Source organism: Escherichia sp. E10V5 (assembly GCF_004212315.1).
Classification (GTDB): domain Bacteria; phylum Pseudomonadota; class Gammaproteobacteria; order Enterobacterales; family Enterobacteriaceae; genus Escherichia.
The window spans coordinates 287,686-345,356 of the sequence record NZ_RHJM01000015.1 but is presented as its reverse complement, the minus strand read 5'-3'; the positions used below and the strand labels follow the sequence as shown (position 1 = coordinate 345,356).

The 57,671-nt window shown below is 51.0% G+C and carries 55 protein-coding genes and 1 pseudogene (1 of these 56 running past the window's edge); 33 read left to right on the top strand and 23 right to left on the bottom strand.

Annotated elements, in window-relative coordinates; translation table 11 throughout:
• Nucleotides 1-110: 110 nt before the first annotated feature.
• A complete protein-coding gene (gene cynR / locus D9738_RS13085; RefSeq protein ID WP_130260343.1) occupies nt 111-1,010 on the bottom strand; it encodes a transcriptional regulator CynR in 900 nt (299 codons plus the stop codon).
• 109 nt (nt 1,011-1,119) lie between these two features.
• On the opposite strand from cynR, the gene cynT reads away from it, so the two are divergent.
• From cynT to cynX, 3 genes are read left to right on the top strand one after another with little or no spacing between them, the layout of a single operon-like run.
• A complete protein-coding gene (gene cynT / locus D9738_RS13080) occupies nt 1,120-1,779 on the top strand; it encodes a carbonic anhydrase CynT (protein WP_130206123.1) in 660 nt (219 codons plus the stop codon).
• 30 nt (nt 1,780-1,809) lie between these two features.
• Complete coding sequence (cynS, locus tag D9738_RS13075) at nt 1,810-2,280, top strand: cyanase (protein ID WP_130206125.1); 471 nt, start codon at nt 1,810-1,812, stop codon at nt 2,278-2,280.
• Between the two features lie 5 nt (nt 2,281-2,285).
• Entirely contained in the window at nt 2,286-3,467 is a 1,182-nt protein-coding gene (gene cynX, locus D9738_RS13070; protein ID WP_130260342.1) for a cyanate transporter CynX, read from the top strand.
• Between the two features lie 102 nt (nt 3,468-3,569).
• Here cynX and lacA read toward each other — a convergent pair whose 3' ends face one another.
• From lacA to D9738_RS13035, 7 genes are all read right to left on the bottom strand, one after another.
• Nucleotides 3,570-4,181 (bottom strand): galactoside O-acetyltransferase, encoded by a 612-nt coding sequence (gene lacA / locus D9738_RS13065; protein WP_130260341.1) that lies wholly within the window; start codon nt 4,179-4,181, stop codon nt 3,570-3,572.
• Between the two features lie 65 nt (nt 4,182-4,246).
• On the bottom strand, nt 4,247-5,500 hold the full coding sequence (gene lacY, locus D9738_RS13060; RefSeq protein WP_130223311.1) for a lactose permease: 1,254 nt from the start codon (nt 5,498-5,500) through the stop codon (nt 4,247-4,249).
• Between the two features lie 51 nt (nt 5,501-5,551).
• Nucleotides 5,552-8,626: a beta-galactosidase gene (gene lacZ / locus D9738_RS13055; protein WP_130260340.1), complete on the bottom strand. Its 3,075-nt coding sequence runs from the start codon at nt 8,624-8,626 to the stop codon at nt 5,552-5,554.
• Nucleotides 8,627-8,748: 122 nt separating this feature from the next.
• Nucleotides 8,749-9,831, bottom strand: coding sequence for a DNA-binding transcriptional repressor LacI (lacI, locus tag D9738_RS13050; RefSeq protein ID WP_130260339.1), 1,083 nt, complete (start codon nt 9,829-9,831; stop codon nt 8,749-8,751).
• Nucleotides 9,832-9,867: 36 nt separating this feature from the next.
• Nucleotides 9,868-10,821 (bottom strand): GlxA family transcriptional regulator, encoded by a 954-nt coding sequence (locus D9738_RS13045; protein WP_130260338.1) that lies wholly within the window; start codon nt 10,819-10,821, stop codon nt 9,868-9,870.
• A 19-nt stretch (nt 10,822-10,840) separates the two neighbouring features.
• The gene (locus D9738_RS13040; protein WP_130260337.1) at nt 10,841-11,617 is read right to left on the bottom strand and encodes an MBL fold metallo-hydrolase; all 777 of its coding nucleotides are present in this window, start codon (nt 11,615-11,617) and stop codon (nt 10,841-10,843) included.
• A gap of 114 nt (nt 11,618-11,731) precedes the next feature.
• Nucleotides 11,732-12,565 (bottom strand): DNA-binding transcriptional regulator, encoded by an 834-nt coding sequence (locus D9738_RS13035; RefSeq protein ID WP_240780586.1) that lies wholly within the window; start codon nt 12,563-12,565, stop codon nt 11,732-11,734.
• 190 nt (nt 12,566-12,755) lie between these two features.
• On the opposite strand from D9738_RS13035, the gene D9738_RS13030 reads away from it, so the two are divergent.
• From D9738_RS13030 to D9738_RS12995, 9 genes and pseudogenes are all read left to right on the top strand, one after another.
• Entirely contained in the window at nt 12,756-14,420 is a 1,665-nt protein-coding gene (locus D9738_RS13030) for a bifunctional 3-(3-hydroxy-phenyl)propionate/3-hydroxycinnamic acid hydroxylase (RefSeq protein WP_130260335.1), read from the top strand.
• A gap of 1 nt (nt 14,421) precedes the next feature.
• Nucleotides 14,422-15,366 (top strand): 2,3-dihydroxyphenylpropionate/2,3-dihydroxicinnamic acid 1,2-dioxygenase, encoded by a 945-nt coding sequence (mhpB, locus tag D9738_RS13025; RefSeq protein WP_130260334.1) that lies wholly within the window; start codon nt 14,422-14,424, stop codon nt 15,364-15,366.
• Nucleotides 15,367-15,383: 17 nt separating this feature from the next.
• On the top strand, nt 15,384-16,250 hold the full coding sequence (gene mhpC, locus D9738_RS13020; protein ID WP_130260349.1) for a 2-hydroxy-6-oxonona-2,4-dienedioate hydrolase: 867 nt from the start codon (nt 15,384-15,386) through the stop codon (nt 16,248-16,250).
• 9 nt (nt 16,251-16,259) lie between these two features.
• Nucleotides 16,260-17,069 carry a 2-keto-4-pentenoate hydratase gene (gene mhpD / locus D9738_RS13015; protein ID WP_130206145.1) on the top strand — a complete coding sequence of 270 codons (810 nt, stop codon included), beginning with the start codon at nt 16,260-16,262 and terminating at the stop codon, nt 17,067-17,069.
• A complete protein-coding gene (mhpF, locus tag D9738_RS13010; protein WP_130260333.1) occupies nt 17,066-18,016 on the top strand; it encodes an acetaldehyde dehydrogenase in 951 nt (316 codons plus the stop codon). Before mhpD ends, mhpF begins: the two co-directional genes overlap by 4 nt.
• Nucleotides 18,013-19,026 carry a 4-hydroxy-2-oxovalerate aldolase gene (gene mhpE, locus D9738_RS13005; protein ID WP_130260332.1) on the top strand — a complete coding sequence of 338 codons (1,014 nt, stop codon included), beginning with the start codon at nt 18,013-18,015 and terminating at the stop codon, nt 19,024-19,026. The genes mhpF and mhpE overlap by 4 nt, the downstream gene beginning before the upstream one ends.
• A gap of 62 nt (nt 19,027-19,088) precedes the next feature.
• Nucleotides 19,089-19,259, top strand: a pseudogene (locus tag D9738_RS25430) (hypothetical protein); the annotation flags it as partial.
• 82 nt (nt 19,260-19,341) lie between these two features.
• Entirely contained in the window at nt 19,342-20,553 is a 1,212-nt protein-coding gene (mhpT, locus tag D9738_RS13000; protein WP_130260331.1) for a 3-(3-hydroxy-phenyl)propionate transporter MhpT, read from the top strand.
• Nucleotides 20,554-20,654: 101 nt separating this feature from the next.
• The gene (locus D9738_RS12995) at nt 20,655-21,194 is read left to right on the top strand and encodes a DUF2058 domain-containing protein (protein WP_130260330.1); all 540 of its coding nucleotides are present in this window, start codon (nt 20,655-20,657) and stop codon (nt 21,192-21,194) included.
• 226 nt (nt 21,195-21,420) lie between these two features.
• On the opposite strand, the gene fghA is transcribed toward D9738_RS12995, so the two are convergent.
• From fghA to D9738_RS12960, 7 genes are all read right to left on the bottom strand, one after another.
• Nucleotides 21,421-22,254 carry an S-formylglutathione hydrolase gene (fghA, locus tag D9738_RS12990; protein ID WP_130260329.1) on the bottom strand — a complete coding sequence of 278 codons (834 nt, stop codon included), beginning with the start codon at nt 22,252-22,254 and terminating at the stop codon, nt 21,421-21,423.
• Between the two features lie 92 nt (nt 22,255-22,346).
• A complete protein-coding gene (gene frmA / locus D9738_RS12985; protein WP_000842102.1) occupies nt 22,347-23,456 on the bottom strand; it encodes an S-(hydroxymethyl)glutathione dehydrogenase in 1,110 nt (369 codons plus the stop codon).
• 34 nt (nt 23,457-23,490) lie between these two features.
• On the bottom strand, nt 23,491-23,766 hold the full coding sequence (gene frmR, locus D9738_RS12980) for a formaldehyde-responsive transcriptional repressor FrmR (protein WP_001141271.1): 276 nt from the start codon (nt 23,764-23,766) through the stop codon (nt 23,491-23,493).
• Between the two features lie 188 nt (nt 23,767-23,954).
• Nucleotides 23,955-24,728 carry a YaiO family outer membrane beta-barrel protein gene (locus D9738_RS12975; protein ID WP_130206153.1) on the bottom strand — a complete coding sequence of 258 codons (774 nt, stop codon included), beginning with the start codon at nt 24,726-24,728 and terminating at the stop codon, nt 23,955-23,957.
• A gap of 1 nt (nt 24,729) precedes the next feature.
• A complete protein-coding gene (locus D9738_RS12970) occupies nt 24,730-25,323 on the bottom strand; it encodes an acetyltransferase (protein WP_240731131.1) in 594 nt (197 codons plus the stop codon).
• The gene (locus D9738_RS12965; RefSeq protein WP_130260328.1) at nt 25,289-26,485 is read right to left on the bottom strand and encodes a glycosyltransferase family 2 protein; all 1,197 of its coding nucleotides are present in this window, start codon (nt 26,483-26,485) and stop codon (nt 25,289-25,291) included. Before D9738_RS12965 ends, D9738_RS12970 begins: the two co-directional genes overlap by 35 nt.
• A gap of 9 nt (nt 26,486-26,494) precedes the next feature.
• The gene (locus D9738_RS12960; protein ID WP_130258522.1) at nt 26,495-27,166 is read right to left on the bottom strand and encodes a PIG-L deacetylase family protein; all 672 of its coding nucleotides are present in this window, start codon (nt 27,164-27,166) and stop codon (nt 26,495-26,497) included.
• 623 nt (nt 27,167-27,789) lie between these two features.
• On the opposite strand from D9738_RS12960, the gene tauA reads away from it, so the two are divergent.
• Genes tauA through tauD form a run of 4 tightly spaced genes read left to right on the top strand, consistent with a single transcriptional unit; the run spans nt 27,790 to nt 31,204 of the window.
• The gene (gene tauA, locus D9738_RS12955; RefSeq protein ID WP_130260327.1) at nt 27,790-28,752 is read left to right on the top strand and encodes a taurine ABC transporter substrate-binding protein; all 963 of its coding nucleotides are present in this window, start codon (nt 27,790-27,792) and stop codon (nt 28,750-28,752) included.
• A gap of 12 nt (nt 28,753-28,764) precedes the next feature.
• Nucleotides 28,765-29,532, top strand: a complete 768-nt coding sequence (gene tauB, locus D9738_RS12950; protein ID WP_130260326.1) for a taurine ABC transporter ATP-binding subunit — start codon at nt 28,765-28,767, stop codon at nt 29,530-29,532.
• A complete protein-coding gene (gene tauC / locus D9738_RS12945; protein WP_130260325.1) occupies nt 29,529-30,356 on the top strand; it encodes a taurine ABC transporter permease TauC in 828 nt (275 codons plus the stop codon). The genes tauB and tauC overlap by 4 nt, the downstream gene beginning before the upstream one ends.
• Complete coding sequence (gene tauD / locus D9738_RS12940; protein ID WP_130260324.1) at nt 30,353-31,204, top strand: taurine dioxygenase; 852 nt, start codon at nt 30,353-30,355, stop codon at nt 31,202-31,204. Before tauC ends, tauD begins: the two co-directional genes overlap by 4 nt.
• 40 nt (nt 31,205-31,244) lie before the next feature.
• Here the strand turns inward: tauD and hemB are convergent, their stop codons facing one another.
• Nucleotides 31,245-32,219: a porphobilinogen synthase gene (hemB, locus tag D9738_RS12935; RefSeq protein ID WP_130206167.1), complete on the bottom strand. Its 975-nt coding sequence runs from the start codon at nt 32,217-32,219 to the stop codon at nt 31,245-31,247.
• Between the two features lie 525 nt (nt 32,220-32,744).
• On the opposite strand from hemB, the gene ehaB reads away from it, so the two are divergent.
• Both ehaB and iprA read left to right on the top strand, forming a co-directional pair.
• Entirely contained in the window at nt 32,745-35,693 is a 2,949-nt protein-coding gene (gene ehaB / locus D9738_RS12930; protein ID WP_130260323.1) for an autotransporter adhesin EhaB, read from the top strand.
• Nucleotides 35,694-35,780: 87 nt separating this feature from the next.
• Complete coding sequence (gene iprA, locus D9738_RS12925; protein WP_130206171.1) at nt 35,781-36,404, top strand: hydrogen peroxide resistance inhibitor IprA; 624 nt, start codon at nt 35,781-35,783, stop codon at nt 36,402-36,404.
• On the opposite strand, the gene ampH is transcribed toward iprA, so the two are convergent.
• Nucleotides 36,405-37,562, bottom strand: coding sequence for a D-alanyl-D-alanine-carboxypeptidase/endopeptidase AmpH (ampH, locus tag D9738_RS12920; protein WP_130258527.1), 1,158 nt, complete (start codon nt 37,560-37,562; stop codon nt 36,405-36,407). It abuts the gene before it with no gap.
• A 351-nt stretch (nt 37,563-37,913) separates the two neighbouring features.
• Between ampH and sbmA the strand changes: the two genes are divergently transcribed.
• The gene (gene sbmA / locus D9738_RS12915) at nt 37,914-39,134 is read left to right on the top strand and encodes a peptide antibiotic transporter SbmA (protein WP_130215390.1); all 1,221 of its coding nucleotides are present in this window, start codon (nt 37,914-37,916) and stop codon (nt 39,132-39,134) included.
• A gap of 12 nt (nt 39,135-39,146) precedes the next feature.
• Entirely contained in the window at nt 39,147-40,241 is a 1,095-nt protein-coding gene (yaiW, locus tag D9738_RS12910) for a surface-exposed outer membrane lipoprotein YaiW (RefSeq protein ID WP_130215392.1), read from the top strand.
• Between the two features lie 52 nt (nt 40,242-40,293).
• Here yaiW and D9738_RS12905 read toward each other — a convergent pair whose 3' ends face one another.
• Nucleotides 40,294-40,602, bottom strand: coding sequence for a YaiY family protein (locus D9738_RS12905; protein ID WP_064527077.1), 309 nt, complete (start codon nt 40,600-40,602; stop codon nt 40,294-40,296).
• Between the two features lie 259 nt (nt 40,603-40,861).
• Here D9738_RS12905 and D9738_RS12900 point away from each other — a divergent pair, with 259 nt between their 5' ends.
• Nucleotides 40,862-41,074: a DUF2754 domain-containing protein gene (locus tag D9738_RS12900; RefSeq protein ID WP_130237775.1), complete on the top strand. Its 213-nt coding sequence runs from the start codon at nt 40,862-40,864 to the stop codon at nt 41,072-41,074.
• Nucleotides 41,075-41,279: 205 nt separating this feature from the next.
• Here D9738_RS12900 and ddlA read toward each other — a convergent pair whose 3' ends face one another.
• Complete coding sequence (ddlA, locus tag D9738_RS12895) at nt 41,280-42,374, bottom strand: D-alanine--D-alanine ligase (RefSeq protein WP_130260322.1); 1,095 nt, start codon at nt 42,372-42,374, stop codon at nt 41,280-41,282.
• A 462-nt stretch (nt 42,375-42,836) separates the two neighbouring features.
• Here ddlA and iraP point away from each other — a divergent pair, with 462 nt between their 5' ends.
• The 4 genes from iraP to adrA all read left to right on the top strand — a co-directional run bounded on the left by iraP (nt 42,837) and on the right by adrA (nt 46,268).
• A complete protein-coding gene (iraP, locus tag D9738_RS12890) occupies nt 42,837-43,097 on the top strand; it encodes an anti-adapter protein IraP (protein WP_064527081.1) in 261 nt (86 codons plus the stop codon).
• Between the two features lie 100 nt (nt 43,098-43,197).
• Nucleotides 43,198-44,613, top strand: coding sequence for an alkaline phosphatase (gene phoA / locus D9738_RS12885; RefSeq protein ID WP_130260321.1), 1,416 nt, complete (start codon nt 43,198-43,200; stop codon nt 44,611-44,613).
• A gap of 118 nt (nt 44,614-44,731) precedes the next feature.
• Nucleotides 44,732-45,052, top strand: a complete 321-nt coding sequence (psiF, locus tag D9738_RS12880; RefSeq protein ID WP_130260320.1) for a phosphate starvation-inducible protein PsiF — start codon at nt 44,732-44,734, stop codon at nt 45,050-45,052.
• A gap of 100 nt (nt 45,053-45,152) precedes the next feature.
• Nucleotides 45,153-46,268, top strand: a complete 1,116-nt coding sequence (gene adrA, locus D9738_RS12875) for a diguanylate cyclase AdrA (RefSeq protein ID WP_130260319.1) — start codon at nt 45,153-45,155, stop codon at nt 46,266-46,268.
• Nucleotides 46,269-46,284: 16 nt separating this feature from the next.
• On the opposite strand, the gene proC is transcribed toward adrA, so the two are convergent.
• Nucleotides 46,285-47,094 (bottom strand): pyrroline-5-carboxylate reductase, encoded by an 810-nt coding sequence (gene proC / locus D9738_RS12870; protein WP_130206189.1) that lies wholly within the window; start codon nt 47,092-47,094, stop codon nt 46,285-46,287.
• Nucleotides 47,095-47,213: 119 nt separating this feature from the next.
• Between proC and D9738_RS12865 the strand changes: the two genes are divergently transcribed.
• From D9738_RS12865 to D9738_RS12835, 7 genes are all read left to right on the top strand, one after another.
• On the top strand, nt 47,214-47,672 hold the full coding sequence (locus D9738_RS12865) for a YaiI/YqxD family protein (RefSeq protein ID WP_130223265.1): 459 nt from the start codon (nt 47,214-47,216) through the stop codon (nt 47,670-47,672).
• 182 nt (nt 47,673-47,854) lie between these two features.
• Nucleotides 47,855-48,400 (top strand): shikimate kinase AroL, encoded by a 546-nt coding sequence (gene aroL, locus D9738_RS12860; protein WP_130223263.1) that lies wholly within the window; start codon nt 47,855-47,857, stop codon nt 48,398-48,400.
• Nucleotides 48,401-48,428: 28 nt separating this feature from the next.
• Complete coding sequence (gene yaiA, locus D9738_RS12855) at nt 48,429-48,620, top strand: protein YaiA (RefSeq protein WP_130206195.1); 192 nt, start codon at nt 48,429-48,431, stop codon at nt 48,618-48,620.
• Nucleotides 48,621-48,873: 253 nt separating this feature from the next.
• Nucleotides 48,874-49,551 carry an AroM family protein gene (locus D9738_RS12850; protein WP_130206197.1) on the top strand — a complete coding sequence of 226 codons (678 nt, stop codon included), beginning with the start codon at nt 48,874-48,876 and terminating at the stop codon, nt 49,549-49,551.
• A gap of 71 nt (nt 49,552-49,622) precedes the next feature.
• A complete protein-coding gene (gene ppnP / locus D9738_RS12845; RefSeq protein WP_130206199.1) occupies nt 49,623-49,907 on the top strand; it encodes a pyrimidine/purine nucleoside phosphorylase in 285 nt (94 codons plus the stop codon).
• Nucleotides 49,908-50,051: 144 nt separating this feature from the next.
• A complete protein-coding gene (locus D9738_RS12840) occupies nt 50,052-52,331 on the top strand; it encodes a DUF2773 domain-containing protein (RefSeq protein ID WP_130260318.1) in 2,280 nt (759 codons plus the stop codon).
• Nucleotides 52,328-52,783, top strand: coding sequence for a hypothetical protein (locus D9738_RS12835; RefSeq protein WP_130260317.1), 456 nt, complete (start codon nt 52,328-52,330; stop codon nt 52,781-52,783). Before D9738_RS12840 ends, D9738_RS12835 begins: the two co-directional genes overlap by 4 nt.
• Before the next feature lie 82 nt (nt 52,784-52,865).
• Here D9738_RS12835 and rdgC read toward each other — a convergent pair whose 3' ends face one another.
• A complete protein-coding gene (gene rdgC, locus D9738_RS12830) occupies nt 52,866-53,777 on the bottom strand; it encodes a recombination-associated protein RdgC (RefSeq protein ID WP_130206205.1) in 912 nt (303 codons plus the stop codon).
• Between the two features lie 124 nt (nt 53,778-53,901).
• On the opposite strand from rdgC, the gene mak reads away from it, so the two are divergent.
• Nucleotides 53,902-54,810 carry a fructokinase gene (mak, locus tag D9738_RS12825; protein ID WP_130260316.1) on the top strand — a complete coding sequence of 303 codons (909 nt, stop codon included), beginning with the start codon at nt 53,902-53,904 and terminating at the stop codon, nt 54,808-54,810.
• Between the two features lie 234 nt (nt 54,811-55,044).
• Here mak and araJ read toward each other — a convergent pair whose 3' ends face one another.
• Complete coding sequence (araJ, locus tag D9738_RS12820; RefSeq protein WP_130260315.1) at nt 55,045-56,229, bottom strand: MFS transporter AraJ; 1,185 nt, start codon at nt 56,227-56,229, stop codon at nt 55,045-55,047.
• A gap of 125 nt (nt 56,230-56,354) precedes the next feature.
• On the bottom strand, nt 56,355-57,671 hold the 3' portion of the coding sequence (gene sbcC / locus D9738_RS12815; protein WP_130260314.1) for an exonuclease subunit SbcC. It continues 1,827 nt past the right edge of the window; only the last 1,317 of its 3,144 coding nucleotides appear in the window; the start codon falls outside the window, past its right edge — the gene reads right to left on this strand; it ends in the stop codon at nt 56,355-56,357.

Sequence of the window (57,671 nt, the reverse complement as noted above, 5' to 3'; positions counted from 1 at the left end):
CTGCCAGCTGTAGTTTATGCCCGGATGCGGCGTGAACGCCTTGCACTGAACTCGTAGGCCTGATAAGCGTAGCGCATCAGGCAATTCCAGCCGCTGACCTGTGTCAGTGGCTACCGTGATTCATTCCCGCCAACATCCGCGTATTCATCCAACGCCATGTGCAAAAATGCCTTCGCGGCGGCTGTCTGCCAGCTATTTTTCCGCCGCAACAAAACCGCCGTTCTCTCCAGTAGTGGCGGGGCAAGAGAAATCGCTTTAAGCCCATCATGTTGTGTGGCAATCGCCGCAGGCAGCAAGGTGGAAAGAGAAGTGCGGCGAATCAGCTCCAGAACCGCGCTAATTGAGTTCGCCTCTATCACCACTTGTGGATGCAGCCCCGCTTTCTCGCAGTAGTGGTCAATTTGCTCTCTGGTGGCAAATTCCGCGCTGAGCAGCACCAGTTTTTCATCATGCAAGCGACTCAATGCCACCTGTTCCTGGTCAGCCAGCGGATGATGTTTCGCCACCACCAACGCTAAACTTTCTGTCAGTAAAGGAATTGCCTCCAGCTCCGGCGAATGCACAGGCGCGAAGGCAATCCCAACGTCCAGCTCGTCGCGACAAAGCATATCTTCGATTTTCTCCTGCGACATTTCCTGTAGCTGGAGCGTGATGCCGGGGTAGCGCGCATAGAAATCCGCCATTAAGGGGCCGATAAAGTAGCTCGTAAAGGTGGGGGTGACGGCGATACGCAGCGATCCTCGCGTCAGATCGGCAACATCATGAATCGCCCGTTTACCCGCCCCCAGTTCCTGTAACGCCCGGCTGGCGTACTGTCGCCAGACTTCCCCCGCATCAGTGAGACGAATCGTTCGCCCGCTACGGTCAAACAGCGGCACGCCTAAACTCTCCTCTAACTGGCGAATCTGCTGGGAAAGCGCAGGCTGGGAGACGTGCAACGCGCTGGCGGCACGGGTGAAGCTGCCATGTTCAGCCACGGCAAGAAAGTAATTGATATGTCGAGAGAGCATTCACCAACCTATAAGTAAATCCAATAGAACTCATCATAAATGAGTCTTTTACCTTATGACAATCGGCGAGTAGTCTGCCTCTCATTCCAGAGACAGACAGAGGTTAACGGTGAAAGAGATTATTGATGGATTCCTTAAATTCCAGCGCGAGGCATTTCCTGAGCGGGAAGCCTTGTTTAAACAGCTGGCGACACAGCAAAGCCCGCGCACACTTTTTATCTCATGCTCCGATAGCCGTCTGGTCCCTGAGCTGGTGACGCAACGTGAGCCTGGCGATCTGTTCGTTATTCGCAATGCGGGCAATATCGTCCCTTCCTACGGGCCGGAACCCGGTGGCGTTTCTGCTTCGGTGGAGTATGCCGTCGCTGCGCTTCGGGTATCTGACATTGTGATTTGTGGTCATTCCAACTGTGGCGCGATGACCGCCATTGCCAGCTGTCAGTGCATGGACCATATGCCTGCCGTCTCCCACTGGCTGCGTTATGCCGATTCTGCCCGCGTCGTTAATGAGGCGCGCCCGCATCCCGATTTACCGTCAAAAGCTGCGGCGATGGTACGTGAAAACGTCATTGCTCAGTTGGCTAATTTGCAAACTCATCCATCGGTGCGCCTGGCGCTCGAAGAGGGGCGGATCGCCCTGCACGGCTGGGTCTACGACATTGAAAGCGGCAGCATCGCAGCTTTTGACGGCGCAACCCGCCAGTTTGTGCCACTGGCAGCTAATCCTCGCGTTTGTGCCATACCGCTACGCCAGCCGACCGCAGCGTAACCTTATTTTTAAACCATCAGGAGATCCACCATGATTCAGTCGCAAATTAACCGCAATATTCGTCTTGATCTTGCCGATGCCATTTTGCTCAGCAAAGCTAAAAAAGATCTCTCATTTGCCGAGATTGCCGATGGCACCGGTCTGGCAGAAGCCTTCGTAACCGCGGCTTTGCTGGGTCAGCAGGCGCTTCCTGCCGACGCCGCCCGCCTGGTCGGGGCGAAACTGGATCTCGACGAAGACGCCATTCTGTTATTACAAACTGTGCCACTGCGTGGCTGCATTGATGACCGTATTCCAACCGACCCAACGATGTATCGTTTCTATGAAATGTTGCAGGTGTACGGCACAACCCTGAAAGCGTTGGTTCATGAGAAGTTTGGCGATGGCATTATCAGCGCGATTAACTTCAAACTCGACGTTAAGAAAGTGGCGGACCCGGAAGGTGGCGAACGTGCGGTCATCACCTTAGATGGTAAATATCTGCCGACCAAACCGTTCTGACAGTCATGCGCGACCATCAAAAGACGTTCACGATGCTGTTGGTTCTAGTGCTGATTGGTCTTAATATGCGACCACTGCTCACCTCCGTCGGGCCACTGCTACCGCAATTGCGCCAGGCGAGCGGAATGAGCTTTAGCGTGGCTGCCCTGTTGACCGCTCTGCCGGTGGTCACCATGGGCGGGCTGGCACTGGCCGGAAGCTGGCTTCATCAGCGTGTCAGCGAACGTCGCAGCGTCGCCATCAGTTTGTTGCTGATTGCCGTCGGTGCATTGATGCGTGAGCTTTACCCCCAAAGTGCGCTGCTGCTTAGCAGCGCACTGCTTGGTGGGGTGGGGATCGGTATCATTCAGGCGGTGATGCCTTCGGTGATTAAACGGCGGTTTCAGCAGCGCACGCCACTGGTGATGGGGCTGTGGTCCGCGGCTCTGATGGGCGGCGGTGGACTTGGTGCTGCCCTGACGCCCTGGTTAGTTCAACATAGCGAAACCTGGTATCAAACACTCGCCTGGTGGGCGCTGCCTGCCGTTGTTGCGCTTTTTGCCTGGTGGTGGCAAAGCGCCCGCGAAGTCGCCTCTTCTCACAAGACAACAACCACTCCGGTTCGCGTGGTATTCACTCCCCGCGCGTGGACGCTGGGCCTTTACTTCGGTCTGATTAACGGCGGTTACGCCAGCCTGATTGCCTGGTTACCCGCTTTCTATATTGAGATTGGTGCCAGCGCGCAGTACAGCGGTTCCTTGCTGGCGTTGATGACGCTTGGGCAAGCCGCAGGGGCATTGCTAATGCCTGCTATGGCTCGCCATCAGGACCGACGCAAACTGTTAATGCTGGCGCTGGTGTTACAACTGGTGGGTTTCTGCGGCTTTATCTGGCTGCCGCTGCAATTGCCGGTATTGTGGGCGATGGTGTGTGGTTTAGGTCTGGGCGGCGCGTTTCCGCTCTGTTTGCTGCTGGCGCTCGACCACTCTGTGCAACCGACTATTGCTGGCAAGCTGGTGGCGTTTATGCAGGGGATTGGTTTTGTCATTGCCGGGCTTGCCCCCTGGTTTTCTGGCGTGCTGCGTAGTATCAGTGGCAATTACCTGATGGACTGGGCGTTTCATGCGCTATGCGTCGTTGGGCTGATGATCATAACCCTGCGCTTTGCACCAGCACGTTTTCCGCAGCTGTGGGTCAAAGAGGCATGATGCGACGCTTGTTCCTGCGCTTTGTTCATGCCGGATGCGGCCAACGTAGATCACTGAATTTGTAGGCCTGATAAGCAAAGCGCATCAGGCAATTTTTATAATTTAAAGTGACGATTCAACTTTGTAATCTTTGTAATAATATTGCTTATCCCGGTCGTTTATTTCGCGAATAACCCGACAAGGAACGCCAGCAGCCACGACGTTTGGTGGAATGTCTTTTGTGACGACACTACCCGCGCCAATAACAGAATTATCCCCGATGGTGACGCCTGGATTAATGACCACATGACTCCCGATCCAGACATTATTGCCAATCGTTATCGGAAAAGAGTACATCTCTCCATTTTTTCTCAATTCATGGTGTACAGGGTGTCCCGTAACGGAAAGAGTAACGTTGGGTGCAATCAGTACGTTATCACCGATTGTTACCGTGTAGTCATCGACAATGGTTAAATTGAAATTTGCGTAAAAATTGCGGCCTATATGGATGTTGGAACCATAAGAAAAATAGACGGGAGGTTCTACCCAGGCGTTTTCTCCTACCGTGGCAAACATTTCTTTAATCAGGCTTTCCCTTTTTTCAACTTCTGATGGATGCGAGTGATTAAACTCATACATTAACGTTTTCCCACGAAGTCTTTTTTCAGGTAAGCCTTCGCACATATCGGTAAATAGCTTGCCTGCTTTTATTCTTTCGGTCATTGGCATGTTCATTTTGATCATTCCGTCCTGATATGTTGGTCGGATAAGGCGCTCGCGCCCCATCCGACATTAATTGCTTAAGCGACTTCATTCACCTGGCGACGCAGTAGAGAAAGCGGGCCGGGGCCGCTAAGTGTGAACACGGAAATCAAGGTGAAGCCCAGCGCCACCAGACCCAGCACCAGATAAGCACCCTGGAAACCGATGCTTTCATACATATTGCCCGCCAGTACAGACATAAAAATCATCGCCAGCTGCTTAAAGAAGCAGAAACAGACCAGATAAATCGTCGCTGAAAAACGCACTTCAAACTGGCTGGTAATATATTTAAAGCAGCCCACCAGCAGGAACGGTACTTCAAACATATGCAGCGTTTTCAGAATGACCACTTCCAGCGCTGAAGTGGCGAACGATGAGCCAATAATGCGTACAGACATAATAGTGCCAGCCAGCAGCAGGGCGTTTTTCCCACCGATGCGATTAATAATCAGCGGCGCAAAGAACATAATCGAGGCGTTAAGTAATTCGCCCATTGTCGTTACGTAGCCAAATACCCGCGTCCCCTGTTCACTGGAGGTAAAAAACGAAGTAAAGAAATTAGCAAACTGTTGGTCAAAAACATCGTAGGTACAGGAAACGCCAATAACATACAGCGACAAAAACCACAGTTTGGGCTGTCTGAACAATTCCAGTGCCAGCTTAAGGCTAAATGCAGAATGGTTGGCGCCTACGGCATTGGCAACCGTGGCGGAAGAAGGGGCATCCGTTCTGGCAAAAAAGAGCAAAACGGCGAGGATGAGCGCACAGCCAGAACCCAGCCAGAAAACAAACTGGTTATTGATGGTGAACATGATGCCGACAATCGAGGCACACAGCGCCCAGCCAACACAGCCAAACATCCGCGCGCGACCAAATTCGAAATTACTGCGACGGCTGACTTTCTCGATAAATGCCTCTACTGCTGGCGCACCGGCGTTAAAACAAAAGCCAAGATAAATACCACCAACAATCGACCCTACTAAAATGTTGTACTGTAACAGCGGGCCGAAGATAAAAATAAAGAACGGCGCAAACATCACTAACATGCCGGTAATAATCCATAGCAGGTATTTGCGCAGCCCGAGTTTGTCAGAAAGCAGACCAAACAGTGGTTGAAATAACAGGGAGAACAGAGAAATAGCGGCAAAAATTATTCCGGTATCACTTTTGCTGATATGGTTGATGTCATGTAGCCAAATCGGGAAAAACGGGAAATAGGCACCCATGATAAAAAAGTAAAAGAAAAAGAATAAGCCGAACATCCAAAAGTTTGTGTTTTTTAAATAGAACATAATGGATTTCCTTACGCTAAATACGGGCAGACATAGCCTGCCCGGTTATTATTATTTTTGGCACCAGATCAACTGGTAATGATAGCGACCTGCGCTCAGTTGAAATTCTGCCGACACTGACGGGCTCCAGGAGTCGTCGCCACCAATCCCCATATGGAAACCGTCGATATTCAGCCAGGTGCCTTCTTCCGCGTGCAGCAGATGGCGATGACTGGTTGCCATCAGTTGTTGTTGGCTGTAGCGGCTGATATTGAACTGGAAGTCGCCGCGCCACTGGTGTGGGCCATAATTCAATTCGCGCGTCCCGCAGCGCAGACCGTTTTCGCTCGGGAAAACGTACGGGGTATACATGTCTGACAATGGCAGATCCCAGCGGTCAAAACAGGCTGCAGTAAGGCGGTCGGGATAGTTTTCTTGCGGCCCTAATCCGAGCCAGTTTACCCGCTCTGCTACCTGCGCCAGCTGGCAGGTCAGGCCAATCCGCGCCGGATGCGGCGTATCGCTCGCCACTTCAACATCCACACTGATGACCATCTCACCGTGTCCATCAATCCGGTAAGTTTTCCGGCTGATAAATAAGGTTTTCCCCTGATGCTGCCACGCGTGGGCGGTCGTAATCAGCACCGCGTCGGCAAGTGTATCTGCCGAGCACTGCAACAACGCCGCTTCGGCCTGGTAATGGCCCGCCGCCTTCCAGCGTTCGACCCAGGCGTTCGGATCAATACGCGTTGCTTCACTTACGCCAATGTCGTTATCCAGCGGTGCACGGGTGAACTGATCGCGCAGCGGCGTCAGCAGTTGTTTTTCATCGCCAATCCACATCTGTGAAAGAAAGCCTGACTGGCGGTTAAATTGCCAACGCTTGTTACCCAGCTCGATGCAAAAATCCGTTTCGCTGGTGGTCAGTTGCGGGATGGCGTGGGACGCGTAGGGGAGTGTCACGCTGAGGTTTTCCGCCAGCCGCCATTGTTGCCAGGCGCTGATGTGTCCGGCTTCTGACCATGCGGTCGCGTTCGGTTGCACTACGCGTACTGTGAGCCAGAGTTGCCCGGCGCTCTCCGGCTGCGGTAGTTCAGGCAGTTCAATCAACTGTTTACCTTGTGGGGCGACATCCAGAGGCACTTCACCGCTTGCCAGCGGCTTGCCATCGAGCGCCGCCGACCAGTGCAGGATCTCGTTATCGCTATGACGGAACAGGTATTCGCTGGTCACTTCGATGGTCCGCCCGGATAAACGGAACTGGAAAAACTGCTGTTGGTGTTTTGCTTCCGTCAGCGTCGGATGCGGCGTGCGGTCGGCAAAGACCAGACCGTTCATGCAGAACTGGCGATCGTTTGGCGTATCGCCAAAATCACCGCCGTAAGCCGACCACGGGTTTCCGTTTTCATCATATTTAATCAGCGACTGATCCACCCAGTCCCAGACAAAGCCGCCCTGTAAACGGGGGTACTGACGAAACGCCTGCCAGTATTTAGCGAAGCCGCCAAGACTGTTACCCATCGCGTGGGCATATTCGCAAAGGATCAGCGGGCGCGTCTCTCCAGGCAGCGAAAGCCATTTTTTGATGGACCATTTCGGCACAGCCGGGAAGGGCTGGTCTTCATCCACGCGCGCGTACATCGGGCAAATAATATCGGTGGCCGTGGTGTCGGCTCCGCCGCCTTCATACTGTACCGGGCGGGAAGGATCGACAGATTTGATCCAGCGATACAGCGCGTCGTGATTAGCGCCGTGGCCTGATTCATTCCCCAGCGACCAGATGATTACGCTCGGGTGATTACGATCGCGCTGCACCATCCGCGTTACGCGTTCGCTCATCGCAGGTAACCAGCGCGGATCATCCGTCAGTCGATTCATCGGCACCATGCCGTGGGTTTCAATATTGGCTTCATCCACCACATACAGGCCATAGCGGTCGCACAGCGAGTACCACAGCGGATGGTTCGGATAATGCGAACAGCGCACGGCGTTAAAGTTGTTCTGCTTCATCAGCTGGATATCCTGCACCATCGTCTGCTCATCCATGACCTGACCATGCAGAGGATGATGCTCGTGACGGTTAACGCCGCGAATCAGCAACGGCTTGCCGTTCAGCAGCAGCAGGCCATTTTCAATCCGCACCTCGCGGAAACCGACATCGCAGGCTTCTGCTTCAATCAGCGTGCCGTCGGCGGTGTGCAGTTCAACCACCGCACGATAGAGATTCGGGATTTCGGCGCTCCACAGCGCCGGGTTTTCGACGTTCAGACGTAGCGTGACGCGATCGCTATAACCACCACGTTCATCGATAATTTCGCCGCCGAAAGGTGCGGTGCCGCTGGCGACCTGCGTTTCACCCTGCCATAAAGAAACTGTTATCCGCAGCTCATCGCGCAGTTCGCCGTACATCTGAACTTCTGCCTCCAGTACAGCGCGGCTGAAATCATCATTAAAGTGAGTGGCAACATGGAAATCGCTGATTTGCGTGGTTGGTTTGTGCAGCAACGAGACGTCACGGAAAATGCCGCTCATTCGCCACATATCCTGATCTTCCAGATAGCTACCGTCACTCCAGCGCAGCACCATCACCGCGAGGCGGTTTTCTCCGGCGCGTAAAAATTCGCTCAGGTCAAATTCAGACGGCAAACGACTGTCCTGGCCGTAACCGACCCAGCGCCCGTTGCACCACAGATGAAACGCCGAGTTAACGCCATCAAAAATAATTCGCGTCTGGCCTTCCTGTAGCCAGCTTTCATCAACATTAAATGTGAGCGAGTAACAGCCTGTCGGATTTTCTGCGGGAACAAATGGCGGATTGACCGCAATGGGATAGGTCACGTTGGTGTAGATGGGCGCGTCGTAACCGTGCATCTGCCAGTTTGAGGGGACGACGACAGTATCGGCGTCAGGAAGATCGCTCTCGAGCCAGCTTTCCGGCACCGCTTCTGGTGCCGGAAACCAGGCAAATTGCCACTCACCATTCAGGCTGCGCAACTGTCGGGAAGGGCGATCGGCGCGGGCTTCTTCGCTATTACGCCAGCTGGCGAAAGGGGGATGCGCCGCAAGGCGATTAAGTTGGGTAACGCCAGGGTTTTCCCAGTCACGACGTTGTAATACGACGGCCAGTGAATCCGTAATCATGGTCATAGCTGTATCCTGTGTGAAATTGTTATCCGCTCACAATTTCACACAACATACGAGCCTGACGCATAGAGTGTAAAGCCTGGGGGGCCTAATGAGTGAGCTGACTCACATTAATTGCGTTGCGCTCACTGTCCGCTTTCCAGACGGGAAATTTGCCTTGCCAGCTGCATTAATGAATCGGCCAACGCGCGGGGAGAGGCGGTTTGCGTATTGGGTGGCAGGGTGGTTTTTCTTTTCACCAGTGAGACGGGCAGTAGCTGATTTCCCTTCACCGCCTGCCCCTGAGAGAGTTGCAGCAAGCGGTCTACGCTGGTTTTCCCCAGCAGACGAAAATCCTGTTTGATGGTGGTTAACGGCGGGATATAACACGAGCTGTCTTCGGTATCGTCGTATCCCACTACCGAGATATCCGCGCCGACGCGCAGCCCGAACTCGGTAATGGCGCGCATTGCGCCCAACGCCATCTGATCGTTGGCAACCAGCATCGCGGTGGGAATAACGCCCTCATTCAGCATCTGCATGGTTTGTTGAAAACCGGACATGGCGCTCCAGTCGCCTTCCAGTTCCGCTATTGGCTGAATTTGATGGTGTTTGAGATATTTGTGCCAGCCCGCCAGACGCAGACGCGCGGAGACAGAACTTAATGGGCCTGCTAACAGCGCGATTTGCTGGTGACCTAATGCGACCAGATGATCCACGCCAAGCCGCGTACCGTCTACATGGGAAAAAATAATACTGTTGATGGGGGCCTGGTCAGAGACATCAAGGAATAACGCTGGCACGTTACCACAGGCGGCTTCCACCGCAATGGCATCTTGTTCATCCAGCGGATAGTTGATGATCAGACCGCTAACGCGTTGCGCGAGAAGGTTGTGTACCGCCGCTTTACAGGCATCGACGCCGCTTCGTTCTACCATCGACACCACCACGCTGGCACCCAGTTGGTCAGCGCGGGATTTAATCGCCGCGACAATTTGTGACGGCGCGTGCAGGGCCAGGCTGGAGGTAGCAACGCCAATCAGCAACGACTGTTTGCCCGCCAGTTGTTGTGCCACGCGGTTGGGAATGTAATTCAGCTCCGCCATTGCCGCTTCCACTTTTTCCCGCGTTTTCGCAGAAACGTGGCTGGCCTGATTTACCACGCGGGAAACGGTCTGATAAGAGACACCGGCATACTCTGCGACATCGTATAGCGTTACTGGTTTCACATTCACCACCCTGAATTCACTTTCTTCCGGGCGCTATCATGCCATACCACGGAAGGTTTTTCGCCATTCGGCGGGGCTGACGCCGAAGTGAGATTTAAAATGCTGACGCCAGGTCACAGGTGAGAGAAAACCCACCTCAGCCGCTATCCTCTCAACGGGCAACTGACTGGTTTCCAACAGTTCCTGGCTACGGCGTAAGCGTTCAGTGATGAGCCATTCGGCGATACTCGAACCGGTCGCTTTCATAAAATGACGGGTTAGCGTGCGGCGACTCATCATTACTCGCTGCGCCAGCGAGTCGAGATCATGCTGTTGCGCAATGTTTTGCCGCAGGTAATCCAGCAGGAGGTTAATGCGTTCATCATGGGTATTTTTCGGCACCGGTTGCTCTATAAACTGCGCCTGACCGCCGGTGCGATATGGCGGTACGACCATCCGTCGGGCAATATGGTTAGCATAGTCGCTGCCCAAATGTTGCCGAACAATATACAAACAGCAATCCAGCGCCGCGGCAGTACCGGCAGAGGTAATAATACCGTCATCGTCTACATACAACGCGTTAATATCCAGATATGTTTGTGGAAAACGTGCCTGAAATTCACGCTCGAACTCCCAGTGCGTGGCAGCACGCTTATTGTTCAGTAAACCTGCATAGCCGAGCACAAACGTGCCCAGGCAAAGCCCGACAATCTGTGCCCCGTTATCCCGTGCGGTCGTTAAGGCTTCCAGCAGCTTTTGTGGCGGTTTTTGTGTAATTGTTCCCCAGTAAGGAATTATCACAATATCCGCCTGGATGACTGCGGTATAGTCATGGGTGGCGGTTACGGAAAACCCATCGGCAGAGTCCACGTTTCCCAGATTTTCAGCGCAGATAATTACGTGAAAGCGTTTTTTCTCCGCCATTTTTTCGCTAAACACGATAAACGGTACGGAAAGGTGAAAAGGGCTAAAACCGGCAACGGCGATAATGGCAACAGTTAGCGGGCGCATAACACTCTTTATCTCCGAATTAGAATGTCAACGTTTCACCATCTTCTGGTACGTTCACAAATTCGATAATTTGATTATCTCTGGCGTATTCCTTGAGCGCATCACGCGTCAACAAACAGTGGTTTACGGCCTCCATATGTGTCGCGACAATTTGCGCTTCTGGCAGGGTAACATGTGTTTTGAGAATATCTTCTGCTCCCATAATTATCGCGCCATGCCCCAGAACATGCGCAAATCCGGCATTCAACACAACCACTTCTGGTTGGAAAGTTAGCATTGTAGACTCGACGTCGTCACGCCAGAGGGTATCGCCAGCCAGATAGAGCGTTTTCTCTGTCGGGTGCTGGAAAACAACGCCGCAGGCTGCGCCTAAACGCTTCGCCATAGCCGGGTCGGCATAGGTGCGATCGGAGCCGTGCTGCCCTGTCGTTTTATGCAGAGTTATATCACTAAATTTAGTCTCGTCGGTAAGTACGGTAAGATGCGTAAATCCTTGTTTATGCAGTGATTCAGCATCTTGCTCATTTTGCACATAAATCAGTTTATCTTTGGGGACGACGCGGGAGGCTGTTTCGTCCCAGTGATCTTCATGCAAATGAGTCACGATTAGGGCGTCAACGTTGAGTAACGTTGTTAAATCGCACGGTAATTCTACCGTTGGATTGCGGATTTCTGCGCGTGCAGTTCCGGCAAAACCCGGATAACTTCCTTGAGGCGCGAGTAACGGGTCGATAAGAAATGTTTTGCCAGCGTATTGGATAATTTGGGTGGCATTACGAATTTGAGTAATTTTCATGATTTGCTCCACATCACAGTATTGATGTCATTAGCGTAGCGTGCAGCCCGTACTGTGCATGTGGGCAAATGGGCGAATAACGATGAGAATGGGCCAAATTACACATTGACGTCGCTAGCGCAAATGCACGCCACTTTGCCGTCCGGCCACCAGAATAGCCTGCGATTCCACCCCTTCTTCAATCTGTTTTGCTACCCGTTGCAGCGCCGGAAGATGTTTTTCTGCCGCCTGTTCAATGGTCATCGCACTGGCCATATACACCAGATTCAAACAGCCAATCACCCGTTGTTCACTGCGCAGCGGTACGGCAATGGAGGCGATCTTTTCTTCTTGATCCCAGCCGCGGTAGTTCTGCCCGTACCCCTCTTTGCGTGCGCGCGCCAGAATGGCTTCCAGCTTTAACGGTTCCCGTGCCAGTTGATAGTCATCACCGGGGCGGGCGGCTAACATTTCGATTAACGCCTGGCGTTCTTGTTCCGGGCAAAAGGCCAGCCAGGTCAGGCCCGAGGCGGTTTTCAGGAGCGGTAAACGCCGCCCGACCATTGCCCGGTGAAAGGATAATCGACTGAAACGGTGAGTGGTTTCGCGTACCACCATTGCATCAACATCCAGCGTGGAAACATCTGTAGGCCACACCACTTCGCGCAATAGATCGCCCAGCAGCGGGGCCGCCAGCGCAGAAATCCACTGTTCGTCACGAAACCCTTCGCTTAATTGCCGCACTTTGATGGTCAGACGAAAACTGTCATCGGAGGTACTGCGCCGGACATATCCCTCTTCCAGTAACGTCTCCAGCAGTCGCCGCACAGTGGTGCGATGCAGACCGCTGAGTTCCGCCAGCAGCCCGACGCTGGCACCGCCGTCAAGTTTATTTAACATATTTAATAACATTAGACCGCGGGTTAATCCGCGCACGGTTTTGTATTCCGTCTGCTCATCGTTCTGCATATTAATTGACATTTCTATAGTTAAAACAACGTTGTGCACCTGGTGCACATTCGGGCATGTTTTGATTGTAGCCGAAAACACCCTTCCTATACTGAGCGAACAATAAAAAATCATTTACATGTTTTTAACAAAATAAGTTGCGCTGTACTGTGCGCGCAACGGCATTTTGTCCGAGTCGTGAGGTACTGAAATGGCAATACAACACCCTGACATCCAGCCTGCTGTTAACCATAACGTTCAGGTGGCGATCGCTGGTGCCGGTCCGGTCGGGCTGATGATGGCGAACTATCTCGGCCAGATGGGCATTGACGTGCTGGTAGTGGAGAAACTCGATAAGTTGATCGACTACCCCCGTGCGATTGGTATTGATGACGAGGCGCTGCGCACCATGCAGTCGGTTGGCCTGGTCGATAATGTTCTGCCGCATACTACGCCGTGGCATGCGATGCGTTTTCTCACCCCCAAAGGCCGCTGTTTTGCTGATATTCAGCCAATGACCGATGAATTTGGCTGGCCGCGCCGTAACGCCTTTATTCAGCCGCAGGTCGATGCGGTGATGCTGGAAGGGGTGTCGCGTTTTCCGAATGTACGCTGCTTGTTTTCCCGCGAGCTGAAGGCCTTCAGCCAGCAAAATGACGAAGTGACCTTGCACCTGAAAACGGCTGAAGGGCAGCGGGAAACGGTCAAAGCCCAGTGGCTGGTGGCCTGTGATGGTGGGGCAAGTTTTGTCCGTCGCACCCTGAATGTGCCGTTTGAAGGTAAAACCGCGCCAAATCAGTGGATTGTGGTAGATATCGCCAACGATCCGTTAAGTACGCCGCATATCTATTTGTGTTGCGATCCGGTGCGCCCGTATGTTTCTGCCGCGCTGCCTCATGCGGTACGTCGCTTTGAATTTATGGTGATGCCGGGAGAAACCGAGGAACAGCTGCGTGAGCCGCAAAATATGCGCAAGCTGTTAAGCAAAGTGCTGCCTAATCCAGACAATGTTGAATTGATTCGCCAGCGTGTCTACACCCACAACGCACGACTGGCGCAACGTTTTCGTATCGATCGCGTACTGCTGGCGGGCGATGCCGCGCACATCATGCCGGTGTGGCAGGGGCAGGGCTATAACAGCGGTATGCGCGACGCCTTTAACCTCGCCTGGAAACTGGCGTTGGTTATCCAGGGGAAAGCCCGCGATGCGCTACTCGATACCTATCAACAAGAACGTCGAGATCACGCCAAAGCGATGATTGACCTGTCCGTGACCGCGGGCAACGTGCTGGCTCCGCCGAAACGCTGGCAGGGTACGTTACGTGACGGCGTTTCCTGGCTACTGAATTATCTGCCGCCAGTAAAACGCTACTTCCTCGAAATGCGCTTCAAGCCGATGCCGCAATATTACGGCGGTGCGCTGGTGCGTGAGGGCGAAGCGAAGCACTCTCCGGTCGGCAAGATGTTTATTCAGCCGAAAGTCACGCTGGAAAACGGCGACGTGACGCTGCTCGATAACGCGATCGGCGCGAACTTCGCGGTAATTGGCTGGGGATGCAATCCACTGTGGGGAATGAGCAACGAGCAAATCCAGCAGTGGCGTGCGTTGGGCACACGCTTCATTCAGGTGGTGCCGGAAGTGCAAATTCATACCGCACAGGATAATCACGACGGCGTGCTACGCGTGGGCGATACGCAAGGTCGTCTGCGTAGCTGGTTTGCGCAACACAATGCTTCGCTGGTGGTGATGCGCCCGGATCGCTTTGTTGCCGCCACCGCCATTCCGCAAACTCTGGGCAATACGCTGAATAAACTGGCGTCGGTGATGACGCTGACCCGCCCTGATGCCGACGTTTCTGTCGAAAAGGTAGCCTAATATGTACGCTTATCTTCACTGTCTTTCCCATTCGCCGCTGGTGGGGTATGTCGACCCGGCGCAAGAGGTGCTCGATGAGGTCAATGGCGTGATTGCCAGCGCCCGCGAGCGTATTGCGGCTTTCTCCCCTGAACTGGTGGTGCTGTTTGCGCCAGATCACTACAACGGTTTTTTCTATGACGTGATGCCACCGTTCTGTTTAGGCATTGGGGCGACGGCAATTGGTGATTTCGGCAGTGCGGCAGGAGAGCTGCCCGTGCCTGTGGAGCTGGCGGAGGCTTGTGCGCATGCCGTCATGAAGAGCGGGATCGATCTTGCCGTTTCTTACTGTATGCAGGTGGATCACGGTTTTGCCCAGCCGCTGGAGTTCCTGCTTGGCGGGCTGGATAAAGTGCCGGTTCTGCCTGTGTTCATCAACGGTGTCGCCACGCCGTTGCCCGGTTTCCAGCGTACCCGCATGTTGGGTGAAGCCATTGGACGTTTCACCAGCACTCTCAATAAACGCGTGCTGTTCCTTGGGTCCGGTGGACTTTCCCATCAGCCGCCGGTGCCAGAACTGGCGAAAGCCGATGCCCATATGCGCGACCGTTTGTTGGGGAGCGGGAAAGATTTACTCGCCAGTGAACGCGAATTGCGTCAGCAACGGGTGATTAGCGCTGCTGAGAAGTTTGTTGAGGATCAGAGAACTCTGCATCCGCTCAACCCGATTTGGGATAACCAGTTCATGACTTTGCTGGAGCAGGGACGCATACAGGAACTGGATGCCGTCAGTAACGAAGAGCTTTCCGCCATTGCCGGAAAGTCGACACATGAAATCAAAACCTGGGTCGCCGCTTTTGCCGCTATTTCTGCGTTTGGCAACTGGCGTAGCGAAGGGCGTTATTACCGCCCAATCCCGGAGTGGATTGCCGGATTTGGCTCGTTAAGCGCCAGAACAGAGAACTGAATATGCAGGAGAAGATGATGAGTTATCAGCCACAAACCGAAGCCGCCACCAGCCGTTTTCTGAATGTAGAAGAAGCGGGTAAAACGCTGCGCATCCATTTTAATGACTGCGGACAAGGCGACGAAACCGTAGTTCTGCTGCACGGTTCCGGCCCGGGGGCTACGGGCTGGGCGAACTTCAGCCGCAATATCGATCCGCTGGTAGAGGCGGGCTATCGAGTGATCCTGTTGGATTGTCCGGGCTGGGGTAAGAGCGATTCGATCGTTAATAGTGGTTCGCGATCGGATCTTAATGCACGAATCCTGAAAAGCGTGGTGGATCAACTGGATATCGCCAAAATCCACTTGCTGGGCAACTCGATGGGCGGCCACAGTTCTGTGGCGTTCACCCTTAACTGGCCGGAGCGCGTCGGCAAATTGGTGCTGATGGGCGGCGGTACGGGCGGAATGAGTTTGTTTACGCCAATGCCAACCGAAGGTATTAAGCGACTGAATCAGCTTTATCGCCAGCCTACTATCGAAAACCTGAAGCTGATGATGGATATCTTCGTTTTTGATACCAGCGATTTGACCGACGCCCTGTTTGAAGCGCGCCTGAATAATATGCTGTCGCGTCGCGATCACCTGGAAAACTTCGTTAAGAGCCTGGAAGCCAATCCGAAACAGTTCCCGGATTTTGGTCCACGCCTGTCGGAAATCAAAGCACAAACCCTGATTGTCTGGGGGCGCAACGACCGTTTTGTGCCGATGGATGCGGGTCTGCGTCTGCTTTCCGGCATTGCTGGTTCTGAACTGCATATCTTCCGCGACTGTGGTCACTGGGCGCAGTGGGAACATGCCGACGCTTTCAATCAACTGGTGCTGAATTTCCTCGCGCGCCCTTAAGGAATGGTCATGACGAAGCATACTCTTGAGCAACTGGCGGCGGATTTACGCCGCGCCGCAGAGCAGGGCGAAGCGATTGCGCCGCTGCGCGATCTGATTGGTATTGAAAACGCGAAAGCCGCCTACGCCATTCAGCGCATCAATGTGCAACATGACGTCGCTCAGGGACGGCGAGTGGTGGGGCGCAAAGTGGGACTGACGCATCCGAAAGTGCAACAACAACTGGGCGTTGATCAACCGGATTTTGGGACGTTATTTGCCGATATGTGTTATGGCGATAATGAAACCATTCCTTTTTCCCGCGTCTTGCAACCCCGCATTGAAGCGGAGATCGCACTGGTTTTGAACCGCGATTTGCCCGCGACCGATACCACGTTTAACGAACTGTATAACGCCATTGAATGGGTACTTCCGGCGCTGGAAGTGGTGGGTAGCCGCATTCGCGACTGGTCGATTCAGTTTGTCGATACCGTCGCAGATAACGCCTCCTGCGGGGTGTATGTCATCGGCGGTCCGGCGCAACGTCCGGCGGGGTTAGACCTGAAAAACTGCGCCATGAAGATGACGCGTAATAACGAAGAGGTTTCCAGTGGGCGCGGCAGCGAATGCCTGGGACATCCGCTTAATGCCGCCGTCTGGCTGGCACGCAAAATGGCCAGCCTGGGTCAACCGCTGCGCGCCGGAGATATCATTCTTACCGGGGCATTAGGTCCGATGGTGGCGGTGAATGCGGGCGATCGTTTTGAAGCCCATATTGAAGGCATAGGTTCAGTTGCTGCGACATTTTCAAGCGCAGCCCCAAAAGGAAGTCTGTCATGAGTAAGCGTAAAGTCGCCATTATCGGTTCTGGCAACATTGGCACCGATCTGATGATTAAAATTTTGCGTCACGGTCAGCATCTGGAGATGGCGGTGATGGTCGGCATTGATCCTCAGTCCGACGGTCTGGCGCGTGCCAGACGTATGGGCGTCGCCACTACCCATGAAGGGGTGATCGGACTGATGAACATGCCTGAATTTGCTGATATCGACATTGTATTTGATGCGACCAGCGCGGGCGCGCATGTGAAAAACGATGCCGCTTTGCGCGAAGCGAAACCGGATATTCGCTTAATTGACCTGACGCCTGCTGCCATCGGCCCTTACTGCGTGCCGGTGGTTAACCTCGAGGCGAACGTCGATCAACTGAACGTCAACATGGTCACCTGCGGCGGCCAGGCCACCATTCCAATGGTGGCGGCGGTTTCACGCGTGGCGCGTGTTCATTACGCCGAAATTATCGCTTCTATCGCCAGTAAATCTGCCGGACCTGGCACGCGTGCCAATATCGATGAATTTACGGAAACCACTTCGCGCGCCATTAAAGTGGTGGGCGGCGCGGCAAAAGGGAAGGCGATTATTGTGCTTAACCCAGCAGAGCCACCGTTGATGATGCGTGACACGGTGTATGTATTGAGCGACGAAGCTTCACAAGATGATATCGAAGCCTCAATCAATGAAATGGCTGAGGCGGTGCAGGCTTACGTACCGGGATATCGCCTGAAACAGCGCGTGCAGTTTGAAGTTATCCCGCAGGATAAACCGGTTAATTTGCCGGGCGTGGGGCAGTTCTCCGGGCTGAAAACGGCGGTCTGGCTGGAAGTCGAAGGCGCAGCGCATTATCTGCCTGCCTATGCGGGCAACCTCGACATTATGACTTCCAGTGCGCTGGCGACAGCGGAAAAAATGGCCCAGTCACTGGCGCGCAAGGCAGGAGAGGCGGCATGAACGGTAAAAAACTATATATCTCGGACGTCACGTTGCGTGACGGTATGCACGCCATTCGTCATCAGTATTCGCTGGAAAATGTCCGCCAGATTGCCAAAGCACTGGATGATGCTCGCGTGGATTCGATTGAAGTGGCCCACGGCGACGGTTTGCAGGGTTCCAGCTTTAACTATGGTTTCGGCGCACATAGCGACCTTGAATGGATTGAAGCGGCGGCGGATGTGGTGAAGCACGCCAAAATCGCGACGTTGTTGCTGCCAGGAATCGGCACTATTCACGATCTGAAAAATGCCTGGCAGGCTGGCGCGCGGGTGGTTCGTGTGGCTACGCACTGTACCGAAGCTGATGTTTCCGCCCAGCATATTCAGTATGCCCGCGAGCTCGGAATGGACACCGTTGGTTTTCTGATGATGAGCCATATGACCACGCCGGAAAATCTCGCGAAGCAGGCAAAGCTGATGGAAGGCTACGGTGCGGCCTGTATTTATGTGGTGGATTCTGGCGGTGCGATGAACATGAGCGATATCCGCGACCGTTTCCGCGCCCTGAAAGCAGTGCTGAAACCAGAAACGCAAACCGGCATGCACGCTCACCATAACCTGAGTCTTGGCGTGGCGAACTCTATCGCGGCGGTGGAAGAGGGCTGTGACCGAATCGACGCCAGCCTCGCGGGGATGGGCGCGGGTGCAGGTAACGCGCCGCTGGAAGTGTTTATTGCCGCCGCGGATAAACTGGGCTGGCAGCATGGGACCGATCTCTATGCGTTAATGGATGCCGCTGATGACCTGGTGCGTCCGTTGCAGGATCGTCCGGTACGAGTCGATCGCGAAACGCTGGCGCTGGGGTACGCTGGTGTTTACTCCAGCTTCCTGCGTCACTGTGAAACGGCAGCGACGCGTTATGGCTTAAGCGCGGTGGATATTCTCGTTGAGCTGGGCAAACGCCGGATGGTTGGCGGCCAGGAGGATATGATCGTCGACGTGGCGCTGGATCTGCGCAACAACAAATAATGATGACTGCCGAGAACGTGCATTTTGTATGCCCATCCCAGGCATGATAAGACGCGCCAGCGTCGCATCAGGCGTCTGCGCACGACTGCCGGATGCGGCGTGAACGCCTTATCCGGCCTACGGATGGCGCGGGAATTTGTAGGCCTGATAAGACGCGTCAGCGTCGCATCAGGCATCTGCGCACGACTGCCGGATGCGGCGTAAACGCCTTATCCGGCTTACATTTCGCCCGCAGGCCGTCATTAAATGGTTCTGATTACGCGGCTGGCAATGTATCAGCCGCGATTCACCTGTACTCACAACGAGGTTCATCTTATGTCGACTCGTCTCCCTTCATCATCTTCATCCCGCCTGATGCTGACCATCGGGCTTTGTTTTTTGGTCGCTCTGATGGAAGGACTGGATCTTCAGGCGGCTGGCATTGCGGCGGGTGGCATCGCCCAGGCTTTCGCACTCGATAAAATGCAAATGGGTTGGATATTCAGCGGCGGAATACTCGGTTTGCTACCCGGCGCGTTGGTTGGCGGAATGCTGGCGGACCGTTATGGTCGCAAGCGCATTTTGATTGGCTCAGTTGCGCTGTTTGGTTTGTTCTCACTGGCAACGGCGATTGCCTGGGATTTCCCCTCACTGGTCTTTGCACGGCTGATGACCGGTGTCGGGCTGGGGGCAGCGTTGCCGAATCTTATCGCCCTGACGTCTGAAGCCGCGGGTCCACGTTTTCGTGGGACGGCAGTGAGCCTGATGTATTGCGGTGTTCCCATTGGTGCGGCGCTGGCGGCGACGCTGGGTTTCGCGGGGGCAAACTTAGCCTGGCAAACGGTGTTTTGGGTAGGTGGTGTGGTGCCGTTGATTCTGGTGCCGCTATTAATGCGCTGGCTGCCGGAGTCGGCGGTTTTCGCTGGCGAAAAACAGGCTGCGCCACCACTGCGTGCGTTATTTGCACCAGAAACGGCCACCGCGACGCTGCTGCTGTGGTTGTGTTATTTCTTCACTCTGCTAGTGGTCTACATGTTGATCAACTGGCTGCCGCTGCTTTTGGTGGAGCAAGGATTCCAGCCATCGCAGGCGGCAGGGGTGATGTTTGCACTGCAAATGGGTGCGGCGAGCGGGACGTTAATGTTGGGCGCATTGATGGATAAGCTACGTCCAGTAACCATGTCGCTACTGATTTATAGCGGCATGTTAGCTTCGCTGCTGGCGCTGGGAACGGTGTCGTCATTTAACGGTATGTTGCTGGTGGGATTCGTCGCGGGGTTGTTTGCGACAGGTGGGCAAAGCGTTTTGTATGCCCTGGCACCGTTGTTTTACAGTTCGCAGATCCGCGCAACAGGTGTGGGAACAGCCGTGGCGGTAGGGCGTCTGGGGGCTATGAGCGGTCCGTTACTGGCCGGGAAAATGCTGGCATTAGGCACTGGCACGGTTGGGGTAATGGCCGCTTCTGCGCCGGGTATCCTTGTTGCAGGGATGGCGGTGTTTATTTTGATGAGTCGGAGGTCACGAATGCAGCCGTGTGCTGATGCCTGACGTGCCTTATCAAGCAGGGGCGAAAGGGACTTGCCCCCAATACACCTACGGCGTTTACAGGTATACTCGCTAAAAATTATTCAGCGGGTTTGGAAACAAAGATGGCAAAACTTACCTTACAAGAGCAGTTGCTCAAAGCAGGATTAGTCACCAGCAAAAAAGCGGCGAAGGTCGAGAGAACGGCGAAAAAATCGCGCGTTCAGGCGCGTGAAGCTCGGGCGGCGGTAGAAGAAAATAAAAAGGCACAGCTTGAGCGTGATAAACAGCTTAGCGAGCAACAAAAACAAGCGGCGTTGGCGAAAGAATATAAAGCCCAGGTGAAGCAGCTTATTGAAATGAACCGAATCACCATTGCCAATGGCGATATTGGTTTTAACTTTACCGATGGTAATCTGATTAAGAAGATTTTTGTTGATAAGCTCACACAGGCGCAGTTGATTAATGGTCGTCTGGCGATTGCCCGCTTGTTGGTCGATAACAATAGCGAAGGTGAATACGCCATTATTCCCGCCAGCGTTGCCGATAAAATTGCTCAGCGCGATGCCAGCAGTATTGTGTTGCATAGTGCACTCAGCGCCGAAGAGCAGAATGAAGATGATCCGTATGCCGACTTCAAAGTGCCTGATGATTTGATGTGGTAAACATAGATAAGCCGTGCGCAGATGCCTGATGCGACGCTTTGCGCGTCTTATCAGGCCTACGGTTTACGGGCGAAATGTGGGCCGGATAAGGCGTTTGCGCCGCATCCGGCAGTCGTGCGCAGATGCCTGATGCGACGCTTTGCGCGTCTTATCAGGCCTACGGTTTATGGGCGAAATGTAGGCCGGATAAGGCGTTTACGCCGCATCCGGCAGTTGTGGGCTATGCTCAACGCATATTCAATTTATTGGCGTGGTACGCAATATGCTCGCCAATAAAACTGGAGACAAAATAATAGCTGTGGTCGTAACCTTCGTGATACCGGGTTACCGCCTTGATATTCATCTCCTGACAGACCTTTTCAAGATTTTGAGTCCGCAGCTGTTCCACGTAAAACTCATCACTCAACCCCTGATCAACCATTATTTCTGCAACGTGTTGACCTTGTGAAATAAGGCTCACCGGATCGTAATCCAACCAGGTTTCTTTATTTTCACCAAGATACGCGGCAAAGGCTTGCTGGCCCCACGGTACTTGCGAAGGGGAAACAATGGGCGAAAACGCCGAGACGCTGACATACTCATCTGGGTTACGCAGCGCCAGTACCAGCGCGCCCAGCCCGCCCATAGAATGACCTGAGATAGACTTTCTGGCCGTTGCCGGAAAATGTTGCATCACTAAATCCGGCAGCTCGCTGCGGATATAGTCATACATTTTGTAATGCTCTTTCCACGGCGCTTGCGTCGCGTTCAGGTAAAAACCAGCACCTTGCCCGAGATCGTAACGGTCGGCATCTGCGACATGACTGCCTCGCGGACTGGTGTCCGGCACAACAACAATAATGTTGTGTTCAGCCGCGTAACGCTGCATTCCCGATTTGGTAATGAAATTCTGCTCGTTGCAGGTCAGGCCCGAAAGCCAGTAAAGCACCGGCAATTTTTCACTCGCAGCTTTTGGTGGGAGATAGACGCCGACATTCATTTCACAATTCAGTGATTGGGAATAATGCCGATACACATTTTGCCAGCCGCCAAAGCTGGCATGTTTTTCAATGAGTTCCATCAGCCATTATCTCATGGTTAATTCCCCGGACGGCTGCCCGGGGACGGTATTAAGAACCTCGTCTAAACTGGACGGGGTAAACCTGCGGGAAATCAGTAACGAATTACGGTTCGAATGGATTTGCCTTCATGCATCAGATCAAAGGCGTCATTAATTTCATCCAGGCTCATGGTATGCGTCACAAACGGTTCCAGGTCGATATCACCTTTCATTGCATCTTCAACCATCCCCGGTAACTGGGAACGACCTTTCACGCCGCCAAACGCGGAACCTTTCCATACGCGACCGGTGACCAACTGGAATGGACGGGTGGAGATTTCCTGACCAGAACCTGCTACCCCGATGATCACCGACTGACCCCAGCCGCGGTGCGCACTTTCTAGCGCCGCACGCATCACATTGACGTTACCGATGCACTCAAAGGTATGGTCGATACCCCATTTGTTGATATCCAGCAGGACATCTTTAATCGGTTTGTCGTAGTCATTCGGGTTAATGCAGTCGGTGGCACCGAAGCGACGCGCCAGATCGAATTTCTTCGGGTTCGTATCAATAGCGATAATCCGTCCCGCTTTCGCCTGACGAGCGCCCTGAACCACTGCCAGACCAATCGCGCCAAGACCAAACACGGCAACAGAATCACCTGGCTGGACTTTAGCAGTATTATGCACCGCGCCAATGCCGGTGGTCACGCCACAGCCCAGCAGGCAGACGTGTTCATGGTTTGCTTCTGGATTAATTTTGGCCAGAGACACTTCCGCGACCACGGTGTATTCACTGAATGTAGAACAGCCCATGTAGTGATAAAGCGGCTGCCCGTTGTAAGAAAAACGGGTGGTGCCGTCTGGCATCAGGCCTTTGCCCTGGGTTTCGCGAACCGCGACACAGAGGTTGGTTTTGCCGGAACGACAGAACTCACACTCGCCGCACTCTGCGGTATAAAGCGGGATCACATGGTCGCCAGGTTTGACGCTGGTTACGCCTTCACCGACTTCAACCACAACGCCAGCCCCTTCGTGACCAAGAACGACCGGGAATACACCTTCCGGGTCATCGCCGGAGAGGGTAAATGCGTCGGTATGGCAAACGCCGGTATGGGTAACTTTGATCAGCACTTCACCTTTTTTCGGTGGTGCAACGTCAATTTCAACGATTTCCAGCGGTTTACCGGGAGCAAATGCAACGGCAGCACGTGATTTCATCTTTCGCTCTTCCTCAATATGGTAATAGATTCAGCTATTTAAGATAGGCTCGAACCAGTTCAATAGTGTCGTCAACGGATTGGCTGACTTCACGGCTGTAGCAGTCATTTCGGTCAAACGTTTCCCGGATATGGCTTTCAAGCACTTCTGCCATCAGCCCGTTAGCCGCGCCCCGAACGGCGGCTATCTGTTGGAGTATGGCACGGCATTCGGCATCACCCTCCAGCGACCGTTCCAGAGCATCAATCTGCCCCCGAATACGACGAACTCGAGTAAGGACCTTTTTCTTCTCTTCCGGAGTACTGGGCATTTCGCACCTCATCATCTGCACGCATTATACTATAGGGTAGTATGCTATATGTCAATGCATACCCCCCTATAGTATATAACACTGAAGAATAAAATTTATCCGGTGAATGTGGGTGGAAAACGAAAAGGAAAGTGTTTGGGCGCTAATCGGCAGGGAAGGCCGCCCTGGATAGCGGGCGGCAGAAGGAATCAAAATTTCCAGGTCAGATGAGCTGCGAGTTGCAAGCCGTCATAATCATCGGTTGGGGTGTCGTACCACACTTTACCTGCCGTCAGCCCCAAATTAAGTTGCTCTGTTAAAGGCTGAATACGCTGTAAACTGACGCTCTTCATACTGCCGTGTCGTGTCTCTGGCGACCAGTCATAAGTGTAAGCGCCGGTCCCGCGAGTTAGCCAAAGCTGGGTATAACCACCGCCGCGCGTATCGTTCAGGCGCAGGGAAATCATATTGCTGTAACTGCCGCCCGCATCGCTTGAGTCATAATGGGTATAGCGATAGCTGGTGATCACCGGGCCGGTATAAAGCGAAACGCCACCTTGCCAGGCATTAACGTCAACGTCATCGTAATATTTGGTGTAGCGATAACCGGTCGTGAACACCGTTTTTGGCAGCAGGGCCAGGTTAATATCCTGACGAAAATCCTGGCGGGCAAAGACCGGCGTATTATCTGCAAATGCAATACCCGTTCGGGTCGTCAGCCAGTTATTCCATTTATACCAGACAGCACCCTGGCCGCGTGTGGCATTGAAACTTTCAGTCTCGTAATCTCGACGTCCCTGGGAAAGATTGAAAAGCAGTGTTGCGTTTTCAACCTTTGCGATCAGTTCGGCATACGCTAAATTACGGTTACCATGATCGCCAGAATAATCGGTAAAATCGTAGCCTGCGGTAATAGATGTTAACCCGGCATAAGCGGGCAATGCGCTAAAGACTGCTGCCGCTAATAACGTCCGTTTTATCATTTTAATCTCCTGTACGGATAAGTTCTTGCCGGAGTGAGTAATTTCCGGTAGGTAAATTACGTTCTACAATAACGCGTGGACCAAGCTGTGTATTCGGAGAAATAATTCGCCCCGGTAAAATAATAACCTGCACACCAAGTCGTGAACGCCGACCAATATAACAACCTAATTTATCGCATCCGGTAGCGATAGTACCTTCTGCGGTGCGAACCGATACTGGCTGTTCATCCAGACGATGATTACTGGTACGCACCAGCGCGCCTAAATATGCCCCGCTTGCTACCACCGAGTCGGCAATAAAACATTGCGGACCAATCGTTGCTTCTGCTTCAATAACCGCATTTTTTATTTCTGTGGCAAAACCAATTTTTACACCATTGCTGATTACCGTGTTGGGGCGAATAAAAGCATAATTGCCAATCAGGCAATTTGCGCCAATCACTACCGGTCCTTGAATCACTGCACCGTGGCAAATACGGGTATTGGTGCCAATAATAACTTCACCGGCACTCTCATCAATAATTACCTGGTCTGCAATCTGAATATTTTTCTCTTTAACATTAAGCTTCAGATAGCTTTTCAGTTCCTGCGACAGAAGAGTTGGAATAAGCGGTTGGCGCTTCCACCAGTGCGGAATAACGGGTGGGTTTGTCGCGCTGAGGTTCGCGTCCAGTAAAAAAGGCAATAAGTCCATAAATAATCCAGATGGCATAAGCTAATAATACATACACAACGGAAAAAGGCGCTAAAGGCACCAATAACCAGCAACGATGAAACCAGGCGCTAAAAGCACCAATAACACAAACTACGCCGACCCAGATAAGCGGAAACATTGCCAATATTACGCCATGTGGCCCGGTGGCGATGAATTCATTAAACCAGGTAGTGAGATAAATCCCAACGCCATAAAGCACAACCAGCAGCATGGGAAAAATACTGAATATGCCAAAGCGGCTAAATAAAAGTTTTTTATGTAGGCGCATACATACCGCGTAGCCCACAATCCAGCGCCGCCAGCGTCGCCATTCATCAAGCGGACTATTGCATTCCTGCGGATAAACGATGCAGCGATTCGCTTGACGAACACGGTAGCCATTAGCCACCAACGTCCAGGTAAGGTCGAGATCTTCGACTTTGGTACGATCAGAGAAACCAAATTTACGCAGCACATCGGTGCGAAACATCCCGCAGGCTCCGCTGACAATAAACGGCGCACCGCCCAATAGTTGTTGTAGCGTGCGCTTCATAACAATCATTGGCAACTTCACCGTCGCGCGGATGTGCGGCAACAGGCCAGCGCCTTTTAACGCGGTGGAGGGAATGCCGCCTACGGCGTCAGCGCCGCGCTCAATTTCCGCCAACATATAGCCCATGCCGTTTTTATCGGGCGGGACGTAAGTATCGGCATCGCTTAAAAAAACCATGTCGCAGGTGGCGTAGTTGAGGCCATTCATTAGCGCACCGCCTTTACCGGTATTTTTTTGCGTGACGGCAACAAAGCGGTCGCCCCATTTACGTTTTACTTCTGCCATGACTGCTTCGGTATTATCAGTGGAGCCGTCGTTAACGCAAATTACCCGGCAAAAATAAGGGTTGCGTAGCAGATTTTCCAGCGACTGTGCCAGACAAGGGCCTTCGTTATAGGCAGGAATAATTGCGTCAATACAGCCTTTTTTTTGGCTGGGCTTACGCCTTAACGTACTCAGGAACCATAGTAATATTGCTACGGCCATACATATAAAGATCCAGGTTTTCATGCAATCTGCTCAAAGAATCATTTTATGAATAACAAAGCCTTCACCCAGGTCGCTATTGACCTGTTGTCCGCGAAATTGTGCGACAGCACGCAAACGTTCTGGGCGCATATAATCACGCAGACTCTGACTTTTATGTTTTTGTAACGCGTTTAGTTTTATAGAAAAATATTTCTCTTCCACGGATTCAAAAACCTGGGGCATAAATGAAAGCCAGGTACTTGGCGTTTCGTAGCCGAGAATTTGAGGAATTGCCCGACAGGCCACCATTGACGCCTGATAAACGGCCAGATGATCCTGATGGCGGTCGGCATCATGCATGGTATAGACACGAATGATTTCAACATCAGACGGAATTTGAGACTTAATGATATTTTCCAGGGCGGTAATCATATCATTGAGATGTAAATGAGCACGGGTATCAGCAAAATTAAGATGAATAGTCTGCTGGCATCCTAATATCTTTAGGGCTTCGCGTGACTCTGCGTGGCGATCGATTATTCCATCTGTGCCAGAATTGCCGGTAGTCATAACTACGGCAGCAATATAAATCCCTTTTTGCGCAAGACGAGCGAGCGATGCGCCGCAGCCTAATTCTATATCGTCAGGGTGTGCGCCAATAGCAAGAATACCTTTCTTTTTATTTTTTGAAGAAAGGAGAGCAGAATTTAAAACCTTATCCACTTAATGACACTCCATTTTTAATTATTATACTACAAGCGCAGCGATACGCGCAGAGACGTAATCTCTGGCGCAAACAGACGTTAAAATTTATACGTAGTGAAAGTTGCTAATAACTTAGTGCCAGGATGCTATGAGGGCCTGAAAATCGACAGGGTAAAGTTTTTTTTACGTAGTTCATATGTTAGTTTTTTGTGTGTTTGCTATGTATAGTTATTTTCTTTTGCGCATTGTATTTAGATGTGAATTAGTTTGTCAATTAATTGCATTTAAAAAATATGTTCAATGAACGGATATTGTTTATATACATGTTGTGAATGTGATATGCGGTGGGTGAAAAACAATACAGTAGTATATTTAATGCGAATATAATAACTTTGTCATATATTTTGGTTTTAATAAAAATCAGAAGATAGTAAATCTCGTAATCTGACTTTTTATGCATCAATAAAATGCAGTACAGCAATTTCCCCGAGTTGTGGGATGATGCTAATTGCATAATTAACCTTTCCTTTGCTGTTTTTTTGCTAAGAATAAAATCATCTGTACCATAACGACTAATTCTTTTATCAAATGTCTTTGTCCGCGAATACTGCTCCCATAACAAGATAGGGGAGCAGACAATCATGGCAATTTCATCGCGTAACACACTTCTTGCCGCACTGGCATTCATCGCTTTTCAGGCGCAGGCGGTGAACGTCACTGTGGCCTATCAAACCTCCGCCGAACCGGCGAAAGTCGCACAGGCTGATAACACCTTTGCCAAAGAGAGCGGGGCGACGGTGGACTGGCGTAAGTTTGACAGCGGGGCCAGCATCGTGCGGGCCTTGGCCTCGGGCGATGTGCAAATCGGTAATCTTGGTTCCAGCCCATTGGCGGTAGCTGCCAGCCAACAGGTGCCGATTGAAGTCTTCTTGCTGGCGTCAAAACTGGGCAACTCTGAGGCGTTGGTGGTAAAGAAAACCATCAGCAAACCGGAAGACTTGATTGGTAAACGTATCGCCGTGCCGTTTATCTCCACTACACACTACAGCCTGCTGGCGGCGCTGAAACACTGGGGCATTAAACCTGGGCAAGTGGAGATAGTGAACCTGCAGCCGCCCGCGATTATCGCCGCCTGGCAACGGGGAGATATCGATGGCGCTTATGTCTGGGCGCCTGCGGTTAACGCCCTGGAAAAAGACGGCAAGGTGCTGACCGATTCTGAACAGGTCGGGCAGTGGGGCGCGCCGACGCTGGACGTCTGGGTAGTGCGGAAAGATTTTGCCGAGAAACATCCAGAGGTAGTGAAAGCGTTCGCCAAAAGCGCCATCAATGCTCAGCAACCGTATATTGCTAACCCTGACGCGTGGCTGAAACAGCCGGAAAACATCAGCAAACTGGCGCGCTTAAGCGGCGTGCCGGAAGGCGATGTGCCGGGGCTAGTGAAGGGAAACACCTATCTGACGCCGCAGCAGCAAACGGCAGAACTGACCGGACCGGTGAACAAAGCGATCATCGACACGGCCCATTTTTTGAAAGATCAGGGCAAAGTCCCCGCCGTGGCGAATGATTACAGCCAGTACGTTACCTCTCGCTTCGTGCAATAAAAGGAGGCGCAGATGCTGCAAATCTCTCATCTTTACGCCGATTATGGCGGTAAACCAGCACTGGAAGATATCAACCTGACGCTGGAAAGCAGCGAGCTGCTGGTTGTGCTGGGACCGTCCGGCTGCGGCAAAACCACGTTGCTGAATTTAATTGCTGGTTTTGTGCCTTATCAGCACGGCAGCATTCAACTGGCGGGCAAACACATTCAGGGACCGGGAGCAGAATGCGGCGTGGTTTTTCAGAATGAAGGATTGCTACCGTGGCGCAATGTGCAGGATAACGTGGCGTTCGGTCTGCAACTGGCGGGGATGGAGAAAATGCAGCGTCTGGAAATTGCTCTCCAGATGCTGAAAAAAGTAGGTCTGGAAGGCGCAGAAAAACGCTTCATCTGGCAGCTTTCTGGAGGCCAGCGTCAGCGAGTGGGGATTGCCCGCGCGCTGGCGGCAAATCCCCAACTGTTATTACTCGACGAGCCGTTTGGCGCGCTGGACGCCTTTACCCGCGACCAGATGCAAACCTTGTTGCTGAAACTCTGGCAGGAGACGGGCAAGCAGGTACTGTTGATTACTCACGATATAGAGGAAGCGGTGTTTATGGCGACCGAGCTGGTTCTGCTTTCGCCAGGGCCAGGGCGTGTGCTGGAGCGTCTTCCGCTCGACTTCGCTCGCCGTTTTGTTGCGGGAGAATCGAGTCGCAGCATCAAGTCCGATCCGCAGTTTATTGCCATTCGCGAATATGTTTTAAGCCGCGTATTTGAGCAACGGGAGGCGTTCTCATGAGTGTGCTCATTAACGAAAAACTGCATTCGAGTCGGTTGAAATGGCGCTGGCCGCTCTCGCGGCAAGTGACCTTAAGCATTGGCACGTTAGCGGTTTTACTCACCATATGGTGGACGGTGGCGACGCTGCAACTGATTAGCCCGCTGTTTTTGCCGCCGCCGCAACAGGTACTGGAAAAACTGCTCACCATTGCCGGACCGCAAGGCTTTATGGACGCCACGCTGTGGCAGCATCTGGTTGCCAGCCTGACGCGCATTATGCTGGCGCTATTTGCAGCGGTGTTGATCGGTATTCCGGTCGGGATCGCGATGGGACTTAGCCCTACGGTACGCGGCATTTTGGATCCGGTAATCGAGCTTTATCGTCCGGTGCCGCCGCTGGCCTATTTGCCGCTGATGGTGATCTGGTTTGGTATTGGCGAAACGTCGAAGATCTTACTGATCTATTTAGCGATTTTTGCACCGGTGGCGATGTCGGCGCTGGCGGGGGTGAAAAGCGCGCAGCAGGTTCGCATTCGTGCCGCGCAGTCGCTGGGGGCCAGCCGTATACAGGTGCTGTGGTTTGTCATTTTGCCTGGCGCGCTGCCGGAAATCCTCACCGGATTACGCATTGGTCTGGGGGTGGGCTGGTCTACGTTGGTGGCGGCGGAGTTGATTGCCGCAACGCGAGGCTTAGGTTTTATGGTCCAGTCAGCAGGTGAATTCCTCGCGACTGACGTGGTGCTGGCGGGGATCGCGGTGATTGCGATTATCGCCTTTCTTTTAGAACTGGGTCTGCGTGCGTTACAACGCCGCCTGACGCCCTGGCATGGAGAAGTACAATGAGTGAACGTCTGAGCATTACCCCGCTGGGGCCGTATATTGGCGCACAAATTTCGGGTGCCGACCTGACGCGCCCGTTAAGCGATAATCAGTTTGAACAGCTTTACCATGCGGTGCTGCGTCATCAGGTGGTTTTTCTGCGTGAACAGGCGATAACGCCACAGCAGCAACGTGCGCTGGCTCAGCGTTTTGGCGAACTGCATATTCATCCTGTTTATCCTCATGCCGAAGGGGGTGACGAGATCATCGTACTGGACACCCATAACGATAATCCGCCGGATAACGACAACTGGCACACCGATGTGACATTTATTGAGACGCCGCCAGCAGGGGCGATTCTCGCAGCGAAAGAGTTGCCATCGACCGGTGGTGATACGCTCTGGACCAGCGGTATTGCGGCCTATGAGGCGCTTTCTGTTCCTTTCCGCCAGCTTTTGAGCGGGCTGCGCGCGGAGCATGATTTCCGTAAATCGTTCCCGGAATACAAGTACCGCAAAACTGAAGAGGAACATCAACGTTGGCGCGAGGCGGCCGCGAAAAATCCGCCGTTGTTACATCCAGTGGTGCGTACGCATCCGGTGAGCGGCAAACAGGCACTGTTTGTTAATGAAGGATTTACTACGCGAATTGTCGATGTCAGCGAGAAAGAGAGCGAAGCCTTGTTAGGCTTTTTGTTTGCCCATATCACCAAACCGGAGTTTCAGGTGCGTTGGCGCTGGCAACCGAATGATATTGCGATTTGGGATAATCGCGTGACTCAGCATTATGCGAATGCCGATTATTTGCCGCAGCGGCGTATTATGCATCGCGCGACGATTCTCGGGGATAAACCGTTTTATCGGGCGGGGTGAAGGGGAAATGCCGGGTTGGGATAACCCGGCATAATGATCATTAACGCAGAATCTTCTTCTCAGCCAGATCCAGCGCAAAGTAGCTGAAAATCAGATCCGCACCCGCACGCTTAATCGAACCTAAGCTTTCGAGCACCACTTTCTCTTCATCTATTGCACCTGCCAGCGCGGCGAATTTAATCATCGCGTACTCGCCGCTCACCTGATACGCGCCAATCGGCAATTCAGTACGTTCACGCAGCTCACGCACGATGTCGAGGTACGCGCCAGCTGGTTTAACCATCAGGCAGTCTGCGCCCTGGGCTTCATCCAGCAGTGACTCACGAATCGCCTCACGACGGTTCATTGGGTTCATCTGATAGCTTTTGCGATCGCCTTTTAATGCGCTTCCGGCCGCTTCACGGAACGGACCATAAAAGGAGGAGGCGAACTTGGTCGAATACGACATGATCGCGGTGTCGGTAAAGCCCGCAGCGTCCAGCGCCTGGCGAATCGCTTGCACCTGACCGTCCATTGCAGCGGAAGGGGCGATGAAGTCAGCACCGGCAGCAGCTGCAACCACCGCTTGTTTGCCTAAATTCACCAGAGTTGCGTCGTTGTCGACACCGTGATCGCACAACACGCCGCAGTGTCCGTGAGAAGTGTATTCACAGAAACAGGTGTCTGACATGACGATCATTTCAGGCACGGTCTGCTTGCAGATGCGCGACATACGCGCCACCAGACCATCTTCCCGCCAGGCATCACTGCCGGTTTCATCAGTATGGTGAGAGATGCCGAAAGTCATCACCGAACGAATACCGGCGTTGGCGATGCGTTCGATTTCACGCGCCAGATGTTTCTCTGGAATGCGCATTACGCCGGGCATGGCTTCAACGGCTTTGTAGTCGTCAATTTCTTCTTCAACAAAGATCGGCAACACCAGGTCGTTAAGGCTAAGTGTTGTCTCTTCAAACATAGCGCGCAGCGCAGGAGATTTGCGCAGGCGACGAGGGCGTTGGATTAAATCTGTCATGGTCTGCCTGATGTTTGTGGAATTAAGGTGCACAGTATACCTGATGCTGGGCGGGAGTGTTTTACGAAAGTTGTCGCGATGTTGATAAGAAGAGAACGAAAGAGAGGTCAGGACATCTTTGTAATAGAAATAGCAATGATTTTATATTCACTGCAAATATTTTTAATTTTTATTTATAATCCTCAATTATTGTTTTTGTTGATTTGGTTGAGCTGTCAAAAATTGAATGGATTAAAGTTCATTGTTTATTGATAAATTATTTATCTGGTTTGTTGGTTTGATATTTTTAGAAGCTATAATTCAAAATTAACGCTTTCATTAACGTGTTGAAAAACTGTGTTTTTGTCAGTTTTTTCTTTGCGTGGGTAGATGTTTTTTATATATGTCCACAATCGGACTTAGGGGAAAGAATAATTGAACCATTCCTCTATAACGCCGCATAATCGTAAACGCGAAACATAAGATGTTTTCTATGCATTGATAATTGATGGATCAACTTATTACGTCCCTGAGGAGGGATGACAAATGCACTCCTGGAAAAAGAAACTTGTAGTATCACAATTAGCATTGGCTTGCACTCTGGCTATCACCTCTCAGGCTAATGCAGCGACCAACGATATTTCTGGCCAAACTTACAATACTTTCCATCACTACAACGACGCCACCTATGCTGATGGCGTTTACTATGATGGTTATGTAGGCTGGAACAACTATGCTGCTGATAGTTATTACAACGGCGATATCTATCCGGTTATTAATAACGCTACCGTTAACGGCGTGATTTCTACCTACTATCTGGATGACGGTATTTCTACCAATACCAACGCCAATAGTCTGACAATCAAAAACAGCACTATTCACGGTATGATTTATTCCGAGTGCATGACAACTGATTGTGCTGATCGTGCGGATGACTACTACCATGATCGCCTGGCGCTGACCGTTGATAATTCCACGATCGACGATAACTACGAACACTATACTTATAACGGCACCTACAATAATGCCGCAGATACTCATGTTGAAAACGTATATAACATTGGTACTGCCATAACTCTGGATCAAGAAGTTGATCTGTCTATCACTAATAACTCCCATGTTGCAGGTATTACTCTGACTCAGGGTTATGAGTGGGAAGATATCGACGACAACACTGTCAGCACTGGTGTAAACAGCAGCGAAGTATTTAATAATACCATCACTGTTAAAGATTCTACCGTGACCTCTGGTTCATGGACTGATGAAGGTACTACTGGTTGGTTTGGTAATACCGGTAATGCCAGTGATTACAATGGTAATGGCTGGAATGCTGATGATATCGCATTAGCCGTTATTGCACATCCTGATGCTGATAACGCTATGCAGACCACTGCAACATTCGATAATTCCACACTGATGGGTGATGTATTCTTCTCAAGTAACTTTGATGAGAACTTCTTCCCACATGGTCGTGATAGCTATCGTGATGCTGACGGTGATGTAGATACTAACGGTTGGGATGGTACCGATCGCTTGGATCTGACCCTGAACAATGGTAGCAAGTGGGTTGGTGCGGCAATGTCTGCACATCAGGTTGGTGTTGATATTGATGGCGATGGTGTAAATGAATCTTATACCTATGATATCAATACCGAAGCCACTGCCACTCTGATCGACATCGCAGCTAACAGCCTGTGGCCTTTATCAACAGTGGGCGTGGAAAACAGCGACTCTGCATACAGCGAATTTGATCACATCATCGGTAACGAAGTTTACCAGAGCGGTCTGTTCAATGTGACCTTGAACACCGGTTCACAGTGGGATACCACCAAAACTTCTCTGATCGACACTCTGAGCATCAACAGTGGTTCAACTGTTAATGTTGCTGATTCAATGCTGATTTCTGACTCTATCTCTCTGACAGGTCTTTCTGCGCTGAACATCAACGAAGATGGTCACGTTGCAACTGATTCACTGACTATCGACAACAGTACCGTAACCATCTCTGATGAAGTTTCTGCTGGTTGGGCTGTAGGTGATGCAGCTCTGTATGCGAACAATATCAAAGTGACTAACGACGGTATTCTGGATGTAGGTAACACAGCAGCGAATGCTCTTCAGGTTGATACTCTGAACCTGACCAGCACCACTGATACCAGTGGTAACATTCATGCTGGTGTATTCAACATCGAAAGCAACCGCTTCGTACTTGATGCAGACCTGACCAACGACCGTACCAACGACACTACCAAGTCAAACTACGGTTATGGCTTAATCGCAATGAACTCTGATGGTCACCTGACTATTAACGGTAACGGCGATAACGATAACACTGCTTCTATCGAAGCTGGTCAGAACGAAGTTGATAACAATGGTGACCATGTTGCAGCTGCAACCGGTAACTACAAAGTTCGTATCGACAACGCTACTGGTGCTGGTTCTATCGCTGACTACAACGGCAACGAGCTGATCTACGTTAACGACAAAAACAGCGACGCTACCTTCTCTGCTGCTAACAAAGCTGACCTGGGTGCTTACACCTACGAAGCTCGTCAGGAAGGTAACACTGTTGTTCTGCATCAGACCGAGCTGACTGACTACGCTAACATGGCGCTGAGCATCCCGTCTGCAAACACCAATATCTGGAACCTGGAACAAGACACCGTTGGTACTCGTTTGACCAACTCTCGTCATGGTCTGGCTGATAACGGCGGCGCATGGGTAAGCTACTTCGGTGGTAACTTCAACGGCAACAACGGTACCATTGACTACGATCAGGATGTTAACGGCATCATGGTCGGTGTTGATACCAAAATTGATGGTAACAACGCTAAGTGGATCGTCGGTGCGGCTGCAGGCTTCGGTAAAGGCGACATGAATGACCGTTCTGGTCAGGTGGATCAAGACAGCCAGTCTGCCTACATCTACTCTTCTGCTCGCTTCGCGAACAACATCTTTGTTGATGGTAGCTTGAGCTACTCTCACTTCAACAACGATCTGTCTGCAACCATGAGCAACGGTACTTACGTTGACGGTAGCACCAACTCTGACGCGTGGGGCTTCGGTTTGAAAGCCGGTTACGACTTCAAACTGGGTGATGCTGGTTACGTAACTCCTTACGGCAGCATTTCTGGTCTGTTCCAGTCTGGTGATGACTACCAGCTGAGCAACGACATGAAAGTTGACGGTCAGTCTTACGACAGCATGCGTTATGAACTGGGTGTAGATGCAGGTTATACCTTCACTTACAGCGAAGACCAGGCTCTGACTCCGTACTTCAAACTGGCTTACGTCTACGACGACTCTAACAACGATAACGATGTGAACGGCGATTCCATCGATAACGGTACTGAAGGGTCTGCGGTACGTGTTGGTCTGGGGGCTCAGTTCAGCTTCACCAAGAACTTCAGCGCCTATACCGATGCTAACTACCTCGGTGGTGGTGACGTAGATCAAGATTGGTCCGCGAACGTGGGTGTTAAATATACCTGGTAATATTCTTCACTCTGAAGAAATACTGGTAATTTAATCTAAATAATGCCCGTCAAGGATTTGACGGGCATTACTGCAAAGGACGCGCAAATGTTATCTGTAGTTAAACCTCTTCAGGAATTTGGTAAGCTCGATAAATGTTTGTCCAGATACGGCACGCGCTTCGAGTTTAATAATGAAAAACAAGTCATATTCTCCAGTGATGTAAACAGCGAAGATACATTCGTTATTTTAGAAGGTGTTATCTCTCTCCGTAGAGAAGAAAACGTACTTATCGGTATTACGCAAGCCCCTTATATTATGGGACTGACTGATGGTTTAATGAAAAACGATATACCATACAAATTAATATCAGAAGGAAACTGTACGGGATATCATCTACCAGCCAAACAAACCATTACTCTTATTGAACAAAATCAACTCTGGCGTGACGCTTTTTACTGGTTAGCCTGGCAAAATAAAATCCTGGAATTACGCGACGTTCAACTCATTGGGCATAATTCCTACGAGCAAATCCGTGCGACATTATTATCAATGATTGATTGGAATGATGAATTACGATCACGCATTGGCGTAATGAATTATATCCATCAACGTACACGCATATCACGTTCCGTCGTGGCAGAAGTTCTTGCGGCTTTACGCAAGGGCGGCTATATCGAAATGAATAAAGGCAAACTGGTCGCTATCAACCGTTTGCCTTCAGAGTATTAATCAGGAAGCGGGAATGACCATCGGTTTATTCCCGCTAAGTTCGGTCACCAAATCATTGATGCCATCGCTCATATTTTTAAACCGTGTTAATGGTGAGCGGGTCACGACCACAAACGCACCGATATTTTTTTGCGGGATCATCGCCATATAGGTAATGAAGCCACCGCCACCACCGGTCTTCTGAATAATACCCGGACGTCCATCCTTCGGTGCCATATACACCCAGCCTAAACCGAGTGCATCCGCTCTGCCTGGAACATCCATGCCAATCACTTTCGTAAACTGTGCACGCTGATAAATCAGCGTCTGCATGCGATCCGCCTGGTGACTGCGCTGATAAAAATCAGAAGACAAATATTGCTGCATCCAGCGCATCATATCGCCAGGTGTGGAATAAACGCCGCCGCTGCCAATGGCCGCCAGCGTATTGTTACACGGACTGGCACCACGCTCTGCAACCATCAAACGGCGGCACTGGTCCGGTGATGGTGTGTAGGTGGTGTCTTTCATCCCCAGCGGACGGGTAATCTGCTCTTCAAACAACTGGGTATAAGGCTTGCCGGATGCATTCGCCAGCGCATCCGCCAGCAGGTCGAACGCAAGGTTGGAGTACGCGGCCTGGCTGCCTGGCGCGGCTTTTAGCTTTGCCGTAGAAAGGTATTTCCAGCGTTGCTCTCGCGTCGGCCAGACAAACACCGGACGATTTGCTGCGCCGCCGGGCTGTTCACGGGGCAGGGCGCTGGTATGAGTTGCCAGATTCACCAATGTGATGGGGGCTCCGTTATAAGTTGGCACGCGTGCGCCTGGCGGGGCATATTTACTCAGTGGATCGTTTAACTTCACTGTCCCCTGGTCCAGCAATTTCACCAGCATCTCACTGGTCATCAACTTGGTGAGCGAAGCAATACGTACTACTGAATCCAACTGCGGGCGAACGTTATTACCAGGGCGAGTTTCGCCATAACTGCGAAAGACACGCTGATTACCGTCGATAACGACCAGCGCCATCCCGGTGGCACCGCTGCCGTAAAAAATATGATCGGCATAGCGATCAACAATATCAGAGGCGAATTCAGGTTCGGCGATAGGTTGCGCCGCGTGGACAGAGGTCAATGACGCCGCACACAGCACGGCAGAAAAAAGCAGACTACGTTTCAACGGTGGTGTCCATAAATTAAATGAAGGTAACTGAGCGTATTTATACTACTCGTTGATGGATTGCAAAGCGCAAATTAGTGCAATAATAGTGTTAAAAACGTAACGGCGCGTAAACACGATCTTTTTCCTGCTCACCAATGTCTGCATTTGTGATCCTGTTCGTGTTAATGCGCTTATGTAAACAATCCTTTGTTTGTGAAATCCGTCGAAACAATTCTTCCGGTCAGGAGGACGAACTAAGCGCCCCGCGGTTGGTCACAATGGGCGGTTTCATTTGGCTGATTCTTTGAAGCGGCCATGCGGTTAATACACAGCAGTTGCTAAAACGATAAGAAGCTAGCAGGAGAGCATATGTTTAAGTCTTTTTTCCCAAAACCGGGAGCCTTTTTTCTCTCGGCCTTTGTTTGGGCATTGATTGCCGTCATCTTCTGGCAAGCGGGAGGCGGTGACTGGGTTGCCCACATCACCGGGGCTTCTGGGCAGATACCGATTAGCGCTGCCCGTTTCTGGTCGTTAGACTTCCTGGTTTTTTACGCTTATTACATTGTTTGCGTAGGACTTTTCGCGCTGTTCTGGTTTATCTACAGCCCACATCGTTGGCAATACTGGTCAATACTCGGCACTGCGCTAATTATCTTCGTGACCTGGTTTCTGGTGGAAGTTGGGGTTGCAGTCAACGCCTGGTATGCACCGTTTTATGACCTGATTCAAACCGCGCTCAGTTCGCCGCATAAAGTGACCATCGAACAGTTTTATCGCGAGGTGGGCGTCTTTCTGGGGATAGCACTGATCGCGGTGGTTATCAGTGTGTTGAACAATTTCTTTGTCAGCCACTACGTGTTTCGCTGGCGTACGGCGATGAACGAATACTACATGGCGAACTGGCAGCAACTGCGCCATATCGAAGGGGCCGCGCAGCGTGTGCAGGAAGACACCATGCGTTTTGCTTCAACGCTTGAGAATATGGGCGTCAGCTTTATTAACGCCATCATGACGCTGATCGCCTTCTTGCCGGTGTTGGTGACGCTCTCCGCGCACGTGCCAGAGTTGCCGATTGTGGGGCACATTCCGTATGGTTTGGTGATTGCCGCGATTATCTGGTCGCTGATGGGGACCGGATTACTGGCGGTTGTAGGGATCAAACTGCCGGGACTTGAGTTTAAAAACCAGCGAGTAGAAGCAGCTTACCGTAAAGAGCTGGTCTATGGTGAAGACGACGCCACGCGTGCGACACCGCCAACGGTGCGCGAGTTGTTCAGCGCGGTACGGAAGAACTATTTCCGCCTCTATTTTCACTATATGTATTTCAACATCGCCCGCATTCTCTACCTGCAGGTCGATAACGTTTTCGGTTTGTTCTTGCTGTTTCCGTCGATTGTTGCCGGTACGATTACGCTCGGCCTGATGACCCAAATCACCAACGTTTTTGGTCAGGTTCGCGGCGCTTTCCAGTATCTGATTAACTCATGGACCACGCTGGTCGAGTTGATGTCGATCTACAAACGTCTGCGCAGCTTTGAACATGAACTGGATAATGACAAAATTCAGGAAGTAACCCATACATTGAGTTAAAAAGGAGAGGTAATGTCGCGAGTCAACCATCTGTCTTCGCTTTCGTTGTTGGCGGTTCTGGTTTTAGCGGGGTGTAGCAGTCAGGCGCCACAGCCGTTGAAAAAGGGCGAAAAAGCGATAGATGTGGCGAGCGTGGTGCGGCAGAAGTTACCCGCCAGCGTAAAAGACCGCGATGCCTGGGCGAAAGATCTTGCCACCACTTTTGAAAGCCAGGGGCTGGCACCGACACTGGAAAATGTCTGCTCGGTGCTGGCGGTGGCGCAACAGGAGTCAAATTATCAGGCGGATCCGGTCGTTCCTGGATTAAGTAAAATCGCCTGGCAAGAGATTGACCGCCGCGCCGAACGGATGCACATTCCTGCTTTTCTGGTTCATACCGCGCTAAAAATCAAATCGCCGAACGGCAAAAGCTACAGCGAACGGTTAGATTCCGTGCGCACGGAAAAGCAGTTGAGTGCAATTTTTGACGATCTGATCAGCATGGTGCCGATGGGGCAGACGCTGTTTGGTTCGCTTAACCCGGTGCGCACCGGTGGGCCGATGCAGGTCAGCATTGCTTTTGCCGAACAGCATACCAGGGGGTATCCGTGGAAAATGGACGGTACGGTACGTCAGGAGGTCTTCAGTCGTCGCGGCGGATTATGGTTCGGGACTTACCATTTACTCAATTATCCTGCCAGCTATAGCGCGCCGATTTTCCGTTTCGCCGATTTTAATGCCGGTTGGTACGCTAGTCGTAATGCCGCGTTTCAGAATGCGGTCAGCAAAGCCAGCGGCGTGAAGCTGGCGCTGGATGGTGATTTGATTCGTTATGACAGTAAAGAGCCGGGTAAAACAGAACTGGCGACGCGTAAGCTGGCGGGCAAACTGGGAATGAGCGACAGCGAAATTCGTCGTCAGCTCGAGAAAGGGGATAGTTTCTCTTTTGAAGAGACGGCGTTGTATAAGAAGGTTTATCAACTCGCCGAAGCGAAAACGGGTAAATCGCTACCGCGTGAAATGTTGCCCGGTATTCAACTGGAAAGCCCGAAAATCACCCGTAACCTTACCACCGCATGGTTTGCGAAGCGCGTCGATGAAAGACGAGCGCGCTGTATGAAGCCGTGACCAATAGGTAATCGTAGGCCAGATGTTTACGTCGCATCTGGCAAAATAAATCTTACTGGCGGCGATGTCGCCAGTGCAGCCACACCGCAACCACCGCAAAGATGAAGCAGCCAACCAAAAACGGGATCAGCCCGAAAATGGTGCCGACTCCCAGACCAATTTCCACTCGTGGGCGGCCAGTCTCCTGGACCTGCATTAAACGCTCATAGACACCTGGCGCATGCACCAACAAATTCAGCAATTGCGCCCCAGCCCAAAAGCAAAACAGCACAAACAATGCATAGGCAATGTTGCCAGGCGTTGAAGAGGCATCGCGATATTTTCCGCTAAACAGCGATTTTGACAGGGTGAAATCAGCCATAAAAACCTCCGGAAGTCATCTGCTTCTCTTCTGGTGTGATACCAGCGGCTTATGGCAAGTCTGACAGGTCATTGGGATTGTCAATATCAGAATCATGGTAAATTGATGTTGGGAATATTCCCGAAGCGAGAATCTTCGTCATGACTCACAAAATTGCAACCTTAAGTTAAATTTCTTAACGGTTCTGGAAATGCTGTCTACACCACAGACGGATGTTGCAGAATATGCAAGGATGTTGTTTTTCGTTAACGGAGCTGCCATGAATCTGCCTGTAAAAATCCGCCGCGACTGGCATTACTATGCGTTCGCCATTGGCCTTATATTCATTCTTAATGGCGTGGTGGGGTTGCTGGGGTTTGAAGCAAAAGGCTGGCAGACCTACGCGGTGGGGCTGGTGACGTGGGTGATTAGCTTCTGGCTGGCGGGACTGATTATTCGCCGTCGCGATGACGATACTGAAAACGCCCAATAACAGAAGATTGGGCGTTCTGGAGTGCTGGCAAAGTGCTCGTTGTTTATGCCGGATGCGGCGTAAACGCCTTATCCTGCCTACAAAATCGTGCAAAATCAGTATATTGCAATTATCTGGTAGGCCTGATAAGCGAAGCGCATCAGGCAATCTTACGTTTGCCATCAGCCTGAAATGCCCAATAAAAAAGTTATTGGGCATCCAAAAATTACATGGTGGTTTTCAGTGCGTTATCCGCTGCGTGACGCTCCAGCGCCAGCTCAATCAAACGTGTGATCAGGTCGGTGTAGCCCAGGCCACTGGCTTGCCACAGCTTCGGATACATACTGATGTTAGTGAACCCTGGCAGCGTGTTGATCTCGTTGATCACCACCTCGTTTTTCGGCGTTAAAAAGACGTCTACACGCGCCATGCCAGCACATCCCAACGCCTGGTAAGCCTGAACGGCAATCGCCCGAATCTTATCGTTGATTTCCGGCGCAATGTCCGCAGGAATCACCACTTTCGCGCCATCTTCGTCAATGTACTTGGTGTCGTAGGCGTAGAAATCGCTGGTCAGTACGATCTCGCCACAGGTACTGGCTTGCGGATTGTCATTACCCAGAACCGCACATTCGATCTCACGACCTTTGATCCCTTGCTCAACGATCACTTTGTGATCGAATTCGAACGCCAGATCGACAGCAAGGGCATACTGCTCTTCGCTGGTCACTTTGCTGACGCCAACAGAGGAACCCTGATTAGCTGGTTTTACAAACAGCGGCAACCCAAGTTTAGACTTCACTTCGGCGAAGCTGATTTTGTGGCGATTGGCGCGCGTCAGGGTAATAAATGGCGCGATGTTCAATCCAGCGTCACGCAGCAGACGTTTGGTGACGTCTTTATCCATGCATGCAGCAGAAGCCAGAACATCGGAACCGACAAACGGTAGATTGGCGACCCGCAGCATTCCCTGCAAGGAACCATCTTCACCCAACGTACCGTGGACAATTGGGAAAATGACATCCACCGTCGGCAACGGCTGGCCGTTCTGCGCATCAATAAGTTGCTGTTCATGTTTACCCGGCACCTGCGCGAGACTGGTGGCCGAAGGGCGCAGCGCAATATGGGCAGGATCGTCTGCGTTCAGCAAATAATTGCTGGCATCGCTGACGTGCCATTGCCCTTGTTTATCAATGCCCAGCAGCACAACGTCAAAGCGACTTTTATCAATGGCATCGACAATGTTTTTTGCCGATTGCAGAGACACTTCATGTTCTGCTGACTTTCCACCAAAAACGATTCCTACCCGCAGTTTTTCCATCTTAAAAACCTATCCCGTAGAACACAAAGAGCATACATTACCACGACAAAACGGGGGATTCGCGGCCTTCTGACAGTTTGTTGCAATCTTCTGCTGATAAACCGTGCAGCTTGCGGGGTAAGATTCATCGCTGACTAAATTATGTGCGTAAGATCACAAAAATGATGAACGGGAAACTAATTTATTCCTGGTGTGAATTGCTGCCTGGATGGTTATTATACGTAATAATAAGTTAACCAAGAGTATATATTCCATAACTTTTTATTATAAAAAACATTAATAATTGTACACCTATATTTTATGTGTGGAATTATTTAAAAATAGAGAAACGTTTCGCTGATAAATGTGAAAAAAATATTTGCTAAAATTATTTCCTCTGTCATAAAAATACTACATCAAGACTCTATGCAGTTGTGAAACATAATGTTAACTTCTCCATACTTTGGATAAGGAAATACAGATATGAAAAATCTCATTGCTGAGTTGTTATTTAAGCTTGCCCAAAAGGAAGAGGAGTCGAAAGAATTGTGCGCGCAGGTCGAAGCACTAGAGATTATCGTTACTGCGATGCTTCGCAATATGGCGCAAAATGACCAACAGCGGTTGATTGATCAGGTAGAAGGGGCGCTATACTCGGTAAAGCCCGATGCCAGCATTCCTGATGACGATACGGAGCTGCTGCGCGATTACGTAAAGAAGTTATTGAGGCATCCTCGTCAGTAAAAAGTTAAGCCCTCCAACAGTTGTCATAATGCTGTCATGCCAGAGACTTATAGTCGCTTTGTTTTTATTTTTTAATGTATTTGTACATGGAGAAAATAAAGTGAAACAAAGCACTATTGCACTGGCTCTCTTGCCGTTACTGTTTACCCCTGTTACTAAAGCCCGGACCCCAGAGATGCCAATTCTGGAAAACCGGGCGGCACAGGGGGATATTACCGCGCCTGGCGGCGCACGCCGATTAACGAGCGATCAGACCGCTGCCTTACGCGATTCTCTTAGCGATAAACCCGCGAAAAATATTATTTTATTGATTGGTGATGGGATGGGGGATTCGGAAATCACTGCCGCACGCAATTATGCTGAAGGCGCGGGCGGTTTTTTTAAAGGGATCGATGCCTTGCCGCTTACCGGACAATACACCCATTATGCGCTGGATAAAAAAACCGGAAAACCAGACTACGTGACCGACTCCGCAGCGTCAGCAACAGCCTGGTCAACTGGCGTCAAAACGTATAACGGCGCGCTGGGTGTCGATATTCATGAAAAAGATCATCCAACGATTCTGGAATTGGCAAAAGCCGCAGGGCTGGCGACCGGCAACGTTTCAACGGCTGAAATACAGGATGCCACTCCCGCCGCGCTAGTGGCACATGTGACCTCGCGCAAATGCTATGGTCCGAGCGTTACCAGCGAAAAATGCCCGAGCAACGCGCTGGAAAAAGGTGGAAAAGGATCGATTACTGAACAACTGCTTAACGCCCGTGCAGATGTTACGCTTGGCGGCGGTGCAAAAACCTTTGCTGAAACGGCTACCGCCGGTGAATGGCAGGGAAAAACGCTGCGTGAACAGGCGCAGGCGCGTGGTTATCAGTTAGTCAGCGATACCGCATCGCTGAATGCGGTGACGGAAGCGAACCAGCAAAAACCCCTGCTTGGACTGTTTGCTGACGGCAATATGCCAGTGCGCTGGCAAGGACCGAAAGCAACGTACCACGGTAATATCGATAAGCCCGCAGTCACCTGTACCCCGAATCCGCAACGCAATGACAGTGTGCCTACGCTGGCGCAGATGACCGATAAAGCCATTGAACTACTGAGCAAAAATGAGAAAGGATTCTTCCTGCAAGTTGAAGGTGCGTCGATCGATAAACAGGATCACGCCGCGAATCCTTGTGGCCAAATTGGCGAGACGGTCGATCTCGATGAAGCCGTACAGCGGGCGCTGGAATTTGCCAAAAAGGATGGCAACACACTGGTGGTGGTCACCGCTGACCACGCCCACGCCAGCCAGATTGTCGCGCCAGATACCAAAGCGCCGGGTCTGACTCAGGCGTTAAACACCAAAGATGGCGCAGTGATGGTGATGAGTTACGGGAACTCCGAAGAGGATTCACAAGAGCATACCGGTAGCCAGTTGCGTATTGCTGCATATGGTCCGCACGCTGCGAATGTGGTTGGTTTGACCGATCAGACCGATCTCTTCTACACCATGAAAGCTGCACTGGGGCTGAAATAACACCGAACCCGGCGGCTAATTTTGGCTGTCGGGTGGTTTTTTTGCTGTTAGCAACCAGACTTAAAAGCAGATCAAGGGCGCAAACGCTCCTGGTTAAAATGTGAAGAGGGATGGTGCTATGAAAATAACATTACTGGTTACCCTGCTATTCGGCCTGGTTTTTTTAACCACTGTCGGCGCTGCCGAGGGAACGTTAACCCCACAACAACAGCGTATGACCTCCTGTAATCAACAGGCGACAGCGCAGGCGTTGAAAGGGGATGCCCGTAAGACATACATGAGTGATTGCCTGAAGAACAGCAAATCTGCGCCCGGTGAAAAGAGTTTGACGCCGCAGCAGCAGAAGATGCGCGAATGTAATAGTCAGGCGACGCAGCAATCTCTGAAAGGTGATGATCGTAATAAGTTTATGAGTACTTGCCTCAAGAAAGCCGCGTAAAACCTATAGTGCTAACGGGTGAGTTAAGAAAATGGCTCACCCGAAATATCATACTCCCGCCTTTCGCCCCATCTCTATAATTTGGGAAAATTGTTTCTGAATGTTCCCAAAAATAATGAATGATGAAAATTTTTTCAAAAAAGCGGCGGCACACGGGGAGATACCACCATTAGCTCCTCAAAACGAACATCAGCGATCCGGGCTGCGCTTCGCCCGTCGCGTCAGACTACCGCGAGCGGTAGGACTGGCTGGGATGTTCTTACCAATCGCCTCGACGTTGGTTTCGCACCCGCTGTCAGGCTGGTGGTGGCTGGTGTTGGTTGGCTGGGCATTTGTCTGGCCGCATTTAGCCTGGCAGTTGGCGAGCAGGGCCGTTGATCCGCTTGGCCGGGAAATATACAACTTAAAAACTGATGCAGTGTTAGCCGGTATGTGGGTAGGCGTGATGGGCGTAAACGTGCTGCCTTCGATCGCAATGCTGATGATTATGTGCCTGAATTTGATGGGGGCAGGGGGCCCCCGTCTGTTTGTCGCCGGTTTGGTGTTGATGGTCGTTTCCTGCCTTGTCACACTCGAACTCACGGGGATCACGGTGTCGCTCAAGAGTGCGCCGCTGGAATGGTGGCTCTCCCTTCCCATTATCGTCATTTATCCTCTGCTGTTTGGCTGGGTCAGCTACCAGACAGCGACCAAACTGGCTGAACATAAACGACGATTGCAGGTCATGAGTACCCGCGACGGCATGACGGGCGTTTACAACCGGCGTCACTGGGAAATTATGCTACGTAATGAGTTTGATAACTGCCGCCGACACAATCGCGATGCGACGCTATTGATTATTGATATCGACCATTTTAAGAGTATCAACGATACATGGGGTCACGATGTCGGTGATGAAGCAATCGTTGCCCTTACCCGACAGTTACAAATTACCCTGCGTGGCAGCGATGTGATTGGTCGTTTTGGTGGTGATGAATTTGCGGTAATTATGTCAGGTACGCCAGCCGAAAACGCCATTACCGCCATGTTACGTGTGCATGAAGGATTAAATGCATTACGCCTGCCAAATACGCCGCAGGTGATATTACGGATAAGCGTCGGTATCGCGCCGCTGAATCCGCAAATGAGTCACTACCGTGAGTGGCTGAAATCGGCTGATATGGCGCTCTACAAAGCAAAGAGAGCCGGACGTAACCGTACTGAAGTGGCGGCCTGACGTCCAGCGAGAGTCATCAGGACTTGCTGAGTTTTTCTGATTTTTCCATACACTTCGTCATCGCTTCGATCACAGCGGAACGGAATCCTTTCTCTTCCAGAACGCGTACCGCTTCAATGGTTGTGCCTCCTGGTGAGCAGACCATATCTTTCAAGGCGCCCGGATGTTCGCCGGTTTCCAGCACCATTTTCGCGGAACCCATTACCGCCTGGGCGGCAAACTTGTATGCTTGCGCGCGTGGCATCCCGCCCAGCACGGCGGCGTCGGCCATCGCTTCGATAAACATAAAGACATAGGCTGGCGAAGAACCGCTCACGCCAACCACTGGGTGGATCATCGGCTCAGCAATGACTTCCGCCTCGCCAAAGCAGCGGAAAATATTCAGCACATCGGCAGTATCTTCGGGAGTGACCAACGCGTTTGGCGTTACGGATGTCATCCCGGCGTTGACCAACGCGGGGGTGTTCGGCATGGCGCGAATAATTTTCCGGTCGTGACCCAGCGCCCGGGCAAGTTGGTCGAGCGTAACGCCTGCGGCGATAGAAACCACCAGAGAGTCTTTATTCAGGCTGGAAGTGATTTCGCTAAGGACTTTAATCATGATGCCCGGTTTGACGGCAGCAAAGACGATATCGGTGATTTGCGCCACTTCCTGTGCCGATTCTGCGGCGTTGATACCAAACTGTTCATGTAAGGCGGCAACTTTATCCGGGGAGGGGGTATACACCCAGATTTGCCCTGGAAGGACCTGACCGCTGGCAATCAGACCGCCGAGAATGGCTTTTCCCATATTGCCGCAGCCAATAAAACCGATTTTCTTTTCCATTGCACACTCCTGCCGTGAATTCATTATTTTGAAAAGCGCCTGGTCAGAAGCATAAACAGAACTATGCCGGAAGGCAAAAGCGCGACACAATAGAGGATTACCCAACAGAGGATAGCCTTATGACAATATGGGTGGACGCCGATGCGTGTCCCAATGTAATTAAAGAGATTCTGTATCGCGCGGCAGAACGTATGCAGATGCCGCTGGTGTTGGTGGCAAATCAGAGTTTACGCGTGCCGCCATCGCGGTTTATTCGCACGCTGCGCGTCGCGGCAGGTTTTGACGTGGCTGATAATGAAATTGTACGTCAGTGTGAGGCGGGCGATTTGGTAATAACCGCAGATATTCCTTTGGCTGCTGAAGCCATCGAGAAAGGCGCGGCAGCACTTAATCCGCGTGGCGAACGGTACACACCTGCGACTATTCGTGAACGTCTGACGATGCGCGATTTTATGGATACCCTACGAGCCAGCGGCATCCAGACCGGAGGACCAGATAGCCTTTCGCAACGTGACCGCCAGGCATTTGCGGCTGAACTTGAAAAATGGTGGCTGGAAGTTCAACGTAACCGTTCGTAAATGTAATATATTGTTTACACTTCTTTCTCGCTCATTTCTTGATATAGTAAGGAATGTATTGAAGTTCGCTCCTTAAGTGGAATTATTTCTTTACAATCGAAATTGTACTAGTTTGATGGTATGATCGTTATTCTTACGAAACCGGCTTTCGCCGCATTGCGACCTTTTGGGGAAAACCCACGATGACACAACCTCTTTTTCTGATCGGGCCTCGGGGCTGTGGTAAAACAACGGTCGGAATGGCCCTTGCCGATTCGCTCAACTGTCGGTTTGTTGATACCGACCAATGGTTGCAATCACAACTCAATATGACGGTAGCAGAGATCGTCGAAAGGGAAGAGTGGGCAGGATTTCGCGCCAGGGAGAGCGCCGCTCTGGAAGCAGTTACTGCACCATCCACCGTTATCGCGACGGGCGGCGGTATTATTCTGACGGAATTTAATCGCCACTACATGCGTAATAACGGGATTGTGGTTTACTTGTGCGCGCCGGTGTCAGTGCTGGTAAATCGTCTGCAAGCAGCGCCAGAAGAGGATTTACGGCCAACACTCACAGGAAAACCGTTAAGTGAAGAAGTTCAGGAAGTGCTGGAAGAACGCGATGCATTATATCGTGAAGTTGCGCATATTATCGTCGATGCTAACAACGAACCCAGTCAGGTGATCTCTGAAATTCGAACCGCTTTGGCACAAACGGCAAACTGTCATTGTCCTGGCACCTATACTTAATGTTCATCCCGTGAAATAAGGAAGAACAATGCCAACGAAACCGCCTTATCCCCGAGAAGCCAGAATTGTTACGGTAGAAAAAGGCCAGCAAGGACAGACTGTGACCTGGTATCAGCTGCGAGCCGATCATCCCAAACCAGACTCTTTGATCAGCGAACATCCTACGGCCCAGGAGGCGATGGATGCTAAAAAACGCTATGAGGATCCTGATAAAGAGTGACCGCATCAGACTGCTCGGAAGGGACTCTGAGTGCTATTGCAACGGACCTGCATCACACTTTTCACAATTCATGTTTTTCAAATAATTAGAATATTAAACAATAACAATCCATTACTGGAACTATTGGGAATCTTTACATTATGCCGTGCGCGTCTGCTGCTACGCTTTTTTGCATTTGTAGCATCGGCAAGCGCCCGCTGTGGTGCTTAGTATTTGCCCGGTAATTAACGACGAAAAAGAAAGGTGGAAGACAATGAGCGCGTCGTTGGCGATTCTGACCATCGGCATTGTACCAATGCATGAAGTTTTGCCGCTTCTGACGGAGTACATTGACGAAAATAATATTTCCCATCATAGCCTGCTGGGGAAATTAAGCCGCGAAGAGGTGATGGCGGAGTATGCGCCAGAAGCAGGCGAAGAAACTATTCTTACATTATTAAATGACAACCAGCTGGCCCACGTTTCACGCCGTAAAGTGGAGCGTGATCTACAAAGCGTGATTGAGGTACTCGATAATCAGGATTATGACGTTATTTTGCTAATGAGTACGGCCAACATTAGCAATATGACAGCGCGAAATACGATCTTCCTCGAGCCTTTGCGCATTCTCCCACCCTTGGTTTCCTCCATTGTTGAAGGTCACCAGGTCGGTGTTATTGTTCCAGTAGAAGAGCTTTTGGCCGTTCAGGCGCAAAAATGGCAAATTTTGCAGAGAACACCACTATTCTCGCTGGGAAATCCCATTCATGATTCTGAACAGAAAATCGTTGATGCCGGGAAAGAATTGCTGGCGAATGGCGCGGATGTCATCATGCTGGATTGTTTAGGATTTAATCAGCGTCATCGCGATTTACTGCAAAAAAAGCTCGATGTACCTGTTTTGCTCTCTAACGTATTGATTGCCAGGCTGGCGGCGGAATTGCTGGTGTAATTTTACGTGACAGTTAGCACCTTTGGCCCCTATAGTGAAGAAGATGTTAAACCACCTGACAGGGCCAGTTTATGCTTCAAAGTAACGAATACTTTTCCGGAAAAGTGAAATCGATCGGCTTTACCAGCAGCGATACTGGCCGCGCCAGCGTCGGTGTGATGGTTGAAGGTGAATACATGTTCAGTACTGCGGAACCCGAAGAGATGACGGTGGTCAGCGGGGCGCTGAATGTTTTGCTGCCTGGCGCTACCGACTGGCGCGTGTATGAAGCTGGTGAAGTATTTAATGTTCCCGGCCACAGCGAGTTCCATCTGCAAGTTGCCGAACCGACCTCCTATTTGTGCCGCTATCTGTAATATCGCGCCTTCCCGTCTGAATGGGAGGGCATTTTTCTGAAATATTCCTTATTTCACGAATAATAAAATCTCCATTGCTGCTAATTTTTCTATTTTCGATATATTCATAATCTATCAAGGTTGATATTAATATCAGTGAAAATTATGAATAAAATAAAAATATTGATCATCTGTATGGTTGTATTTATTGCCACCGAAAATGTTTACGCTGCAAAGTGGATCACGAGCGATGATCTTATTAAGTCAGATTTCCATATCATGACCGCAGAAGAACGTAATGGAGTTAAAGAGGAAACCGATGATAGTATGGAAGCCTCTTATATGCTTAAAAATAACATTCGTTGGTATTATCATAATGGAGATTTATCAATACCCAGCAATTTTAGTAATAAGCATACCCTGGTGGTCAAGGGGAATTTAACCATTAATGGTGATTATGATGATTATTCGGCAGGTGATGGTCAACTCATTGTGTTGGGCAATGTGATTGTCGATAACTTTATTAATCATGATTTCGCATACGTCAAAGGTGAGATGCAAGCGAAAGGTTTAGTCTATGCTGATTATAATGATCATAACTTTGAAGTAATGAAAGGTATTACGGCTCGCGGAATTATTGTTTCAGACAAGGCGACGCAATTTGAGGTTAATAACGCTGAGTTTTATATCAACGAAGATACCAGCAATGAAAATTATGACTGGGATGCGAATATTCGAAAAGCGTATTCGCTGTTTGAGCCCGATCTCTATGAGATTACTGAAATTGAAACCGACAATGTTTTAAATGCCTATCCTGATTATGACAGTGTAGCGGCCAGTATTGTCCAGGGATTGCCGTTGTTTCGCGATAAACCTGTATCGGGGTTAAGTGAAAAATTGCAGTGGATTGAACAGGGCAAGGTCGAAAAATTTGCGGCTGGCAACGTTAAGCATGAAGATCCGCTGGTGGCGCGTTTTCTGACTCGCATGGAGAGTCTACCAACTGATGTTATGCTGCAATTGCTACAGCATCCTGATGACCAGACACGAGAATATATGGCGCAGCGTTGGCCCGCCAGGCAAATGCATTTACTCACCGCGCCTTTTATTAAAGACCAGGCAGTGGCGAAAGGACTGATTAAAAACAGCCATATTTCACCAGAAGTGAATGAAAAATTAATGTCGACGCCTGTCGAGAGCGTCCAACTTGAGCAGGCCAGACAGGATAATCTTTCTCCGGAAATCATTGCCCTATTAAGTCAGAGTCCGTTTCCGATTGTGCGTAAGACGTTAGTCAGCCAGTACGATTACGCATGGCTGGCGCCTGCATCCGTGGTGGATGAACTGATAAATAGCGATGATGATGAACTACGCGAACGAATTGCTGGTGCCGATTTGACTACACGACAAGCTGTGGCGCTGAGTAACGATCAATCACTTAAGGTCCGTGAAGCCGTAGCTCATGCCCTTGCGGAACTCAAAGTTACGCGGCTTTCTGCAAACATGAGTATTCCCGATATTGAACGTATTGCAGATCAAATGTATCTCGATAATAAAGACCATAAAAATATCGTTATGGCATTATTTATTGCTTTACCTGAAGCGCGCCAACTGTCGCTGGCAAAAGAAGATATACAATATTTACGTGAAGGTGCGCGTTATCTGACGTCAACTGAAGTGATTAACTATCTCCTGACACATCATGATAACCCCGCTGTCTGGAATAAATTAGCACACGATAAACTGCTGCCGTTGGAATATAAGAAAAAATTGTGGCAGCGCACATTGCAATTAATGATGAGCAAACGGCAAGAAGATCAGGAGCAGGCGTATGATATACAATTGGAACTGATTGATAATGGCATAATAGATGAAGCAATGCTCAATGACGCCATCGATTTGCTGCCTGATTTACCGGCTGAATATCGTTACCGGATGCGCAATCAGTTATTTGATAAAAATGATTTACCCTCAGAGATTATTGCCCGTCTTGATAAGCAATATCGCTTTAATGCTGACTGGGCGCTGTCTGTTACAGACATGGCAAATAGTAATCGTAGGCAGTGTGATAGAGGATTACGTCGCTGGAATGATGATGATAGCGTTATTTTAATCGAGCTGGATAAGCTGACAGATAAGCCTGATGATGAGTTTTGGCTGGCATTACTGCAAAGTCGGCATGAACAATTACGTAAAACGGCGTTGATTAATGCGCATACGCCGACTTCTGCATTCACAGCATTGGTTACACCGCAGGATCGTCAGGGAGCGATTGCCAATCCGCAACTGCCTGCTGAGGTGAAAACGGCGTGGTTAAAAGAGGATCCGTCATTACTGTTATTTGCCGATCATCCTGATCCACAACAATTACGTGAATTAGTTAAAACCGGATCGACACGGAAAATTCGTAGTGAAGCGCGCAATAAGCTTGAGGAATTAAAATGAGGTCACGGCCCTGGAGTAAATTACAGCGGGAAATCTATGATTTACTGACGCCGACCATCAATCTGCAAATTCACTGTACCCGTTATCCAATGCGCAGCCAAAATGGTGGAAGCACCGATTTGCCGCGTTACTGGATCACTCTGGATCAAGATGTTATCTGGGATTATCCAAAAGATTTTGTCGCGGGTAATCATGGAGTGCGAAATTTTCACGGCGAAACTTGCTGGTATCCTTACCTGACGGATATTTGTTCAATTTCTAATTTATTGCGTGAATATATTGATACACCGAAAGCGGAGCTGTTAACGAAACAGTTTGCCAGTGATAAGTGGGGGTTAGTGAATATTCTGCGTGCTGCCGACAGGCGAATCGGGACGAGGCGGTTAGATCAGTTACGGCGTAAAACACACAATATTGCAGCGTTAAAAATCATCATCCGACGTAGCGAATGATTAGATTAATGCCTGGCATGGCTTCGTACGCCGGATAAGACGCACCGAGGCGTCGCATCCGGCATTGAAGGCAAACCAGCTATTAACGTTGCGCTTCGCCGCCCAATCCTTCGATCAGGTTTTGAATTAACGCTGCCAGTTCGCCGGTCATCAGGATGAAATCGGCGTCAAAACGCTGGGCAAAATCTTCGCGGTCGATATCTTCGTTTTGATCGCGCAGCTCGTCGCAGAACTTCAGGCGCTTGAGCGAACCATCGTCGCACATCACAAACTGAACGCGTTGCTGCCAGTCGAGCGCCAGTTTAGTCACCACTTTTCCGGCTTCAATGTGATTGGTGATCTCTTCGCTGGTCAGATCTTGTTTCTTCGCGCGGATCACGCCGCCATCTTCCAGCAGCGATTTCAGCTCGGCTTCATCAAGCAGCTGGAAGCCCTGTGCCGCGCTGCCGGAGCGTACCCATTCGGTCAGCGTCAGTTCAATCGGGTTTTCCATGCTCAATGGCACAACCGGTAACGACCCCAGGCTTTTACGCAGCAGTGCCAGCGTATCTTCCGCTTTTTTGGCGCTGGCGCAGTCCACCATGATCAAACCGTTCACCGTGTCGATCCACATCATGGTTTGGCTGAAACGGCTGAAGGCGCGAGGCAGCAGAGAGTGCAACACTTCATCTTTCAGCGAATCTTTTTCGGTTTTCTTCAGCTTACGCGCCTGTTCCGCTTCCAGTTTGGCGATTTTCGCTTCCAGCGCCTGTTTAATCACCGGAGACGGGAGGATTTTTTCTTCTTTGCGCGCGCAGATAACAATTTGACCATTGGCAACGTGCGTTAACGCATCGCTGTGTGATCCCATCGGAGGAACCCAGCCCATCTTCGCCATATCCTGGCTGCCGCATGGGGTAAATGCCATCGAGGCTAGCTGTTTTTCCATCTCTTCTGCACGCAGCGAAATCTCGCGGCTAAGACGGTAAACCATTAAATTTTTGAACCACAGCATGATAATTTCCACGGCCTTGTCGTTAAATTTAGCGGGCATGATAACGAATTGTCGGCAGCCTTGCATTGCCAATCCGGTTGTCCGTCTCTACGCTATTGATATTGAAAAAAATAAGGAGAGTACCGTGCGTATAGGTATCGATTTAGGCGGCACCAAAACTGAAGTGATTGCACTGGGCGATGCAGGGGAGCAGTTGTACCGTCATCGTCTGCCCACGCCGCGTGATGATTACCGCAAGACCATAGAAACGATCGCCACGCTGGTAGAGATGGCGGAGCAGGCGACGGGGCAGCGTGGAACAGTGGGGATGGGGATCCCCGGCTCGATTTCACCCTATACCGGCGTGGTGAAAAATGCCAATTCAACCTGGCTTAATGGTCAACCATTCGATAAAGACTTAAGCGCGCGGTTGCAGCGGGAAGTGCGGCTGGCAAATGACGCCAACTGTCTGGCGGTTTCGGAAGCGGTAGATGGCGCGGCAGCGGGAGCGCAGACGGTATTTGCTGTGATTATCGGCACGGGATGCGGCGCGGGCGTGGCATTCAATGGGCGGGCGCATATCGGCGGCAATGGCACGGCAGGCGAGTGGGGACACAATCCGCTACCGTGGATGGACGAAGACGAACTGCGTTATCGCGAGGAAGTCCCTTGTTATTGCGGTAAACAAGGCTGTATTGAAACCTTTATTTCGGGTACCGGATTTGCCACAGATTATCGTCGTTTAAGCGGACATGCACTGAAAGGCAGTGAAATTATTCGTCTCGTTGAAGAAAGTGATCCGGTTGCCGAGTTGGCATTGTGTCGCTATGAGCTACGACTGGCGAAGTCGCTGGCGCATGTGGTGAATATTCTCGACCCGGATGTGATTGTCCTGGGCGGAGGGATGAGCAATGTTGACCGTTTATATCAAACAGTTCCACCGTTGATTAAACAATTTGTCTTCGGTGGCGAATGTGAAACGCCGGTACGTAAGGCGAAACATGGTGATTCCAGCGGCGTACGCGGCGCCGCATGGTTATGGCCACAAGAGTAAAAAAACCAGGCAATTGGTGCATCATGCCTGATGCGACGCTTGTCGCGTCTTATCAGGCGTACAAAATAAGCAGCCGTAGGCCGGATAAGGCGTTCACGCCGCATCCGGCACCGTGCTCAGATGCCTGATGCGACACTGGCGTGTCTTATCAGGCCTACAAAATGAGCATCCCGTAGGCCGGATTAGGCGTTCACGTCGCATCCGGCAACAAGTAACGTGCATTGTGACTGCAACCTATCTCAGTGGTTTCGCCAGCACCGGACTCTCCGCTACTTGCTGGCGCTTATAGCGACCATACAGCAGCAATGAGGACATCGCAGCAAACGAGAGCAGGGCGGCAGGTAACGCCACGTAATTATACGCCAGCCCCAGCGTCAGCATCATCCCGCCGCAATAAGCACCCACGGCGCTACCGAGGTTAAACGCTATTTGCCCACCCGCGGCACCTAATAACTCCCCACCTTTGGCATTTTGCAGTAACAATATTTGCAGCGGTGCTGAAAGGGCAAATAATCCCGCGCAACAAATAAAAGCAAAAATAAGCGACGTTGTTTTCATGCCGCCGAAGAAAAAGAGCATCAACAGTGCCAGCACAATAATAAAGTCAGTCACTGCCGCAATGCGTAGCGGCGAGTAACGTCCGGAAATCCGGCCACTTAGCATATTCCCCAGCACCATCCCCAGTCCGACCAGCATCATAATGAAGGTCATCGCCGTTTCCGAAAAACCGGAAATAAACATCATGTAAGGTTTAACGTAACTAAACCAGGCAAACACACCTGCGTTGCCAAACATCGTGGCGGCGAAAATTAACCACGGGGCCGGGCTGCGCAAAAAGTGAAATTGTTCGCGCAGCTTTCCTTTCGCCTCGTCGCGAATATCCGGTACCCAAAAATAGACCGATGCCATCACCGCAATATTAAAAACAGCGATCAATAAAAAGGTGTAGCGCCAGCTAAATTCCTGACTTAAATACGTCCCCAGCGGAATGCCCAGCAGATTGGCGACCGTCATCCCGGAAACCATACCCGCCACGGCGGCGGTGACTTTGCCGGGTTGGATAATTTTCGATAACACGATCGCCCCGACGCCAAAAAATGCGCCATGCGGAAAACCGGAAACCAGGCGGCCAATGGCGAGCATCAGGTAAGACGAAGAGAGAGTAAACATGGCGTTGCCAATGACGCACAACGCCACCAGAAACAACAAGATATGTTTGAGTGAGTAGCGACTGGAAAAAAGCGCGATTATCGGCGCACCGACCACCACCCCCAGCGCATAATACGAAATCATATGCCCGGCGGCTGGAATCGAAATTCCCACATTATGCGCCAGCTCCGTGAGCACCCCCATAATGCCAAATTCAGCCATCCCCAGGCCAAATGTGCCGAGTGCCAAAGATAAAATAACTTTTTTCATACCACCATCACAACCAACAGAGCAGCTACGAATCACCGTAGCCAATAAAGTGATAGCTTGCAGGATAACGACCAGCCGGGCCAAGAGATAATTCGCCCCTCTGTATTCATTATCCTGCTGAATAGTTATTTCACCGCAAACGCGCTTTCCAGTTTACTGTAGCCCAGTCCGTTGATCTTCTTCACTTTAATCTGCACCGGAATACGCTCTTTCATCGCTTCAACGTGGCTAATCACCCCGATGGTTTTACCACTGGCGTTCAGGGCATCCAGTGCGTCAAGGGCGGTATCCAGCGTTTCGCTATCCAGCGTGCCGAAACCTTCATCGAGGAACAGCGAGTCAATACGCGTTTTATGGCTGACCAGATCCGAAAGCGCCAGCGCCAGCGCCAGGCTCACGAGGAAACTTTCGCCGCCGGAAAGCGTACGGGTATCGCGTACCGCATCTGCCTGCCAGGTATCGACAACTTCGACCTCCAGCGCCTCGCTGGCTTTACGCTGTAACAGGTAGCGACCGTGCAGCCGGGTAAGTTGCTGGTTAGCCAGATGGACCAGATTGTCCAGCGTCAGCCCCTGAGCGAATTTACGGAATTTATCGCCCTCTTTGGAGCCAATCAGCGAATTAAGATATCCCCAGTCCTCAACCTGCTGCGTCGTCTGTGCAATTTGCTGCATTAAGGTTTGTTGTTGCTGACGGTTGTCTGCATCCTGCTTCAGCTGCTGGCGAATTTCCCCCTGGCGAGTGGTGTTTTCACGCAACTTTTGGTGAGTTTGCGCTAACTCTTGCTGAATCTGTTCCACCGTCACCGTGAGATCCAGTCTGCCAGGTCGGTGTTGCTGATGCTGTGCCAGTGTTTCAGCTGTCTGAGTGGCCAGCGCTTGTGCCTGACGACGCTGGTTTTCCAGATTCTGTTTCAGCTGTTCCAGCTGAGTTAGCGTCTGCTCATCCATTAACGCCGCAAGAAATGCCTGCTGATCGTCAAAAATGCTGTCCTGTAGCGCGGTGTCAAACTGCGCCTGAACTTTTTGCAGACTTTGCGCTGCCAGAACTTCCTGTTGCTGCAACGTTTGCTGCTGGCTTTGCAACGCGAGGCATTGTTCGTGAACTTGCCGCCAGTTTTCCAGCGCCACAGTTTCTTCGCTGTGCGGGAGTTCATCATTTTGCGGCAACGTTTCCAGAATCGGCGTCAGCTGCTGAATAAGGTTTTGCAGCGCGGTTAATTCGTTCTGGCGTTGCTGCCAGCTCTGCGCTTCTTGCTGACGTGTCGCCAACCAGCTCTCTTCTTCCTCTTCCTGTGGCAATGTCAGTGCATAACCCGCCAATGCCGTTAAGAGTTGCTGCTGGCGTTGTTCAATTTGCTGTTGATACTGGATAATTTGCTGATTATGCGCGGCAATCTGCCCTTGTAATTCATGCCGTTGGCTGAGTAATCGCAGCTGGCG

What these genes read in the sequence shown, in the direction of transcription:
- proC (WP_130206189.1), bottom strand. Translation starts at nt 47,094, where the DNA reads ATGGAAAAGAAAATCGGTTTTATTGGCTGCGGCAATATGGGAAAAGCC.
- lacY (WP_130223311.1), bottom strand. Translation starts at nt 5,500, where the DNA reads ATGTTCTATTTAAAAAACACAAACTTTTGGATGTTCGGCTTATTCTTT.
- ddlA (WP_130260322.1), bottom strand. Translation starts at nt 42,374, where the DNA reads ATGGAAAAACTGCGGGTAGGAATCGTTTTTGGTGGAAAGTCAGCAGAA.
- D9738_RS13045 (WP_130260338.1), bottom strand. Translation starts at nt 10,821, where the DNA reads ATGCGCCCGCTAACTGTTGCCATTATCGCCGTTGCCGGTTTTAGCCCT.
- D9738_RS12965 (WP_130260328.1), bottom strand. Translation starts at nt 26,485, where the DNA reads ATGAAAACCTGGATCTTTATATGTATGGCCGTAGCAATATTACTATGG.
- sbmA (WP_130215390.1), top strand. Translation starts at nt 37,914, where the DNA reads ATGTTTAAGTCTTTTTTCCCAAAACCGGGAGCCTTTTTTCTCTCGGCC.
- adrA (WP_130260319.1), top strand. Translation starts at nt 45,153, where the DNA reads ATGTTCCCAAAAATAATGAATGATGAAAATTTTTTCAAAAAAGCGGCG.
- ppnP (WP_130206199.1), top strand. Translation starts at nt 49,623, where the DNA reads ATGCTTCAAAGTAACGAATACTTTTCCGGAAAAGTGAAATCGATCGGC.
- cynR (WP_130260343.1), bottom strand. Translation starts at nt 1,010, where the DNA reads ATGCTCTCTCGACATATCAATTACTTTCTTGCCGTGGCTGAACATGGC.
- yaiA (WP_130206195.1), top strand. Translation starts at nt 48,429, where the DNA reads ATGCCAACGAAACCGCCTTATCCCCGAGAAGCCAGAATTGTTACGGTA.
- ehaB (WP_130260323.1), top strand. Translation starts at nt 32,745, where the DNA reads ATGCACTCCTGGAAAAAGAAACTTGTAGTATCACAATTAGCATTGGCT.
- mhpE (WP_130260332.1), top strand. Translation starts at nt 18,013, where the DNA reads ATGAACGGTAAAAAACTATATATCTCGGACGTCACGTTGCGTGACGGT.
- tauB (WP_130260326.1), top strand. Translation starts at nt 28,765, where the DNA reads ATGCTGCAAATCTCTCATCTTTACGCCGATTATGGCGGTAAACCAGCA.
- fghA (WP_130260329.1), bottom strand. Translation starts at nt 22,254, where the DNA reads ATGGAACTCATTGAAAAACATGCCAGCTTTGGCGGCTGGCAAAATGTG.
- D9738_RS12865 (WP_130223265.1), top strand. Translation starts at nt 47,214, where the DNA reads ATGACAATATGGGTGGACGCCGATGCGTGTCCCAATGTAATTAAAGAG.
- cynS (WP_130206125.1), top strand. Translation starts at nt 1,810, where the DNA reads ATGATTCAGTCGCAAATTAACCGCAATATTCGTCTTGATCTTGCCGAT.
- D9738_RS12835 (WP_130260317.1), top strand. Translation starts at nt 52,328, where the DNA reads ATGAGGTCACGGCCCTGGAGTAAATTACAGCGGGAAATCTATGATTTA.
- D9738_RS12840 (WP_130260318.1), top strand. Translation starts at nt 50,052, where the DNA reads ATGAATAAAATAAAAATATTGATCATCTGTATGGTTGTATTTATTGCC.
- araJ (WP_130260315.1), bottom strand. Translation starts at nt 56,229, where the DNA reads ATGAAAAAAGTTATTTTATCTTTGGCACTCGGCACATTTGGCCTGGGG.
- tauD (WP_130260324.1), top strand. Translation starts at nt 30,353, where the DNA reads ATGAGTGAACGTCTGAGCATTACCCCGCTGGGGCCGTATATTGGCGCA.
- rdgC (WP_130206205.1), bottom strand. Translation starts at nt 53,777, where the DNA reads ATGCTGTGGTTCAAAAATTTAATGGTTTACCGTCTTAGCCGCGAGATT.
- D9738_RS12900 (WP_130237775.1), top strand. Translation starts at nt 40,862, where the DNA reads ATGAATCTGCCTGTAAAAATCCGCCGCGACTGGCATTACTATGCGTTC.
- D9738_RS12850 (WP_130206197.1), top strand. Translation starts at nt 48,874, where the DNA reads ATGAGCGCGTCGTTGGCGATTCTGACCATCGGCATTGTACCAATGCAT.
- mhpD (WP_130206145.1), top strand. Translation starts at nt 16,260, where the DNA reads ATGACGAAGCATACTCTTGAGCAACTGGCGGCGGATTTACGCCGCGCC.
- D9738_RS13040 (WP_130260337.1), bottom strand. Translation starts at nt 11,617, where the DNA reads ATGAAAATTACTCAAATTCGTAATGCCACCCAAATTATCCAATACGCT.
- aroL (WP_130223263.1), top strand. Translation starts at nt 47,855, where the DNA reads ATGACACAACCTCTTTTTCTGATCGGGCCTCGGGGCTGTGGTAAAACA.
- psiF (WP_130260320.1), top strand. Translation starts at nt 44,732, where the DNA reads ATGAAAATAACATTACTGGTTACCCTGCTATTCGGCCTGGTTTTTTTA.
- mhpC (WP_130260349.1), top strand. Translation starts at nt 15,384, where the DNA reads ATGAGTTATCAGCCACAAACCGAAGCCGCCACCAGCCGTTTTCTGAAT.
- frmR (WP_001141271.1), bottom strand. Translation starts at nt 23,766, where the DNA reads ATGCCCAGTACTCCGGAAGAGAAGAAAAAGGTCCTTACTCGAGTTCGT.
- D9738_RS13035 (WP_240780586.1), bottom strand. Translation starts at nt 12,565, where the DNA reads ATGCAGAACGATGAGCAGACGGAATACAAAACCGTGCGCGGATTAACC.
- yaiW (WP_130215392.1), top strand. Translation starts at nt 39,147, where the DNA reads ATGTCGCGAGTCAACCATCTGTCTTCGCTTTCGTTGTTGGCGGTTCTG.
- mhpT (WP_130260331.1), top strand. Translation starts at nt 19,342, where the DNA reads ATGTCGACTCGTCTCCCTTCATCATCTTCATCCCGCCTGATGCTGACC.
- mhpF (WP_130260333.1), top strand. Translation starts at nt 17,066, where the DNA reads ATGAGTAAGCGTAAAGTCGCCATTATCGGTTCTGGCAACATTGGCACC.
- iprA (WP_130206171.1), top strand. Translation starts at nt 35,781, where the DNA reads ATGTTATCTGTAGTTAAACCTCTTCAGGAATTTGGTAAGCTCGATAAA.
- D9738_RS12995 (WP_130260330.1), top strand. Translation starts at nt 20,655, where the DNA reads ATGGCAAAACTTACCTTACAAGAGCAGTTGCTCAAAGCAGGATTAGTC.
- D9738_RS13030 (WP_130260335.1), top strand. Translation starts at nt 12,756, where the DNA reads ATGGCAATACAACACCCTGACATCCAGCCTGCTGTTAACCATAACGTT.
- cynX (WP_130260342.1), top strand. Translation starts at nt 2,286, where the DNA reads ATGCGCGACCATCAAAAGACGTTCACGATGCTGTTGGTTCTAGTGCTG.
- D9738_RS12975 (WP_130206153.1), bottom strand. Translation starts at nt 24,728, where the DNA reads ATGATAAAACGGACGTTATTAGCGGCAGCAGTCTTTAGCGCATTGCCC.
- D9738_RS12905 (WP_064527077.1), bottom strand. Translation starts at nt 40,602, where the DNA reads ATGGCTGATTTCACCCTGTCAAAATCGCTGTTTAGCGGAAAATATCGC.
- iraP (WP_064527081.1), top strand. Translation starts at nt 42,837, where the DNA reads ATGAAAAATCTCATTGCTGAGTTGTTATTTAAGCTTGCCCAAAAGGAA.
- lacZ (WP_130260340.1), bottom strand. Translation starts at nt 8,626, where the DNA reads ATGACCATGATTACGGATTCACTGGCCGTCGTATTACAACGTCGTGAC.
- hemB (WP_130206167.1), bottom strand. Translation starts at nt 32,219, where the DNA reads ATGACAGATTTAATCCAACGCCCTCGTCGCCTGCGCAAATCTCCTGCG.
- frmA (WP_000842102.1), bottom strand. Translation starts at nt 23,456, where the DNA reads ATGAAATCACGTGCTGCCGTTGCATTTGCTCCCGGTAAACCGCTGGAA.
- mhpB (WP_130260334.1), top strand. Translation starts at nt 14,422, where the DNA reads ATGTACGCTTATCTTCACTGTCTTTCCCATTCGCCGCTGGTGGGGTAT.
- tauC (WP_130260325.1), top strand. Translation starts at nt 29,529, where the DNA reads ATGAGTGTGCTCATTAACGAAAAACTGCATTCGAGTCGGTTGAAATGG.
- lacA (WP_130260341.1), bottom strand. Translation starts at nt 4,181, where the DNA reads ATGAACATGCCAATGACCGAAAGAATAAAAGCAGGCAAGCTATTTACC.
- tauA (WP_130260327.1), top strand. Translation starts at nt 27,790, where the DNA reads ATGGCAATTTCATCGCGTAACACACTTCTTGCCGCACTGGCATTCATC.